This is a genomic window from bacterium (assembly GCA_023145965.1).
Lineage (GTDB): Bacteria > UBP14 > UBA6098 > UBA6098 > UBA6098 > UBA6098.
The window spans coordinates 1-57,671 of record JAGLDC010000060.1 but is presented as its reverse complement, the minus strand read 5'-3'; the positions used below and the strand labels follow the sequence as shown (position 1 = coordinate 57,671).

The 57,671-nt window shown below is 46.5% G+C and carries 33 protein-coding genes (1 of these 33 running past the window's edge); 11 read left to right on the top strand and 22 right to left on the bottom strand.

Translation table 11 applies throughout. The annotated features are described in order from the left end of the window. Together KAH81_06125 and KAH81_06120 are read left to right on the top strand one after the other, a co-directional pair. Positions 1-3,395, top strand: partial view of a T9SS type A sorting domain-containing protein gene (locus KAH81_06125; GenBank protein MCK5833232.1) — the 3' portion only. 25 nt of this gene lie to the left of the window's left edge; the window shows 3,395 of its 3,420 coding nt (coding positions 26-3,420); its start codon lies beyond the left edge, outside the window; it ends in the stop codon at positions 3,393-3,395. Positions 3,396-3,874: 479 nt separating this feature from the next. Continuing rightward, the gene (locus KAH81_06120) at positions 3,875-5,392 is read left to right on the top strand and encodes a bifunctional metallophosphatase/5'-nucleotidase (protein ID MCK5833231.1); all 1,518 of its coding nucleotides are present in this window, start codon (positions 3,875-3,877) and stop codon (positions 5,390-5,392) included. A 321-nt stretch (positions 5,393-5,713) separates the two neighbouring features. Here KAH81_06120 and KAH81_06115 read toward each other — a convergent pair whose 3' ends face one another. The 21 genes from KAH81_06115 to KAH81_06015 all read right to left on the bottom strand — a co-directional run bounded on the left by KAH81_06115 (position 5,714) and on the right by KAH81_06015 (position 31,059). Beyond that, complete coding sequence (locus tag KAH81_06115) at positions 5,714-6,409, bottom strand: hypothetical protein (GenBank protein ID MCK5833230.1); 696 nt, start codon at positions 6,407-6,409, stop codon at positions 5,714-5,716. Positions 6,410-6,412: 3 nt separating this feature from the next. Beyond that, positions 6,413-7,042, bottom strand: coding sequence for a hypothetical protein (locus KAH81_06110; protein MCK5833229.1), 630 nt, complete (start codon positions 7,040-7,042; stop codon positions 6,413-6,415). Positions 7,043-7,053: 11 nt separating this feature from the next. Then, a complete protein-coding gene (locus KAH81_06105; protein ID MCK5833228.1) occupies positions 7,054-7,893 on the bottom strand; it encodes a hypothetical protein in 840 nt (279 codons plus the stop codon). Positions 7,894-7,904: 11 nt separating this feature from the next. Then, positions 7,905-8,561, bottom strand: a complete 657-nt coding sequence (locus KAH81_06100; GenBank protein MCK5833227.1) for a hypothetical protein — start codon at positions 8,559-8,561, stop codon at positions 7,905-7,907. Between the two features lie 9 nt (positions 8,562-8,570). After that, positions 8,571-11,372 (bottom strand): hypothetical protein, encoded by a 2,802-nt coding sequence (locus KAH81_06095; GenBank protein MCK5833226.1) that lies wholly within the window; start codon positions 11,370-11,372, stop codon positions 8,571-8,573. 326 nt (positions 11,373-11,698) lie between these two features. Then, on the bottom strand, positions 11,699-12,829 hold the full coding sequence (locus KAH81_06090; protein MCK5833225.1) for a hypothetical protein: 1,131 nt from the start codon (positions 12,827-12,829) through the stop codon (positions 11,699-11,701). A gap of 15 nt (positions 12,830-12,844) precedes the next feature. Then, positions 12,845-14,713 (bottom strand): glutamate mutase L, encoded by a 1,869-nt coding sequence (locus KAH81_06085; GenBank protein MCK5833224.1) that lies wholly within the window; start codon positions 14,711-14,713, stop codon positions 12,845-12,847. Beyond that, positions 14,697-14,972, bottom strand: coding sequence for a hypothetical protein (locus KAH81_06080; GenBank protein ID MCK5833223.1), 276 nt, complete (start codon positions 14,970-14,972; stop codon positions 14,697-14,699). The genes KAH81_06085 and KAH81_06080 overlap by 17 nt, the downstream gene beginning before the upstream one ends. 111 nt (positions 14,973-15,083) lie before the next feature. Continuing rightward, the gene (locus tag KAH81_06075) at positions 15,084-15,497 is read right to left on the bottom strand and encodes a hypothetical protein (GenBank protein MCK5833222.1); all 414 of its coding nucleotides are present in this window, start codon (positions 15,495-15,497) and stop codon (positions 15,084-15,086) included. Further along, positions 15,490-15,690 (bottom strand): hypothetical protein, encoded by a 201-nt coding sequence (locus KAH81_06070; GenBank protein ID MCK5833221.1) that lies wholly within the window; start codon positions 15,688-15,690, stop codon positions 15,490-15,492. Before KAH81_06070 ends, KAH81_06075 begins: the two co-directional genes overlap by 8 nt. Before the next feature lie 4 nt (positions 15,691-15,694). Then, positions 15,695-17,509, bottom strand: a complete 1,815-nt coding sequence (locus KAH81_06065) for an ABC transporter substrate-binding protein (GenBank protein ID MCK5833220.1) — start codon at positions 17,507-17,509, stop codon at positions 15,695-15,697. Next, complete coding sequence (locus KAH81_06060; GenBank protein MCK5833219.1) at positions 17,481-17,981, bottom strand: gamma carbonic anhydrase family protein; 501 nt, start codon at positions 17,979-17,981, stop codon at positions 17,481-17,483. Before KAH81_06060 ends, KAH81_06065 begins: the two co-directional genes overlap by 29 nt. Continuing rightward, positions 17,982-18,446, bottom strand: a complete 465-nt coding sequence (locus KAH81_06055) for a bifunctional nuclease family protein (GenBank protein ID MCK5833218.1) — start codon at positions 18,444-18,446, stop codon at positions 17,982-17,984. Then, positions 18,443-19,120, bottom strand: a complete 678-nt coding sequence (locus tag KAH81_06050; GenBank protein MCK5833217.1) for a DUF3307 domain-containing protein — start codon at positions 19,118-19,120, stop codon at positions 18,443-18,445. Before KAH81_06050 ends, KAH81_06055 begins: the two co-directional genes overlap by 4 nt. 7 nt (positions 19,121-19,127) lie before the next feature. Next, a complete protein-coding gene (rplI, locus tag KAH81_06045; protein ID MCK5833216.1) occupies positions 19,128-19,571 on the bottom strand; it encodes a 50S ribosomal protein L9 in 444 nt (147 codons plus the stop codon). 9 nt (positions 19,572-19,580) lie between these two features. After that, entirely contained in the window at positions 19,581-19,835 is a 255-nt protein-coding gene (locus KAH81_06040) for a 30S ribosomal protein S18 (GenBank protein ID MCK5833215.1), read from the bottom strand. After that, positions 19,822-20,160 (bottom strand): 30S ribosomal protein S6, encoded by a 339-nt coding sequence (rpsF, locus tag KAH81_06035; GenBank protein ID MCK5833214.1) that lies wholly within the window; start codon positions 20,158-20,160, stop codon positions 19,822-19,824. The genes KAH81_06040 and rpsF overlap by 14 nt, the downstream gene beginning before the upstream one ends. A 185-nt stretch (positions 20,161-20,345) precedes the next feature. Further along, positions 20,346-22,370 carry a sodium-translocating pyrophosphatase gene (locus tag KAH81_06030; GenBank protein MCK5833213.1) on the bottom strand — a complete coding sequence of 675 codons (2,025 nt, stop codon included), beginning with the start codon at positions 22,368-22,370 and terminating at the stop codon, positions 20,346-20,348. 27 nt (positions 22,371-22,397) lie between these two features. Then, positions 22,398-22,967, bottom strand: coding sequence for an aminoacyl-tRNA hydrolase (locus KAH81_06025; GenBank protein MCK5833212.1), 570 nt, complete (start codon positions 22,965-22,967; stop codon positions 22,398-22,400). A gap of 134 nt (positions 22,968-23,101) precedes the next feature. Beyond that, a complete protein-coding gene (locus KAH81_06020) occupies positions 23,102-27,184 on the bottom strand; it encodes an Ig-like domain-containing protein (protein ID MCK5833211.1) in 4,083 nt (1,360 codons plus the stop codon). Between the two features lie 215 nt (positions 27,185-27,399). Next, entirely contained in the window at positions 27,400-31,059 is a 3,660-nt protein-coding gene (locus tag KAH81_06015; GenBank protein MCK5833210.1) for a T9SS type A sorting domain-containing protein, read from the bottom strand. Positions 31,060-31,270: 211 nt separating this feature from the next. Here KAH81_06015 and KAH81_06010 point away from each other — a divergent pair, with 211 nt between their 5' ends. Genes KAH81_06010 through KAH81_05990 form a run of 5 tightly spaced genes read left to right on the top strand, consistent with a single transcriptional unit; the run spans position 31,271 to position 37,674 of the window. After that, positions 31,271-31,936 (top strand): HD domain-containing protein, encoded by a 666-nt coding sequence (locus tag KAH81_06010; protein MCK5833209.1) that lies wholly within the window; start codon positions 31,271-31,273, stop codon positions 31,934-31,936. Further along, positions 31,933-32,976: a phosphoribosylformylglycinamidine cyclo-ligase gene (locus KAH81_06005; protein ID MCK5833208.1), complete on the top strand. Its 1,044-nt coding sequence runs from the start codon at positions 31,933-31,935 to the stop codon at positions 32,974-32,976. The genes KAH81_06010 and KAH81_06005 overlap by 4 nt, the downstream gene beginning before the upstream one ends. After that, on the top strand, positions 32,973-34,460 hold the full coding sequence (gene lnt / locus KAH81_06000; protein MCK5833207.1) for an apolipoprotein N-acyltransferase: 1,488 nt from the start codon (positions 32,973-32,975) through the stop codon (positions 34,458-34,460). The genes KAH81_06005 and lnt overlap by 4 nt, the downstream gene beginning before the upstream one ends. Beyond that, entirely contained in the window at positions 34,457-36,715 is a 2,259-nt protein-coding gene (locus tag KAH81_05995; GenBank protein ID MCK5833206.1) for a hypothetical protein, read from the top strand. The genes lnt and KAH81_05995 overlap by 4 nt, the downstream gene beginning before the upstream one ends. After that, positions 36,712-37,674: a GNAT family N-acetyltransferase gene (locus KAH81_05990; GenBank protein MCK5833205.1), complete on the top strand. Its 963-nt coding sequence runs from the start codon at positions 36,712-36,714 to the stop codon at positions 37,672-37,674. Before KAH81_05995 ends, KAH81_05990 begins: the two co-directional genes overlap by 4 nt. A gap of 155 nt (positions 37,675-37,829) precedes the next feature. Here the strand turns inward: KAH81_05990 and KAH81_05985 are convergent, their stop codons facing one another. Then, positions 37,830-37,985 (bottom strand): hypothetical protein, encoded by a 156-nt coding sequence (locus KAH81_05985; protein MCK5833204.1) that lies wholly within the window; start codon positions 37,983-37,985, stop codon positions 37,830-37,832. Positions 37,986-38,187: 202 nt separating this feature from the next. Here KAH81_05985 and KAH81_05980 point away from each other — a divergent pair, with 202 nt between their 5' ends. The 4 genes from KAH81_05980 to KAH81_05965 are packed head-to-tail and all read left to right on the top strand — an operon-like array spanning position 38,188 to position 57,383. Further along, positions 38,188-53,355 (top strand): Ig-like domain-containing protein, encoded by a 15,168-nt coding sequence (locus KAH81_05980; GenBank protein MCK5833203.1) that lies wholly within the window; start codon positions 38,188-38,190, stop codon positions 53,353-53,355. Positions 53,356-53,377: 22 nt separating this feature from the next. After that, positions 53,378-54,229: a hypothetical protein gene (locus tag KAH81_05975; GenBank protein ID MCK5833202.1), complete on the top strand. Its 852-nt coding sequence runs from the start codon at positions 53,378-53,380 to the stop codon at positions 54,227-54,229. Further along, positions 54,177-56,750: a tetratricopeptide repeat protein gene (locus KAH81_05970; protein ID MCK5833201.1), complete on the top strand. Its 2,574-nt coding sequence runs from the start codon at positions 54,177-54,179 to the stop codon at positions 56,748-56,750. Before KAH81_05975 ends, KAH81_05970 begins: the two co-directional genes overlap by 53 nt. 48 nt (positions 56,751-56,798) lie before the next feature. Continuing rightward, entirely contained in the window at positions 56,799-57,383 is a 585-nt protein-coding gene (locus KAH81_05965; GenBank protein MCK5833200.1) for a peptidylprolyl isomerase, read from the top strand. The last annotated feature ends 288 nt before the right edge of the window (positions 57,384-57,671 follow it).

The following is a 57,671-nucleotide window of genomic DNA, read 5'->3' as shown; positions in this document are numbered from 1 at the left end:
TTGTGTTAATTTTAGTTTCACCCATTTCTGCTGGTGTGTATGAATTTTCGATAGAGAATTCGCGTTCGGAGTTCTTAGTTGAAACGGGCGATTTTGTGCGGGTATATTCTGATGAATGTATAATTTATGGGGAGTCTGGTTCGCCTCAGGTTTTAGCTGAGGCGGTTATTGTGCTTTTGCCTCAGGGCATGGGACTTATTCGGGCGAGCATTGAATCGGAAAGGTGGGAGTATTTAGCAGAGGGCATGCCTTTTCCGGCTCAACCACCGGCAATTTTATCCTGTCCAACTCGAGGGATTATTCCTTGTGATGAATCTTATTATATCGAGGATCGCTGGTTCCCTGAGAATCCTATGATAGATGCATTTCGTGGCAATCTTTCTGGTTTTTCTTTGGCCTCGATAAGTTATTCTCCAATAAGATGGAATCCTTCAGCGGGGATATGCGAGTATTTAGCAAGTGCGAGGGTGAGGTTGGAATACGAGTCCTCTGTTTATATTGCTCCATCACGCAGAACGCCTTTTGGGGATAGGTTGTGGAAAAAAGCAGTTGCCGGCCTTGTTTTGAATCCTGAGGAGATAAATAGTTACACTTATCATGTTGATTCTTCGGCTTACGACTGGGCAGTTATAACCCCCTATTCACTCGCTGGATATACTTCTGAGCTTTTGGATTTGAGGCGAAGCTGTGGGCTTCGCGATACAACGCTTATCATTTCCGATATTTATTCTAGCTTCGCGGGAGTCGATAATGCAGAGAAGATAAGGAATTCGATAATCGAATTATATGAGGAACTGGGTATTGTTTATGTCCTCTTAATTGGTGATACCAATCTTGTGCCAGCTAGAACAGTTTATGCTATGGATTCTGAGGCTGATTTCTATGATGACGAGAACGAAATTCGTGCAGATCTTTATTACAGCGATCTCGATGGCAACTGGAATTTCGATGGCGATATTATCTATGGCGAGCTCGAGGACTCGATTGATATGTTTCCGGATGTTCATGTTGGGAGGTTCTCGCTCAGTTCTTCTGAGGAGTTACTGGGTTTAATTGATAAGCTAATTACTTACGAATCGATTCCTTCAGAGGATTTTGCGAAAAGCGGACTTATGATCGGGCAAGTTATGTGGGATGATCCCTACACCGATGGCGGTGAGTTTAATGATGATCTTATAGCGAATGTTTTCCCGGACTATTTTGATTTTGGAAAGGTATATAGCACAATGGGTGGCAACGCTGAAAGCGCTTTCGATAGTTTGAACACAGGTCCAAACCTTGTAAACCATGTTGGCCATGCCAACTCTGCGGTTTTATGTGTAGATCATGGAAGCTGTATTTATCTCACCGAGATGGACTTACTGGTTAATTATGCTAGACCTTCGATATTGTTTTCCATAGGTTGCTGGCCGGCTGCTTTTGATAAAGATTGTTTTGCCGAGCATTTTGTGAATAATCCGAGTGGAGGTGGTGTTGCCTTTATCGGCAACAGTCGTTATGGTTGGGGTTCCCCTGGAAATGTTGGGCGCGGATACTCTGAGGTTTTAGACAAAGCCTTTTGGGAGGAGATTTTTGATGGTAATTTCACACTCGGTTCAGGGCTGGATATAGCCAAAGCGCGATATGTGCCTTTTGCTCGATGGGAAAATATATGGCGCTGGGTTATTTATCAGGTCAATATTATTGGCGATCCGGCTACAGGAGCTATTACCGGATATTCGCCCATAGAAATTAGCTATGATTTGGAGGGCGCCGATGTTGGTGTAGGCGTAGAAACTCCTTATGGTATGCCTGTGATGGGTGCAGTAGTTTCCGCTTACGATAATTATGGTCTTCTCGATGACTCGATTTCGGATCCGTCGGGTTTTGCGCGTTTATCTATCGCCGGTGGTTCTCCTCCTATTTTTCTAGTTGCTCGGTATGGAAGCGAGGGTATGGCAATTGATACTATTACTACTCCGACAGGTGAGGGTTATTTCCGCTGGGATTATTCGGATTCCTATGGTTTACACGATTTTCGTGCCGATGCTGGCGATACTGTCGAGGTTGTTTTTGGACTGGGCGAGTTTGATTCGTTTATAAGCGGGCTTTTTTGGTCTCCTTCTGCAAATTTCGTTGGGCCGCTTTCGACTGTGGAACCACCGGAGACTCTCGCCGTTGGCGATAGCGTATTTTTCTCGGCTACATTTTCTATTCCAACCGATATTATTGGCGATACTTCCTTGATAATAAATCCTGGAATCTCTTCCTCTATGGGTGAGTTAGGATTTCCCATTTCGATTGAGATCAATACTGCACGAATGAAATTTGGAGGAGTGGCTCTCAGTGGTGTCGATTCGATTCTCGATCCCGGCGAGAGCGCGAACCTTCTTATTGATTGGGTAAATAGTGGCACAGGTTGGGCTTCGACGGCAACAGTTTCAGTAAATTGCCCGGGGGGTGAACTCGACATAGTTGGTTCGCCGGTAACTACATCATACCATTATCTTCCGGGTGATACAGCCCATATTAATGTTTTTGATGTCTCGTGGGCTTCTGGTGTCAGTCCTAAACCCATTGTTCCGCTTGTCACACAATGGACGCCTAATCCTCCGGAAACACTTTATCTGGCAACGATGCCACTTGGGTTTACTACGGATGTCGAAGCTTCGGAGTTTCCGTTTGTGTTGAACCCGACAACCTACTGGCATCGTAGCACAAGGCGTGCACACAGCGGCTCTTTAGCTTGGTATTGCGGCCATCTCTCTATAGGTGCCTATGTTTCCAATTTAGATGATCTTCTTAGAACAACTAAATTTGTTATCGGAGATAAAGCAGAGTTAAGATTTTGGGCGCATGCACAGTTTCCTAATTATGGTTCCGATGGTCTTCATATCGAGATTGCCGGTTCCGCAGATACAGTGGAGCTTGACTATATTGGTAGCGGTGGTGCTTTACTGAGTTTCATTATTGGTTGGTCGGAGTATAGATATAGCCTTGAAAACCTGCCCTTTGCGCCGGGTGATAGTATTGAGGTTTATTTTCGTTTTACCAGCGATGCCGATGACGAAAACGAAGGTATTTTTCTCGATGATATAACGCTTTACTGTCCCGGAACGGATTTTACTACTTCGATAGAGGCGTGTCTCGATCTACCCAAGGATATTACCCTTCAAGTTTTTCCAAATCCCTTCAACTCGGCTTTGCACATCGAGCTTAAAGGCGATATATCGAGTGAGTCTCATATCGAGATATATGATATATCAGGAAGGCTCGTCGCGAAAAAACTTGCTGAGACTTCTATTATATGGGATGGCATCTCAGATGACGGATTTTCTTGCGCCTCAGGGATTTATTTAGTTCGTTATATAAATCCAAGTATGGTGAGCACTTCGCGTGCAGTGCTTTTGAAATAGAGCGAGGTTATCTACATGTGTCCGCATGATCGATAGCGCTGGCTTTTCAGGCTATTCACCCGAGAATTAACAACTAATGCGATTTCCCCCGGGTCGGCATCTTTTTTTGTTAGGTTTGCTGGGTATAACACTAGTGAGTGAATCAAGAAATGTTGGACACAAATGTCCTTTACCGTTGATGGCCGCTGTCACGATTTTTGCTTTTTCGTAAGTTTTGTATTAGGAGTTTTATTTACCAGCGCAAAAATCCCTTCGAACACCTGCGTTGTCACGGAATTTGCGTTTTGGGCAAATTCCGTGCCATCGCCCCTTCTCCCGCGCCAGCGTCCTTAATCATCCCCCGATTTTTTATATTTTATATTGATTTCAAGATAATTAGGTTAATTGGTTGCCACTTTTTTTGCTCTTGCAATAGTTATCTTGATGCACTAATATAATTCTAATCAATTTGGTATTGGGATTTTCAAATGGGATAACCTATGTTGGGTTTCACGAGGTTAAATAGGATTTATTTAGCGACAATATTTTTATTTTTTATTGTTACCGTTTTTGGAGTGGAGAGAAACATAACTTTTGCTTTTACCACAAATTTCAGAAGTCAGCTTACGCCTATTGATTCTGATTCTGGTTCTTTAGGTGGTTCGGTCCGTGCATCGAGGCTAATTCGTGATCTCCGTCTTCGTTCTGATCGATTCATTCTTCTCGATGGGGGGAATCATTTTGGAGGTTTCCAGTATAGTTTTGGGGGTGGTATCCCTGAGGTCGAGCTTATGAATCTAGATCGTTACGATGCCATGCTCCTAGGTGCGGAGGAACTTGCAATGGGGGAGGATTATCTTGATAAGTGGGCTCATTTAGCGAGATTTCCGATAGTATTATCGAACCTTATTGCACCCCCTCAGTGCAAGATTTGCAGGCACGTAGTTTCGTACACTACGACAGAACGAGGTGGTCTTATTGTAGGGATTTTTGGTATATTATCTCCTGAGACTCCGGCTCGCCCCTATGGTGTTGTGGAGCTTGAAGAGGATATTATCGCTGTTGTGAGGCAAACAGTCGATATACTCGACGAAAAATGCGATGTTATTGTTTTGTTGTCGCAACTAGGCCCAGAGGATAATATTTCTATCGCCAGTTCGATTTGCGAGATTGATCTTATTATTTCCGGTGAATGGCATAGTTACGAAGATGAGCCTATTGTTATTCGTAACGAGCGCGGATGTTGCACAATAATTGGTTGCGCTTGTGAGAGAGGAGCTATGCTTGGTATTCTGGGTTCGACCTGGAGCGAATCCGACGAGCTTATAGATTACAGATGGAGTTCGCAATATCTCGATGAAAAAATATCACCCGACCAAAATGCCTTTGACATTGTAGAATCATTTACCAAATCTCTACCTCAACCAGAAACGCTATTTGTGATCACCTCAGAACTCGATGCCCGGGATGCTATTCTTGCTACTGGCGAATCTAATTTTGGGAATCTACTTACCGATGCCCTATTACACAATCACCCTGAGGCTGATGTTGCGCTTGTGCCTGCCGGCTCGATATTTGGAGATCAGATTATCCCAATTGGTCCAGTTACAGATATCGATATTCTGGATTTATTGCCTTATAATGAACAAACTGCCATCCTCACTATCGATGGTTTGACTTTATCGCTTATTCTAAATAAATCGGTGAATTTTATCGGCTTGATTCACGGAGGATTTCTTCAGGTCGGAGGTGTTTCGATTCAGATAGATACTTCACATTACTCAGATGGTGAGCCATTTTCGATTTCTGAAATATTTATTATGGGGAAGAAGCTTAATCCGAAAGCCGAATATATTATAGCCACAACAGATTTTGTGGCCGATGGCGGTTTCGGTTATAGTGAACTCGAAGATATAACTTACAAAACAGGTCAACCTATTGCAGAACTCTTGATAGATTATCTCAAAGATAATGTTGTCATACCAAGATTCGAGGACCGCATACGTATAGCTCCATGAGCAAGTTTAATAAAATTTATTTGGCGTTGTTTTCCCTTTTTTTCCTAGCATGTGGTCAGGTTGTCGAATATGGAGACCCTAGCGAAAGTCCGACTAAGGCTAAAATAGCCGATATTAACGAGGACTTTCCCGCGTTCATGGATGATACAGTCAGGCTAAAAGGAGTTTTTTTAGAAAAGGGAAAAACCTTGCATCTTATGTCGAAACCTGATATAACGATCCCAATATTCCCGATAGGTTTCGAGATTTCCGATAGTTTGTTTCGAACCGATATAGATATCGAGGGAATAGTTTTTTATCACGAGGAGTTTTGCGGGCCGGCTATTGCGATGTATTATCTAAAGGGACGCTTTCCGAGGAAACTTCGTGAAAATCCATAAGCTCGACAGTGGATATTATTCCGCTTCCATCCTCACCCCATCCGAATTCTACCGAGCGAGTCATCTTAACCGGAATATCCTTATCGCGCCCTACCTGTTTAAAAAGCCAAATATCATCAGAATTGGCTTTACCTCGATTTTTTCGCTCCATCTTAATTACTTTGAATAAACCATCGCCGGAAAACAAAATTTCATAACAAGTATTATCCTTATAAAATCTAGCCTTCCAGCACATTATTCCATCGAATCGTGTGCGCGATTTGTTGACCGCAACCGAATCGATATCCGATGCTGCCAGTTTTATTGGAGTTAAAAAATCCTCCGCATCGAGTGAATAAGGAATACCCGAGAATGAAAATGCCTGGCTCGATCCTGATAAATCCCAGGTAAATCCCGAATCGACTGTATCGACAGTAGTTTCATCATTGAATATTACTTTGCAATGGACATTAGCAGTCCAAGTCGAGGTTTTGGAGAGTCTTTCTTTTAAGAATCCTTCTATTATTTTTTTATCTGAGGTCTTTGAGAGTCTTTCTTTGAAGAATCCTTCCATTATTTTTTTATCTGGTGGGTCCAAAGAAATTGCGGCGCTTGCGAAAGCAAGCACCGCAATTATTTTCAAGAGTGTAACGCGCAATTCTTATCCAGCGAGGTTTATTCCAAGGAAATCTTGGAGGATGAAAAGCACGCGTCCGATAAACAGCGAAAGACGCGCCATCACTGTGTAACCGAATGTCGCACCGAATCCGACCATTAAAAACCAGATGCCAATTTTAGCAACGCCCCCGAAAAGGCCCTTATGCTCCTTCGAAAAGAAGAAGTAAATAAGAACTGTCAAAACACCGATAAATATAACGATGTTATTGATTCCGGTTGTCGATGTGAAACTTAAAGGTAGCATGGTTGCCTCTAACTGCCTAAGCACAGAGGCTTGCATACTTCTTGGTATGCCCATGCCTGCGCCTGCGCCGACTGTGAAACATATAGCATATCGCGATAGCCAGCTCCACTTTGGCACAATCCTAAGAACCATCATAAGACCGAGAATTGCCGGGATGATAAGAACGAATTCACCGTTCTCGAATACGGGTATTATAAACCTCGGATAGACTGTGTTTGTCCACCAGATGACGATGCCGTAACCGATGGAAACTCCAACCGTCACATGCTCCGCCAGTTTGTAAAAGGGATTATCCTTGTACAGAAAGCTCAACACGCTGAGGGTGAAGAACACGCCGAGCCATACCCATGGATTTGTGGAAATATGCATGTTCATTCCTCCTATTTTTTTCTGCCTATTATTAAGTAGCCGATATTTCCTATGATTATGAATAGTATGATGATAATGTGAGCCCAATTCTGTGCTTCCATGCCCATCGTAGCCATTCTCTTCTCACCAATAAGAGTTTCATATTCGGCCGCACCCTTGAGACCTCCGAGCATTCCGACAAATTGACCGGACTGGATGTATGGATATACATCCGCCGCTGAAACCGCCGTTACTCCACAGGCTAGGGCAACATTATATGGCTCGTGCGCATATAATAACCATGTCAAATACATAGACGATCCATTCATCGATGTGATAAGATCGAAATCGCTGTAATTGTCCACGCCGCGGAGTACAGGTAAATCATCGGTGCGAGTCCCATAATAATCGATGGGGAAGGTTCTCTTGAGGTCCTCCATCATGTTGATTACCACAAGACTGTATCCATATTGCCACCCAAGGAATGCATAATCCAGGCCGTTAGTTTTATTATAGTCTTTCGCCGCTTGATGTATAACCGGCTCTATAAGACCAGGGCCCTGAATATAAAGGCTCATAGCGATAACTTTAACGTCAGTCTTTAAGCAATGCCTGAACAGTGCATCGAACATGGGCAACAGCTCAGGAGAAACCGAAGGATCAAAGTCCGCCGATAAAACAACTACATCGTTGGGTTTAAAACCTTCGATAAGATCATAAACATCTTTAACCTCCTTGGTTGCCGGAATAGGTAAACCCATCTGGAAGAAGAAGGGAAGTATCATAGCGAGAGCGATAATCACATAGATAATTCGTCTGTCTATTTGAATTAATCGTTCCCAGAATGTATTTTCTTGTTTCATTTCTGCCATTTCATACTCCCTTAATCTCCGCTACCCATATATGAACGCTCAATACCGAGAACGATCTTAAGACTAAGCATCATAATTCCAAGTCCAATGCCAAGTTGCATCGCTCTCTTAGCGGCCATGTTAGGGACATTTAATATCCAGTTAGCAATATCTGGGAATGATGGTGCGCCATGCCAGATGTATTTCCATACGCTTAATTGTTCGCCTAAGGGAATTCTTCCAAGCATAACGATGATAGCGGCAATAAGAAGCGCTGTGGCTTGTACACTACGAGCGCGAAAAGCCCTATAGGCTGCACTCGAGATGTAAAAAGCCAAAAGGCTGAACATAGTCCCCTCGATAGAAACAAGAATGTAGAAATACATGTTCGAGAAAACCGTGCCCGACTCTGTGCCCTTAATGAAGCCAAACAGGATCATCACTACAGAAATAGTTATAGCAACGAGCGAATACGGCCATGCAGGTGCCTTTTTCTTGATTCTCATCGCATGGGCGCGATAGAAGCTGATATAAGCTAGAATTCCGCCAAAAATCCCGATAACAATACCCCAATCGATATAGGTATTGAAGATAGCATCGCTAATTCTATGCGGAACGAAATACTGGACTCCGAATATCAACCCCATTATAAATGTTATTGCAAGTGGTATTTGTTTTTTCCAAAGCATGGGGCCTCCTTATTGTTCCAGCCGGATTTTAAATAGGTTAACAAACCACATGAACCCGGTGGTCATGGCGACCGTCCCAAGAACGATGAGCAGCATATAGATAACTTTAAGCATATCCTGGGCTTTGAGTGTCCCGACCTGAAGTGGATCTTTCGAGAGATAGGCTGAGGCAGCATAAAGCTCTTCTCCGATAAGCGTATAGTCGCAAGTCGTAATAAAGAACGGTATCTGCGTGACTGCATCTGTGCCAGCTATCTGAATCGAACCGGTCATCGAACCGGTTTCAGTCAGAATTAGCGACTCGGCAAAGAACATGCCCATGTAGAAATTAGCTGCTGTTTTGTGCCTAACCATCAAACCAGCTACAGCCGCAGCATAGGAAAACTGGCTGCCGGCAGCATAGAAGACATCGTCCTCATTATACATATCCGGTCTTCCAGCATCCATACAAGCAGTCTTCACCGTCTCTTGCGCCACAATCATAACAATTGGGTCAACACAAGGAACGAGTATTCTCGTCTGAAACTCAGCGGATTTCTTTGCAACTCGGCCAAGAATAGTAAGACCGGCCAGCGTTGCGATGTCGCTGATTCCCGTGAGACCGAGAACATATAGTATCGGTCTTCCCATCTCTGTAGCTCTTCCCAGTGCCTCATCGAGATGAGCAATTCCAGCGATTGGGCGAAGATAGAAATTCTGCCCTTTACGAGCCAGATGTAGGAATATATTAACGAAAGCTATGAACAGAATTACAAGCGCCAATACCATGGATTTCTCGGAATGGAAGAACTGAGAGCGAGGCGTTATAGGCCCAAAAATCTTGCTATCCGAAAAAGAACCGTCAGGACCGATTTCTCGAACGAAATAATAATACTCTCCCTTGTCTCGTAAACTATCTGGATATGAATCTTTAAGTTGCTTGTCGATTAACTCTGCCATGCCAAATAGCTGGAAGGTATACTTGTTTTCAGGATCGAATCCCGGAACGCCATCGAGTAAGATATCTTCATCCTTTTTTATCTCAGTATTGCCGCGCCATATCTCGATATATTCTTCATCCTTTTCGCTACGGAATGCCCCGGGGTGATCTACAATAAGAGTTCTCGAAATCCGTGCATCAGGATTTTCGAGATCCTTGCCTGCAGAGTTCAGGAGAACCGCTTCAAATGTATGTTCGCCAGCCTCTAATCCTTGGAAAATGAATGAACCAACATTATTGAAATCGTTTACAAACTTGCCATCGTCGAGCTTAAGCTTCGCATAAAATACATCATGGTCATCGTTGACATACATGCGATACGAAGCTGTTACATCGAACCTGTCCGCTATCTCGGTTTGTTGAATACCTAGGACCGGAGAGGCAGATGGCGGGATAAGGCTATCTCCCGGCTCGAATTGAGTCAGCTTATGGCCGGTTTCGGTTGGGATTAAATAGTAATTGGCGGGTATTTCTCTATCCTCGAACTGAGGTAAAGGATCGGTAATAACTATATCGAGCGCTATTTGAGGAACACCCCAGTGAATCGAAAGCGCTGAGCCATCGTCATTCTTGACATCGACAACATCCAAAGGTTCGATAAGAGCTGGAGGGGAGAATTTGTCAACCACCAAGGCGAAAGGCTCACTAACGGTGCGATGCTCTGAATTATCGCGAGTCGCTATATAGAACATATCATCTTCTGAGAATGTTCCTTTGATGATAGCATTTCCGAAATCCGGAGCATAAGTTCCCACTACCTCGCCAGCATCCATTGTAGAATCTGAGGGCGAATAACGATGGATAGAATAGTCGTGGATATCCTTAAATGCCCCTAGACTGGGCATATAACCCATCCAAGAGAAAAATACCTCACCTCGTTCAGAATCGAAACGAGCCGAAATATCACTGGCTGGAACCGGTGGTTCATCGACTGCAGTGAATTCCATAATCTCAGTAGAGGATGAAGATTTTCCATCTTTAGCGACGATTTTGTAAAAATAATTTGTCCCGGGGTCGATAGTTCCGCGGATTATAGTTTGAACAACATCGAAATCGAGGGTGTATCTTTTATCCTCGGTTACGATAGCAACTATCTTATTACCATACTTGAAGAAATACTCACTCATCGAAGGATCGAATTCGAGTATCCTCTCGCCGGCTTCACGGAATGCTTTTTCTTCTGGTGCCATACCCACTTCGAATATGAGTGAGTTATTGCCTTCGACAATGGTCAAACCAGTTGAGTCGGTAGCGAGTGTAGCATTTTCTATGGTCGTTTTAATCGTCTCTTCAGCGTTGTCAGGCAACTGAATACGATAAAAATTGCCTTGAGCGAAGACGATTTTCTTGGAATCTTGATCTAAAGGCGCAAGTTCGCTTTCTACTTGAAGAACTTTCTCGCCGATAGAGGCAAGCGAATCTCTATTTTCGCTGGTGGCTTTAACTAAACTTACTCCCGGGTTTTCGCTCGAGGGGTTATCCAGGACGATGTAGTAATCCAGATCGCAAACATTATCGGCAATTGTGTCGATTTGGGTGGTAACAGCAACCTGAACCGACCTCGTTAATGGAGTCAGTTCATCGGTGAGATCCTCATTTTCGAGAGAATCTTTCGCAACGGAATAATATACTTGATATTGCTTAGCAATAGAGGCTTTATAATGCCTCCAAGCAAGAACGATATTTGTTCCGTCGTCGGCTGGGATGTCTGTAACTTGGACACCGGTTGGAACGGCAGGTGCCGTCGATTCCTGAACACACCCCGAAAGGCTTAGTAAGGCCCAAGTAATAGCCATATACAAGGCAAGGACCCTCACTTTCGGAAGGTGCATCCTTTCTCCTTTCGTTAGTTTATTAGAATTTTGATTTTGTTTCAATTCTATGTGTTTATATAACTTCAGTAATATATTTTGAATTTCACTAATGCGCAAGGTATATTCGTATTTTGCGAATTAAGATACCCAAAAAAGCAATAATAATTATGTCATCGCTTGCGCGGTATCAATCCTCGAGACCTTAGGTTTCGGAGGTTTACTGAAGGCTGCAAAGAGCTAGCGTATAAACTAAATATTGTGATCTTATAAGATTAATCCCACGAGAGAGAAAAAAAGTTTTCCGCGCGCGAATAAATCCAAAACCAACGATAAGTCCCGCTTAATTATGTCTCTATCGTCTCGACATTTGCACGAGGAATAACGGTTTCTTTACCATCCTTAAAGCGAACCTTTAAAACCCTAGCCTTCGAACCGCTTTCCAACTCTTGAAGCTCCGGTGGAAGGTCGATTACCTCACCTAAATGGCCGAAATAGGGAACACGAATAATTCTCACTACACTACCTATGTCGAGACCAACCGTAGTCTCTGTCGGTTCGGTGAATCCTTTTGGTGGTTTGGGTTGTGTGATAACTATCTCCGGTCGTATAACGCCCGCGCGTATCTGCGTCGCACCATTAATACTCGCGTGTCTGTTTTCGTACTTTTTTAAAAGTTCGAATGTTCTCTCGGCCATCGGAATATCGCCAAATCCCTCGGTAACGATAAGTGTAGTGCTTACGTCCTCTGAACCGGTGATAGCAACACCAATGTCCTCGCCGAGTATTTCCTTGAGGTCGCGGTCATCTACCCCACCAGCAACGATCCCTTTAACTCCCATCTCGAGTGCCTTTGCAAATGCTCCCGATGTTATCCTTCGCCCGCAGATTAGTATCTTATTACGATGCTCTTCTTTTACAAGATCGGCAGTCAGATCGGTTTTGTGATCCGATGTAGCTGTGACTATTTCTCCGAATCTCTCGCCGCCGATACCAAAAATCCCCTGAATGAAGGTCGCGTTTGCCTCCAATACAACACCCTCCCTTGGGATAATTTCGCTTATCTCGCCCTCGATATAAGCAGTTACCTCTACAGGTATTGGCTTTGCGCGAAGAAGAATATTTCCGGTTACACTACTCATCGACTCGACATGGCCATTGAAAGGCATTTTTATCTGAGTCTTAAAAAAGCCCGTGTTAAAAATACCCTTGTTTTGTGCGATAATATCACCCTTAACGAGTGGCTGATTGAGTTCGACCTTCATGAAGTAATTGAGGTCATCGGGATCACAACCTAAAATGTTGGTTGCATTAATTGAATCAACATTTCCCGGAAGCTCTGTCCTAGCAACCACATCGTGTGGATCGACTTTATCCCCAACCTTAACGGTAACCTCACCCTTCAACGGAAGTATCCGGCGTTTTTTAACTTTTGTGTATTCTGTGACTTTTAGGCCCGGTGTATAAACATGTCCCATATTAACTCCTTATGATTAACCGTTGAGAGCGTCTTCGGGGTAAACTTCGAGAGTTAAGAGCCAATTTTTCAGCGCGGTAACTCTCTCGGCTTCGACTTCTGGTATGTGAAGAGGACGGCCTCTTCCATCGAGAATAACACCAACAATACCACCATAAATCTCACGCTCGACTTTCTTTCCGCTACCCTCGCCACAATCGAACCCGCGCGAGCAGTCAAAAGTGAGTTTCGCTTTCTCTCCGATCTCAAGTGGGAATCTCTTCATCTCTCCAAAAATAAGCTCATCCTCATGAATCTCACCGGACGGCAACTCGATCTTATAATGACCTACTGCATGTCCTTTTTTGGTTGTACCTCTCGGCGATACCGAGGTGCCGAGATAAATAAGGCAGTCATTATGGAAAACCTCGGTGGCAGCCTTAGGATGTATAGTCGAAAGAACGCCGAGTTGAGGCATCATAAAAATCGAATCGACAGCAAGCATGGTAATGCCCTGTGGCTGGAAGGCATCGAGCATGAGCATGGCCGCTTGGTTGCGCTTAGGGGCGTGCGAAAGCACACCACCCGAACCTATGAGAATATCCAATCCCATTAGATCGACCAGCGTATCGCTGTCGGTTTGCTCGAAGGTTTCCGATATGGTGCGCTTCTTCTGAACGCCTTTCAAGGTGGTCGCGAAATTCTTATGCTGAATGAAAGCCAACCTCAAAGCTTCACGCGCGACAGCCTGTTCGAAAATCAGTGTTTCCATGGCCTGTGGAATAGTCGTCGGACGTATCATTTTGTTTTTTACCTGATTGCGAAGAACTACTTCGTCCATCTTGAACGGCACCCAACGCATAATATTCGCGATTCCAGTTTCCTTAAAAACATTGCTTATCGAATAACTCATCCCGAGGTTAGCTGATACTGTGCGATTGAATATCGTTTTGGGATTATCGATTTCGTTCTCATCCTTGTGAATATCGTAAGATGGATTTTTGAAAACACTGAAAACATCGGTGGTTGCGCCGCCGATATCAACACCCAAAACCTGAATACCCTCTTCGTCTGCGACCCGCTTCATAATAAGACCGACAGCTCCCGGCGTAGGCATAATTGGGGCATCCGACCAGCTCATAAGCTTCTTATACCCCGGAGCCTGAGCCATAACATGTTCCATAAAGAGATTATGTATCATCTCTCGCGCCGGTTTGAGGTTCTCCTCTTCAAGAGTAGGGCGAATATTATCGACAATGCGCAAATCAACTTTTTCCGCAAGTATGCCGCTCACATTATCCCTTGCGTCCTTGTTTCCTGCATAGATGACCGGAAGGTGATATCCTATTCCGAGTCTCGGTTTTGGATCGGCTGCACCTATAAGCTCTGCAAGCTCTACAACATGAGTAACAGTGCCTCCATTGATGCCGCCGGAAAGAAGTATCATGTCTGGTCTGAGTTGGCGTATGCGCTCGATCTGCTCGTGCGGAAGACGCTTATCATTTGAAGCAATAACATCCATCACAATAGCTCCGGCACCGAGAGCGGCGTTCTCAGCCGATTTCGCAGTCATGCTTCTGACAACACCGGCAACCATCATCTGAAGGCCACCACCAGCGCTCGATGTCGAAATATAAATATCCGTCCCCTTTTCTCCAGAAGAGGGGCGTATAATCATCTCGTCTTTGCCGACAAGCTCCCTATTCGCGAGCTCGGAAACCTCGGTTACTGCATTAAGAACACCCATCGTTACGTCTTCGAATGGCGCCTCGACCGTGGTAGGCGCTTCGCCACGAACGACAAGCCTGTATTCGTTTTCTTGAAGCATAATCAAAATAGCCTTCGTTGTCGTCGAACCGCAGTCCGTTGCAAGAATAATCTTGATATCCTCAGGTTTTTTGTTCATCTGGGCTCCTCTTTTTGGCCTTTTTTTTCTTTTTTGGGCCGTATTTCACATCGGCTTTTTCTATTCGTTTGGCAAGCTCTTCCATCGCCTCGCGCTTTTGAAGTGCCCTACGCAAAGTTTGAATCTGCTTAACATTGAAAATATATACAGTAAATGGCTCTAAAAGTAACATAAACTGGCTGCCAATCCAATTCAGTGGCTTAAACCCCTCGATTATCATAAGAGCCGGAACAGTCAACTGGCGCTTTGCAATCTCCATGGAGACCTTATCAAATAGCGCCAGCTCTTCCTCCGAAAGTTCGGCGGAAAATTCGCTTTCCCAATCGACATTCCAGAAATTATCCTTGATAATAAAACCTCCAAATCCCTTTTATTTGGGTTTATGAGTCTCTCGGACTTTCCTAATAATAAACTCCTTCACCTCGCTCGATGGTGTAGGAATAAACCACCCACGAAAATTATCCATGCGCCGAGGTGTCTCGAAGGTCGAAAGAAAAACAGCCTTGTTTCCTTCATCGACCCGTCGGAACTCCTTCCACTTTCTTGTTCTGGAATATCCCATAAATTTTTCGCCTACACCTATATCATCGGCATAAAAGTATGTCCTAAAATAAAATCTCGACGAGGCAAAAACCATTAAAAAAACCGCAATTACCGAAAAAAACCAATTGTTCTCTGATGCCCAAAAAACAACTATACCGGTTAGCACGATAACAATGATTCCAAAAATCTTGCGTCCTCGAAACTCCCCCGAAGGCCGATTTACCCAGGAAAACTTATCCATTTTCGTCAAATCTCAAATTCTGGACACGCTTTACCTCTTCGAGAAGCTCATCTTCCGAGATTATACCTTTCCTAACCAAAACCGCTACTAAAGCTTGATAAGTGATGTGATTACTCACGCAAAGTTGCTCTATCGTTATTTCTTGAGTAGAGCCGTTCGGGTTTTTTAATTTCAATAAAGGTTCATTTGTCATTCTATCACCTGATCTTCTCCGGAATATTCCTATTAAACCGCACTAATGAAACATCGAAATTGGTGCCCATTTCATCGAAGCTAATATCTCCGCTGGTGCCGGAGAAATCGTTTGTGGCAGAAAGGAAATCCCTCTGTTGTTCCGGTGTGATAAGCCCCTTATCGATTCCGCGAAGTATGAGTTTGGCAGAATCAAATCCAAGTGCGGCAATTCTGTCCGGATTGACACCGAAAGATTTTTTATATTCTTTTGAAAAACTCGTCCATATAGAGCTTCCTTCATCGACCCAAAAATCATCGGGAACGACAACGGCGCTGTCGATCTGTGAGCCATTCATCGTTTTAAGCTGGTCGATTATCCAGCCGTTTTCGCCTAGAAATCTTGGTCGAATATAATTAAACGGAACTTGAGGAATAATATTTACAAGATCATCATAATAGGCCGGAACGAAAAATCCGGGAATATCGACAATCCATTCCTCTTCATTACGCATGGAATGGTTGGGTTTATAAAAACGAGTATCCGTGGTATCGGCATGCGGAAAAAAGCGCTTAGCCTCATCGAAATATGGCTTTTTAATAGCCTGTAAATGCTCTGAAAAATCTATGGTGCCCTCGGCGTAATAGGCCACACTTAGCATCTCACAATTAAGGGCCTCGACCTCTTTCACAAAAAGGTCAACGGCTTTTCTGCCAATGGGATCATCCGGCGCCAAGGCCGAAAAACGAGTAACAGCAAGCGAATCAAAAGCAAAATGTGCCAATGTCTTCGCTCCGACAGATGGCGGAGAGGAGAGCTGAAAGACAAACGGCGATATACCCGAGAGACCATCCTTGCTGGCAGTGGGAAGTATCAATGGCACGTGCTCGTGATCGCAATATATGGCCACCGGCACGGCAACATCAGAAAGAAGTGGTCCAATAACGGCGATAGGTGAGTTCTTAGCGATTGCAGTTTTACAAGCATAAGCCGCGACCAGCGGATCGGCCGCTGTGTTCTCGGTTATTACCGCAATATTTATTCGTTTTTCCCGCGAGAACCTGTCAACCGCCATCTTAACACCGTTGACAATGTTATTGCCATATTCGGCATAAGCCCCTTCAGTGGGGGCAAGGACAAGTATATTAATCTTTTCGGATATAGCGTTTTTGAGTGTGTTGGCAAGCACCTTCAGACTGTCAGAAAAAACTCCAAACGCACGAGTTTCGAGGCTTCTATTGCATAGTTCTAAGGCCCTACGGTTTTCCCCTCTAAATTGGAAACGCTTAACGCGATAAAAATCTACGATTTGTCCAGAAGATCCTTCCAGACGTGCAGCAAGAAGCATAATCTGATCATCTGTGAGGTAACCCCATAGAAGGTTCGAAGAAGATTGCATTGCATTCGCAGCAACCTTCGGCATATCATCCCCAGCTAATTTCGCTGAGGCAAGATACACCTCGGTGGCATTGATGTAATCATCCATGAAGAAATATGCATTGCCCTGATATAATCTTGCAGTTGCTGAGATTGGATATTCAGGAAAACTCCTAACATAATCTCCAAACTCCCGAGCAGAAGCCTCCCAGTTGCCATCACGATAGGAACTCAAAGCCACCATAAATTTGGTCATCGAATAATGCTCGGTGCCTCTGGAATCCATCAAAAGCGAAGTAAATTTTTTGTGGGAAGATTGATAATCGCCCCCTCGGAATACTTCGAGTGCAGACTTAAATGAGCCTTCAACGAATTGAGGATCGACCCACCCAAAAACTGCGCTCGTTGAGATTAACGCAAGTAATATAAAAACCTTATGCATGTCTTTTAGCAAGTTCGACATAGCTCTCCGCATGATGTTTAAGGTCCTCGTAATCTTTATCTGTAAGTTCTCGCAAGGTTTTAGCAGGAATTCCTGCAACAAGGGTTTTTGGCGGCACCTTTCTACCCGGAGGGACTAGCGAATTTGCCGCAACGATAGCGCCTGTGCCTATTGTTGCACCATCTAATATCACAGCTCCCATGCCGATGAGACATCTGTCCTCCAGAGTGCTTCCGTGAATTGTAGCCGAATGGCCGATAGTAACATCCTCACCGATAACCACAGGCTTGTCCGTATCAACATGAATAACACATAAGTCCTGAATGTTCGATCTCTTCCCGACAATAATAGAGTTAAGATCAGCCCTAAGGACAGCGCCAAACCAAACACTCGAATCTGTGGCAAGCTGAACATTACCTATCAAAGTGGCATTTTCCGCTAGGAAAGCGCTATTTTCGAAGTCCGGCTTTTTCCCTTCAAACTCCTTGATCATCTACCCTCCTACGATTTGCTTAGGATCTATTCGCTTTAATCGAAGCTCGAGTTTACGCCTCTCTTCATTTTCCAAATCGGCACTGACTGTGGGGATTTCATCCTTTAAAAAGATAGGTGCACCCACTCTCAATGCAAGTGCTATAGCATCAGACGGACGCGAATCCACAACGATAAGGTCCTTTTCCCTTTGGAAATAGACCAAAGCGTAGTATGTATTTTCGATAAGAGCTGTTATGACAACACGTTGTATCTCCGCCTCAAAACCGCGCGAGATGTTGACAATAAGGTCATGAGAGAGTGGGCGTAGTGGCTTTGTATTAGATAAGGAAAGTGCTATCGAAAGCGCTTCGATGTTGCCTATCCAGATAGGTAGTATCTCGTCGTTATCCTCGACGCGCAAAACTATTACCATATCATTAGATTTGGCGTCGATTGCAAGGCTGTCAATAATGAGAAGTTTCATCCTTTAAGCACCATAAACCTTGAAATTATGCCTAGAATAAACGCAAATGCCCAACAATAAGGTATCACACCAACCTTTTTGCCTTTGAACCAGCCAACGATACGCGGGATAAGAACGAGCAAACCAAGCAAGAACCATCCGGTCTGAAGCCCTATGGCAAAAAGAACACCGCTTTCTACTAGCGTTAAATTACCTCTTTGCGAACCGAGTGTTGAAAAAGGCTTTAAATAGCTTCCAGTAATCTCTGCTTTAGCTGTTTCGAAAATTATTACTCCGGCCCAAACTGCTATTATAGCAAGAGATAAAGGCGCAAAGGCCGACTGATCAGTTATCACCCGAAATCGGAAAATATACGAAACGAGCAAAACCGAGGCAACATGAAGCGCTTGATCTCCTAAGAGTAGCCACAATGACTCTCTTCCCATAAGTTGCTGGAGTTTTTTCTTGCCCAGATCCACAGCGAAATGAAAAACCGCAAGCGATAATAAAGCAATAAGAATCGAGCGTGAGTCTAAATAATCCCGCATCGTTATAGCCATCGCCAAGGCGAAAATGCAGGCGTGAATCACTATCCCCCAAACCTTCCGCTTGGCCTTAATAAGTGCGTCGGGCTGGAGGGCGAAGTCTGCGGCCACGTGGGCTAGAAATAACCTCCAGAATAACGGGTTATTCATATAGTCATTAGGCGCTGACTACCCAAACCCGTATCTGTGGGCGAACCTCTGCATGCAACTTAACCTCGACATTATATACGCCGAGTTGCTTAATTGGATCTTCTAGCTGTATCGTTTTGCGCTCGATATTAAATCCCTTAGCCCGTAAGGCATCAGCGATCATGAGGGTGGTAACCGCACCGAAAACTCGGTCGTCTTCACCGACTTGAACAGGAATATCTACGCTAAAACCATCGAGTTTCTCCGCAAGCAAAGAAAGCGTGCGTTTGCGTTTTACTTCACGATTAGAACGAGCAGTTTTTATATGCTCGACTTTAGTGAGATTGTTCTTAGTAGCCGAAACCACTAAATTTTTTGGAATCAGAAAATTGCGGGCATAACCATCGGCAACATTGACGACATCGCCGGCATTTCCGAGGCTTCTGACATCTTCAGTGAGAATAACTTTCATTATTGCCTCCTACCGGTATATGTCGATCTTAAAGGGTGCAAGCGCAATAAAGCGCGCCCTTTTGATCACTCTTGCAAGTTGGCGTTGATGTTTAGCGCAGTTTCCATTGACCCTGCGAGCAACAATCTTTCCGCGGTCAGAAAGATACTTCTTGATAATATCCGTGTTCTTGTAATCAATGATGATATCTGGTTCATCGCAGAATAGACATGTTCTCCTGCGCACCGTGAATCTCATCGTTCTTCTAGGTTTACGCTTCCCCATCGCCGTCTCCTTTCTTGAGATGTTCCGGCATGTATTCGCTGACGACGATCATGTGTCGAAGAATATTTTCATTCAACATAATGGCGTCGCGGATCTTGTGAGGAGCGGCCGGTTCTGCGTTGAAATAGTAGAAAACGTAATACCCGCTCGTTATTTTTTTGATGGTATAGGCTAATTCTCGCATACCCCAAATATCCTTGGCGATCATCTCTCCGCCAGCCGAGAGAATAATATTCTCGACAATATCGATGAGCGGGTCGAAACCCGTCTCTTCCAGTTCTGGCCTGAAGATTGTAGCCATCTCGTAAGTTTTTTGATTCTCCATTTGTCTCCTTTGAACTTGGACCACCCGTAGATGGGGCATGGGGAGTTCCATACCGTCCATTTGATTTTACAAAAACCCAAGTATAAATATTAAAAAATATTTTACAAGTGTTTTCCGAAGCAATATTTCGCTATCACTAAATATCGGGGGAGCGGAGTCCAAACCGAATTTATATGAAAGCGTAATTATCTTAAAAGCAGTGGCGCAAGCACGAGGCTCACCACGCTCATAAGCTTGATAAGAATATTCATTGATGGCCCCGAGGTGTCTTTAAATGGATCTCCGACCGTATCCCCGACCACAGCTGCTGCGTGGGCTTCAGAGCCTTTGCCTCCAAAGTTACCCGCTTCTATATATTTTTTTGCATTATCCCAGGCACCCCCGGAATTAGCCATAAAAAGGGCGAGCAAAACACCTGAAAGCGTGGCACCGGCCAACATCCCACCTAACGCCTCTGCACCTAAAAGAAAACCAGCAATGACTGGAGTCAAAATAGCCATCAAGCCGGGAATTATCATTTCCTTGAGCGCTGCGCGTGTTGAAATATCTATACAGCGGCGAACATCGGGCTTTGCATTGCCCTCTCTAAGCCCGGTTATTTCCTTAAATTGCCTGCGAACCTCTTTAACCATCTCGAATGCGGCTTTTCCCACGCTTCTAAGAGTCAAACTGGCGAAAAGAAAAGGTATTCCACCACCTAAAAGCAACCCGATAACGACAAGCGGCTTTGTGATGTCTATCGATGATAAGCCTGCCGCTTGGGTGTAGGCCGAAAATAGGGCGAGAGCTGTTAATGCCGCGCTACCTATGGCGAAACCCTTGCCCATAGCAGCAGTTGTATTTCCTAGAGAATCGAGTTCGTCAGTTATCTTGCGAACCTTTGGCCCAAGGCCGCTCATTTGTGTGATTCCTCCTGCATTGTCGGCGATAGGGCCGTATGCATCTACACTCATTGTAATACCGACAGTCGCCAACATCCCGACTGCAGCAATGCCAATTCCATAAAGCCCTGAAAGATGATAACTTGCATAAATTGCGATGCAAATGGCGATTATCGGAAGCATGGTCGATTCCATGCCATAAGCTAAACCGTTTATAATATTCGTAGCTGCGCCTGTTTCACTGGACTGAGCAATTCTGATGATTGGCTTTTTACTGGTGTAGTATTCGGCGATTAATCCGATTGAGATTCCCACCAGCGAACCTACAACCATCGACCAAAAAACATTGAAATGAATATGAAGAAGGTGCACCGCCAACGCGGTTCCTCCAAAAAGCAAGATGTTAGCAATATATGTTGTCAAACGCAAAGCAGATGCCGGCGAGATTCGTTCTAATGCTCTTAAAAAAAGGATGCCGATTATACTCGCCAACAGCCCAATCGAAACAACAGTCAGCGGAAAACCCATGTATCCGATGCGATTGCCGACAATCTCCCTAACTACAGGATTGGAAGATGTCAGTGTTGCAGTAGCGGCAATTGAAATAGTTGCGATTATTGCGCCAACATAGCTTTCGAAAATATCCGCGCCCATGCCCGCCACATCGCCGACATTGTCGCCGACATTATCCGCAATAGTTGCCGGATTACGCGGATCGTCTTCGGGTATATTCTCCTCGACCTTGCCGACTAGGTCAGCGCCGATATCGGCGGTTTTAGTGAAAATCCCTCCGCCGACACGCGCGAAAAGCGCGATCGAGCTAGCGCCCATGGCAAAACCGTTAATTATAGCCGATGCGGCGGAATCCTTAGAAAAAATCATAAACAGAATCCCGACGCCGATTAGACCGAGGGAAGCGACCGACAAACCCATGACACTTCCGCCGAAAAACGCCACGCGAAGCGCGGGTCCCTGTCCCAAAGATTTAGCGGCCCACGAGGTCCGCACATTGGCTTTTGTCGCGGCGGACATTCCTAAAAAACCGGCGAGCATACTGCATCCGGCGCCGGCGAGGAAAGCTATCGCGGTATAAATCCCGAGGTTAGCTACATATTCGTTTTTCAGAAAGATGGCGATAAGTGCGAAAACCGCAATTACGAAAACGAGAAGTGTAGAATATTCTCTCTTAAGAAACACAAGTGCCCCGTTATGAATCATCTCGGCGATCTCTATCATCTTATCGTTTCCGGGGGGGCGTTTAATAACGTAAAGATAAATTATCCCTGCGGCAATAATTCCAACAACACCTATTATCGGCACGTAAAGCATCGTTAGACCTCCTTCTCGGCACTAAATCTAAATTTCTTTTTTTTTGTTAAATTCGTTCATTGCCGCTTCGAAATCCTCGGAAACAGCAAGCTCGAGGGCATCGGCGGCAGTTGCTATAACAAACGGAAGTTCTTTCTTCTCGTTCGAGTTAAAATTACTCAGAACATAATCCGCGCCCTCGACACGCTCCGGTTTATCTCCAATCCCGATTCTAAGACGGGGAATCGTATCGACACCGAGGCGCATAATAATATCCCCCAGCCCGTTGTGGCCGCCGGACGAACCGGCGGTTCGTAATCTCAAGCGACCGAACTGCAAATCTAAATCGTCGTGGACGACGAGGATTTCATCCGCTACAAGCTCTTTTTTCTTCATAATATGCCTCGCCGCAATACCCGAAAGGTTCATAAACGTGGTTGGCTTGATGAGCACGACCGGGAACCTTCGAGACGCCTCGACGATGAAATAATCTCCGCTACCGGCGGAAAACTTCTTCGAATAACGCCGCGCGATTTCATCTAAAACCATGAAGCCAACGTTATGCCGCGTATCGACATAACGCTTACCCGGATTGCCGAGACCTATGATACAACTTATATTCAAAGTAGTCCGCTAATTAATGTCGATTTGAGTGAATGTCAAGCAATTATTGATACTTTCTCGAAAATTGTGAAGCAGAACGGGCAAGCCAGTTCGACTCGCCCGTTCTCGACACAAACATTACATTATCTCTACTTAACCAAAGTTACCCGAGTCTTTGCGACTTTATCTCCGCACTTGAGCACTGCAAAATACACGCCACTGGGCGAAGTAACTCCAGAATCATCGGTTCCATCCCAGGTGGTGCTGTAGAATCCGGCCGCAGCCCATCCTTCGGAAAGCCTAGCAACGGGTCTTCCGGTGATGTCGATAATGCTTAGGTCCAAATTCCCCGGTGCGTCAACCTCGATTGAGAATTTACAGACAGCATTAAATGGATTTGGACTGGCCGAAAGCGCAAGCTTCTCCGGCAATATATCCTTGGACTCCTGCACCAAAATGTAATCCGTTCCGAGAAGGAAGTTCAGAATAGCGGCGATCACATGCTGGCGTCCCGAAGGCGCAGGGCCGTCGTTCATCGCACCGATATAGACGCTGGATAGCACAGACCTCCATGCATGCATCTCGCGATATAGCATACGAAGATTGCTCATTAACGGCGCAGGATCTGACTGTGAGAACATAGCCCAGGTTACACCTTCAGCTGTTTCGGTGGTATCCCACTCATCTATGCGCTGGTCAGCATTACTCTGATAGTCATAACCGATATTAACAACTCCCTCAGTGAAGAACGATGTGTCCTCGCCGAGAAGAGACATCACATTGCCATCATCGTGGGTATAACCATCGGCAATATAAGTAGCACCAAAGAACAAGAAAAGTTTTTTTCTGTTCGGAGGGCTTGCATCTCTGCCAAAATCATATCCAAAGTCGGCGCCTTCACAATAGATTCTGCCACCCGCAGCAATATAGCGCGATATCGCGTTTATACTCGAATTGTTAGGAATAGCATCCGTTGCGTCATCTACACCTGTAATTAGGATGATAGCACGATATGCAAATAGATCGCGGTCACCAAGGTTCTCATCCTGTCCAGTCACCTCGACTTCCATGTCTCCCCATAACTCGACCCTTTGGCGAAGGAATTCGCCTTCGTCGGTCTCGCCTTGATTTGCAAGCATAGCACCATTGTCGTAATCCCATATAAGAATATCTGCGGAGGTTGTTTCGGGGTTAAGCCAGACTGTTGTCGGGCCTTCCGGTTCACTTTCTCCCTCGTCATAGACTGCTGTGACCGAATAAGTATAAGGTAGATAGTTTATAAGATCCCATTCCACAAATTCGGTATATGGATCGGGAACATATCCAACTATCGAGTCGTCAGAGAACGGAATCTGCCGGTAGATATTATATCCTTGAAGTGTTGCAGTGCTGGGCTCTGGTTCTTCCCAGCTTAGGATAATCCGGGTGTCATACGTCGCTCTGCCAGTGAGCTCTTGAGGTGGCGGCAGAATAAACTCGTATTCAAGTTCTGCGTTCAATGTATCTTCTAAAGAGAGATGCGCTAAGTTGGTATCCAGTGTGATATAACTTATTCTGCTAATTCTAATATCGTAGTCGCCGTAGGGCACATCAGAGATAAGATACTCGCCGTCGGAATTCGTATAAACAGCATCGAAAGTCGTTCCGGTCAGCTCGACCATCGTTCCGGATAGGTTCGGTGGATCATCAGAAAGTGTTATCACACCCACAATATTCCCAATTTGACGCAATAAGAGGAAATCTTCCTCGATGACAATATCATCGACAGTTATCTCGCGCGTTTGCGGAATATAATATTCCAGGGAAACATGCATGGTGTAGTCACCCATAGGAATTTCAAGGAATTCGTAATAACCCTCAGTATCGGCATAGGTTGTATCCGAGCCGAGGATAACCATAGCATCCTCAGAAGAACCGGCATCTTCACAGGTGATATAACCGCTAACCGTTGCTAATGGCGGTGGCATCGGCAAAAGAACCGGATTATATTCAATATTATCAGCGAACGTGAACCAGGCACTGTCTGGATAATATCCTTCGATGCTGGTAAAGATTCCCCATTCGCCACCCTCTATTTCACAAATTTGATAATAACCGTCGACATCTGAAGTCGTGTTCAGCTCTTCAGATATCCAAATTGTCGCACCCCCGATTGGACCGCCATCAGCGGTAGAAACCGTGCCGGCTAAGCAATACGTGGGCGGAACACCTCTATTGAAGTGAATTAAAAGAACTCCCGGTGTCTCGATATCGATTCTGTTGATGAGGCGCATATTTTGCCAAACAGTGTCGCCTGTGAGCCACCAAGCACATTGGAAGCTACCGTCCTCTGGAAGGTAATCGGAATTCCAGCTAATCCAATTGTCTATTTCATCATCAACCGGGATACGCATCATCATGCCGACCCACATGATATCATCATCCTCAGAATCGCGGATGTCACGCGCAAGCTGACCCCATAGCGGGTCATCGATATGGAAAAAACCATAGGGTGTATCGCCCGGAGGAGCTGGTGGTTGTTGTTGATCGAGTCCATAATCAAATAAGTCTGTTCCTTCCGTATCGCCACCAAAATAAAGCGTGAAGTGGTGGAGAAGCTCTCCCGGCTCGTCAGTCCAGACAAATAATGATTCCATCCATTCGGGAGTGAGGAAATATCCGGTAACGAAATCCCAATTGTATTCCGTATGATTGGCAGGATCGGCAAGGTCATCGACGCCAATTGTAACCTCAATCGTTTCTAGAGGATCGAAATCCATAGGCGGGATGTAGCGAACCATCGTTGTTCCGCTCGATGAAGAAACTAAAAGACTCATTGTAACATCCACTCCATCGACGATCATCCAAATCGAAGTAGGATCAACACCGCTACCAATATCCAATATTTTTGCGTGTATTTCTGACGAAACCGCAACACCTGTTTCACCGTCGGCAGGATCGGTATATACGACCCGAGGTGCAAGAGTGTCACCGCTGGGACTGAGAACCTTTACCCAGGCCTGCCGTCCGGGACCAAACTCGACAAAATCAATATCGCGCATGTCCTGCCATTCGCCATCGGTTGGATATATCGAGGGGAATGTTATAGCAATAAAGGCGTTTTTGTCGGTTGGAATATCTGCCTCATCCCATACAATGCCTAATACATCATCTGTGTTACCAAAATAAACAATCCACTCATCGAAGAATAAATCCGAAGAGCGAATATCGCGAGTAAGCATCCTATAAAGAGAGTAATCAGGATCAGTGAGCGGAAAAAAAGCATAGAATACTGAAGGAGGAGCCATCGGGAAAACCATGTCGTATCCCATATTGAATCCGGCAGTAGCTAAAGGATCCGCACCGAAAGAAATATCTACGAACTGAGTATCTTCGCCATCTATGTTATAAACATTGAGTGGAACTTCCCATTGAACAGGCAAAATTGAATAACCAGTGTGATATGCAATAACGGCATCGGCAACATGAGGTTCATGTGCGTTATCAGAGGCCGTTACAATAACCGATATCCAGCTTTCACCGGGAAGCGGTAAATCCGGTTCATATGAAACCCTATAACCGTCTTCTATAGGCGTAAGTGCAATATCATCCGTTACTTCGACACCGTGAACCTCCATGGTGATGCTCGACGGATCGATTCCGCTACCTACATCTGTAACATCGAAACGGATATCGCTGGTTACAGAGACGCCAGTAGCACCGTCGTAAGGATACCAGTTAGAGAAAACAGGTTCGTCTTCGGGATAATAGCCGCTTGGTTGGTGGACTATATCCAGAATTATCCCCGGTGTAATATCCAGAGTGTCAATAGTCTTCATATTAACCCATGTATCGACATCCTCGGTCGGATAATGTGCGCCGATAAAGAAATCACCAGCTGGCAAAGCAGCCGAATTCCATTCCACAGAAATAGAGGTTTCTAGTGAAAAGATGTGAGTTACCCAAAGCGCGCTGTCCCCATTATCCTGACGAATATCAGTATATAACATTGTGATATACGGATTAATCGGGTCGTCAATCTCGAACCAGGCATAAGAACCGGAAGGTGGCGGAATTGCAAGAACGACATCCTCGTCTCCTAGAAGATCCAAGGCTCCGTCTATACGCCCAAAGGTAAGTTCGAGCGTGCGGGTTCCGTCATCGAGAGTGAGCGTCGTCGTCCACGGTTCGGCGAATGTTGCTAAACCGAAAACGAGGATAGTGAGTGCGATCACTTTCGTCAAATTTCCCATTTTGCCCCCTTCTTAAGGGTTTTAAAATCAAACAATGTCTTAAGCTATAGAGATACAACCGAAAAAACAGATAGCTCTCATATAACCAAAATTAAAGAACTACATAAAATCAAAAACGAAAAAAAACATTTCAAAAATAATATCTAGATTCCGTAGGGGCGCACAACCGTGCACCCCTAGATACAGAGGGGGGCATAAAGCCCCCCTCAAAAGCACTATTTGAGAAGAATCATTCTCTTAGTGATTTCGCCGGCATCGCCCTTAAGTCGATAGAAATAAATACCGGACTCAGCATCGTTGCCAATAGCATCTCTGCCGTCCCAGATAACTCTGTGCATTCCTGCGGGCATTACACCGGTTGCGAGATCGGTGACCTTTTTGCCCATCATATCGAAGATGGACAGGTCGAATTCGCCAGTTCTCGTGACGTTGAAGAAGACCTCCGTCGTCGCGTTGAACGGGTTAGGAACATTCGCGTAAAGCGTCATCTCGCCGGGGAGCGATGCCTTCTTCTCAGGAACTGCAGGATTGACACCGAAACCGTCGAGCAGCTCGTCGAATAAAATCTCGTTACTGCCTACGGTCGGGATGTCGATAACAGCGCCGAAATACGGGCTTTGCACGTAAGTCTTGTAGGACGCCGCGTTCATCCAGACACCTCTTCCATTGGTGGCATGAGGAATCGGGCTAATAAGCTGCGACCAAAGAACCGTCGTTGCGCCGCTTCCCATCTGGTGCTCGAATTCATCGAGGCCGAAATCTGAGATGGTTGCGAGTGAATAATCTACAGTATCCGCTAAACTGAATAAGGTTGGATTGCCGGTCAACTGGCGAACATTACCGGTATCTAAACTCGCGCTTCCGCCATCGAGGAAGCTAACACCAAACTGCGAATAAAGTGAATCGTATTGGTTTGTTGCGTAGCCATCTCCAGAAAGCATCTCCATAGCATCGGCGCCCTCGATGAAAAGATTGCCGCCGCAACGAAGATAATCGTCAAGTTTGCGCCATTCGGGGCCGCGCATCCTCGGGCCGAGCCAACCGCTCGAGCTCAGAGGCGACCAGGTAATTACAATAAGATCATAGAGAGTAGTGTCGTCCTCTGTGAAGAAGTAGCCATATAGCCTCTCTTGCTCACCGGTGATCAACAGCGAATCGCCGGTGAATCCGGCATTTCCAAGAAGGGCAACAAGCGAATCGGATGAATCCCATTCCCAACCGAGCGTATCGAGCTGCGGGCCGCCGCACCAGTCGATAAGAAGCACATTCGTTCCCGCCGGTGGGTTGCGATTGTAACCCTTGCCAAGCACCGAAACTTCACTCACTCCTGTAGGATAAACTGCAACTATGCCATAATAATAGGTAACATCATCGATATCGTCCATATCTAGATAATACGGTGAGGTATCCGGTAGGGAAGTTACAAATTCGGCAACGGTTGTGTCGGTGAACGGAGAAGTGTGACGGTAAAGAAGGTATTCGTTCGGAAGCTCCGAGGGTCTCAATCTAGGTGTTACTGAAGTAACCGAAAAAAGATCGACATTCGGACCATCGAGCGACTTAGGATGGAAATCCGCAAGCGCTTTAGCTCTGTCCGGATGGCTTACTTTACTGCTTTGAAGCGCTTCAATCATTTCCATATTGCTGAGTTCACCGTGCGAACGCGCACCACCACTAACATAGCACTCGACAGCAAAGTCACCATCGGCCATGTTCACATTATCGCCTTCCCAGCTCCAGGAGCTGTCATAAGCGTTATGAACCCACGCTAGCGTATCCGGTGAGGTATAATCATACATGACATAAAGAACATCCGTGTCGGTGGGATCATTCCAGCCAACAAAGAACAAATCAGTTCCTACTAAGATTCCAGCGGGCACATCTATGTAAACCCAACCATCGGATGTGTCGTTCAACGCAACTGTCGAACTCCAGATAATATCGCCAGGACCACCGGAATCAGGGTCTTCCTCCCATATCCCGATGAGTGAATTAACGCCATAAGAAGATGGATGCATCGCCATGCGGATTTTGGATAAGGTCATGCCGGAACGAGGCGCGACAAAGGGCATAGCATAACCGCCACCAGCCCAGCCGTAGCCGTAATACATAGAGAAGCCGCCCCAGCGTGTGTCACCATAACCGCGAGCGCTACAATGAGCGAGCTTAACTGTGTCGGCCATCATTGGCGGATCCCAGGTTATCAGATTGAAAGCGCCCGGCCAGCAAGGCCTTGTCGTCGATTGAAGGTTACTGGGAGGATTGTAATAAACCGAAGGTGCTTCCGCGAGTTCCCTGTTAATATCGAGATCAGAATTCACAGTAATTGTAGTATCCCAACTCTCGAAATCCGTGTGTGTGGCAGTGAGAGTGTATCCACCCTCTGGAACATCGTTGAACGCGAAATAACCCGCGCCATTGGTGGTGCGGTCCTCATCGTAGGAGAGGCCATCGCTGAGGTTAACATTTGTCGCACTATGGATTGTCATGCCCTCTAGTGTTATCGTTCCGGTAATATCGTAGTCCATTGTTACCGGGAAAAGAAGGAAATCGATACCGGTTGTGTCACTCGTTAGATCAAAGGTATCGACCTTTGTTTCATAACCTGAGTGGGAAGCACTTACTCTTACAGTTCCGATTTCGCAATCATCCAGCATATAATCACCAGCAACATCCGTGGTAGTTGTAAAACCGGAGACGAGCTCGGCAACTACCGTTCCGGAATGATCAGAGGCTCCATCTAGAAACACCGTTCCCGAAATGCTGCCTATTATAGCCGGGAAGCTGAAATTATGTGTCTGGTCACTGTCGAGGTCTATATCGAGAGAGTCATTTCGACCATCGAAGCTGAGAACATACAGTATATATGAATTCTCCGGCGCGCAAACATGATAGTAGCCAGAGGCGTCCGTTGAGTCGTGATATGCACCAACAATAACAATCGATCCAGAAAGATCAGATTCTCCGCCGACAGAAACAGTTCCCTCAACACACCAGATTGTCGTAACCGTGTCATGAATAGTGAAATTCGCGGTATCACAAGCATCGTTCCCAATACTGTCCGCTGCACAAGCTATGCATACGATTGTCGAACCGGGCGGGAGTGAAATCATACCGCCAGTGCTGGCCGTGACTCTTTTTCCGCCGGAAATATCGCTAATATCGAGGAACATGCTCGGAACAGAAAAACCGGCCACATCGAGTGTGATACTGCTCTCATCGATAGGAGACATCGCGTCGATAATATCCACAGAGAGCGTGGTCGTAGTTTCAGGAACATCGATCGCGCCATCGGCTGGGTTCCAATTCGTGAAATAGGGTGGAAGAGTATCGACATCGGGAACAACGCGTGTGAAGCGCATCTGAACCTTGTTAAGCATGCCATTGCCCATAACAGATGAAACCAAGGACATGTTCTGAGCCGAAGACCAATCGACTGTCGAAGTAAGGAAAGTTGTGTCGATAAGTAATTCCGCATCCGCTGGAATACCGGCAGGATCCCATTCTACAGTAACTATATCCATAGCAGTTGCGCCGCCCCATTGGATTGTCCATATCAGGGTATCGATGGCGGAACTACGACCGTCGATCATAAGTCTGTCGATGAAAAAATAAGTAGGATCGTCCAACGGAAAAAAGACGCTCAAGCCCGACGGAGGTGCAGGTGGAGCAGCTTTATCGATAGTAAACGAATCGACGCCAACTACAACAGTGGAGTCGTAAAGTTCTGAACCATAAATACTTGTCTTTGCGACAAGCACTCTCGCTGAATCGGGGTTTGTATATACCTGGAATGGAATCTCCCATTCCTGTCCAAAGGCTGTGATCGCAAGCGCAATCGCTAACGCGGCAAACAATAAAGCTTTGTTCCGCATATTTCCTCCTGTTCAAGTTTTGCTTTTATAGCTATTCGTACCTAATATATCTTTAATAAATTAAATCTTGCATCTTAAAATGTCAAGGTTATTTATTCTTTAGATGATTCGTTATTTATATTATATCATCCTATTTGCCTTTTCAAATCTCTTGACAGTAGATATTTTTCTACATATTTTTAAATTCTCAAATTCAACCGATTGGAAATAAATGAATATTGTAACTCTCGAAAAAATCAAAGATGATCCTGAAGTCGAAAGCCTTATACAAGCTGCCGATCGCAACCTCGAGGCTATAGGTTACACCGAGCACGGGAATCGCCATATCTCCGTCGTGGCCGACAGGGCGAGCAATCTTCTTATGTCCCTTGGAAAAAAAGAGCGCGATGTTGAACTCGTCTCTATTGCCGCGCATCTGCACGACATTGGCAATGTTATTAACCGTCGTCAACATGCACCCTTCGGCGCTATTCTCGCAAAACCGGTTCTCTTAAGATTTGGTATGCCCATCGACGAAATACATGTAATAATAGCCGCTATAGGCAATCATCACGAGGGGCAAGGCGAGGCAGTGTCTGATATATCCGCCGCCCTTATACTTGCCGATAAATCCGATGTCCACACTACTCGCGTTCGCGAGTCTGGTGATGTTATCGGCGACATACACGACCGCGTAAATTTCGCCGCAGTAAAAAGCGATCTCTATACAAAAGATGACGGCAAAACCATCGGCATCGAGATTCTCATCGATCCTAAAGTGTCTTCGGTAATGGAGTATTTCGAAATATTCCTTAAACGAATGGACTCGTGCAAAATGGCCGCATCATATCTCGGAGCAAAATTTGAACTTGTAATAAATGGAGTAAAATTAGCGTGAAAAAGGGAGAATTATACAAAGCCGCAGGCGTTGACCTGACCGCAGCAGATAATGCAAAGAAAAAAATCGCCGCCCTTGCAAAAAAAACCTTTACTAAAGGCGTGGTTTCTGATATAGGAGCATTCGGAGGTATTTTCCGCTTCCCTGAAGGCTCCGAAAATTTACTTCTGTCTTCTGCCGATGGCGTTGGAACAAAACTCAAGGTTGCCACGGCTTCCAAAAAATATAATACGGTTGGCCAAGACCTTGTAAACCACTGTGTCAACGACCTTCTAACCCTCAACGCGACCCCTCTTTTTTTCCTGGATTATATTGGCCATTGTGATTTGCCAATAGAGCGTATCGCCGAGATAGTCGAGGGGCTTTCTATCGCGTGTTCCGCCAATGGGCTCGCTCTTATCGGTGGTGAGACAGCACAGATGCCCGGAATATACTCCTCCGGCGACTTCGATCTTGTCGGATTTATTGTGGGAAGCGCTAGCAAACAAAGCCTCGTCGATGGTAGCGCTATCCGCCCGGGGGATAAGCTTATTGCCCTTCAGAGCAACGGCCTTCAAACAAATGGTTATTCGCTTGCGCGAAAAATCTTAATCGATTCAAGTGCATATGCCCTCGATGACAGGCCGGATATTTTGAAAGGTATTTCTGTGGGGGAGGCACTGCTTGCAGTTCATCCCAGTTATCTCAAGCCGGTTAAATCTTTAATCGATAAAGGGATAAATATAAGCGGGATGGCGCATATCACCGGTGGAGGTATCCCCGGAAACCTCGTGCGTGTTTTGCCGAAAAACTGCCGGGCCATCGTCGATGTGTCTCAAATATCGATTCCGCCTATCTTCGAACTTATAAGACATGCCGGCGAGGTGCCTATTTCCGAAATGTATGATGTTTTCAATATGGGTGCCGGGTTTGTGATAGTGTTAACAGCGGATATGCAAAATAAAGCGCTTGCTTTATGCGAATCCTCGGAGATTTTCGCTGTGTCTTGTGGCGAGATTGTCTCCGGTGAAAGATCGATTAAAATTGACGGAGTAAATTGACTAAAACCACAAGAACAGCAGCGGGGTGGAAAGACCTGATACTTGCGCTATCCGGAGGAGTTTTACTCTCTTCGGCACAACCACCGCTTTTTCCCACCTTTCTGTCCTATTTCTGCTTAGTTCCCCTTTTTATGGTATTGCACGGCAAACGATATTTTTCATCCTTTGCTCTCGGCTATCTATGGGGTTTCACATCCAACATTCTATCACTTTACTGGATCGCGTTACCAACCTTTGCGGGCATGGTAGCGGCAGTTACGATATTGTCATTGTATAATGCACTTTTTGCGTTAGCCTATTCATTTTTTGAGCGCCGAAACAAAGCCCTTGCTCTGGCCGTATCCCCCATACTATGGGTAGCGATGGAATTCATTCGTGGTTATGGGAGACTCGGTTTTCCATGGATGGACTTAGCATACACTCAGGGCAATTACACAGTCTTGATACAGATGGCCGATATTTTCGGACACCTCGGAATAAGCTTCTGGATAGTCGCCATAAATGCAATGATATTCGCTTTTTCGATCATGCGCAAAAGACGAGGGCTTTTGCTTCTTGCATTAATATTGACCTTTGCCCTGCCGCTGGCCTACGGTCTCTATAGACTCAAACAACCACCGCCATCCGAAACAATAAAGATAGCGCTTATGCAGGGCAATATTTCAGCCGAGCAAAAGTGGGAACCCGGCTTTCGTAGGGCTAATATCCATCATTATGTGCACATGATAGACTCCCTCCCCGAAAGGGTCGATTTAATTGTGCTTCCCGAAACTGCTACTGCGCATTATCACCGAAGCTATCCCGCCCTGGTCGGCCTTTTGCAAAAGGCATCGGATCGTGCAGGCGCACCGATACTCACCGGCACACTCGATTTTGATCCGGGACGCAGAAGCACGCACTATTATAACGCTTCTGTTCTTATCGAGCCAATGAAAGTCAGCGAATCCTACCATAAAATGGAACTTGTGCCTATGAGCGAACAGATACCTTTTCAAGAGTATTTCCCAGTGTTTCGAGATTTGGATGTCGGCGGAAGCCACTTCGCGCGCGGAGAAGAATACACTACTTTCCAGTTCGACAGCTTTAAATTTGGCACTCCCATCTGTTTTGAATCCGCGTTTAGTAGGTCCTCTCTGGGTTTTGCAAAAGAAGGGGCACAGTTTCTTATCAATATAACAAACGATGACTGGTTTGGCTTCACGCCAGGGCCATATCAACATGCAAATTTCTCCCGCTTCCGTGCCGTTGAAAACCGCCTCGGTATTGCACGTTGTGCCCAAACAGGAATCTCTCTCTTCGTCGATGAAAATGGGCGCTTCAAATCTTCTCTTCCGTTACATGTAAAGGGAGTTCTTATCGAGGAATTACCAATCGTGCATAAAAAAACCTTTTTTACCAAAACCGGCGAATGGGTAGGTTATGGCAGTCTTTTTGCTACTCCGCTTCTTCTGGCATTGATGGCTCTTTTGTCTAAAGTAGTATGAAATATTTTTCTGTTTTAATTCTATTAGCAAGTATGGTTTTTGGAGAGGTAGCTGGTTCGTGGCAAATTTTTGCCGATGCTCATTACTCCAATTGCATAGCCTCTCTCGATGGACAGGTCTTCGTTGGAACAAAAGGGGGTATGGTTAGATATAGTCCTTCGACTGGAATATCCGATATACTTACCAATCTCGATGGACTCGGGGACTTGAATATCACTGGTCTGGCTCTTTACAACGGGAGATTGTTTTATGCCGGTGCAAATGGTTCCATAGGGTGCCTCGAAGGTATTCGCTTTAAAACCAATTCCGATCTGAAACGCTCTAATATTAGTTGCAATGGCCTAATTTCAATAGGCGAACATCTTTATACCGCGACCACTTCCGGTGTTTCTAAGCTCAATATTCTTTCAGGCTCGAATCCTGTGGAGATAGCCGAAAACTACACCAAACTTGGCGAGTTCGATAGAAATTTGCCTGTTGTGGCAGTCTCATCGGAAGGCAGTCTCATATGGGCCGCAACTGAAGACGGCCTCGCATATGGAAATCTCGAAAGCAACCTATTCACTCCAGATGAATGGCAAAACCTTTTCACCAATCGTTCGGTTACAGGAATCTTTGCGGATTCTGGAGGCGCATGGTTTGCTCTCGAACGAGCTGCAGATCAGCCCTCGATATTTTGGACTAACGGTGAGATTATCGATACGGTAGCAGATGAATATATGAATTATCGAATGATAGATAATTTTTTCTATTACAACGATGATTTTTATGTCTCTGGAGGTTCTGGGCTTTACATTAGCCGGTCGATGGAAAACTTCGATGTAATTCGCTTGGATGAGCACTGGGCGGTCCATGGTGCTACTTCAATAGATGGCGAGCTTTATGTCGGGTTGGAGGTCGGTTTTGGTGTTCTGCAAAACGATACAATACGCGCTATTCACCCTAATACGCCGTGGGGAACAGGATATTCTGATTTAACCTTTGGTCCCGATGGCGATGTGTGGCTTGTGGCAAAGAATCTAGGAGTAATGCACTGGCAAAATAACCAATGGGATGCTTTTACGGATTGGACGATTACGACCGATGACTCGCTTCTCGATATTATTGAAACAGGTGTGTTTTCTTCATATTCTTTAACTGTTGATGGCAATAATGCGCTTTGGATCGGCACTAACGGAAAAGGCATTTTTTGTTATGATAATAATGGGAATTGGCAGGTGTTCAACGAAACAAACAGCGTTCTTAGAGGTATTGCCGGCGCGCCTGATGTTGTGGTTTGTAGGGCTTTGACCTATGACCCTTATCGGTCTTTGTTGTGGGTAACAAATTACGCTGCTTCGAATGGTCTCGCTGTTGCTGCCTTCGATCCCAATATTGGTCTCGACGCACCGATAGTCTCGTATTATAGCGGTTCTTCCGGCATCTCGACGAACAATATTCACGGGATTGCTGTAGATGAGACACGAGTTTGGCTTGTTCTTAAAGATGAGGGTATTGCGGAAATATCCCTCGGTCCAGATATTGGGAACACCGCCGACGATAATATTTACGTGTATTCAAATTACTTGCCGAGTTCTTCGGTTTATCAAATCGCTCTCGAGGATAATGGAAAAGCATGGGTTGCCGCCGATGGTGGCGTTGCGAACATCGATCCTTCTCTTGGAACAGTGATTAACGGTTTTCTCCCTGAACATGTCTCTCTCGGAGTCGCCGATGTGGATATCGATCCCTGGAACAATGTATGGATAGCCACTGACGATGGTGCGGCTATGTATCGGAATTCAGACACCACATGGCATGCAATTAAATCCCGAGCCAGCAACAACGCTGATTTCGAGGAAATGACAGACCTTCCGACCGACTATCTTTATTCTGTGAAAGTCAATCCCTCGAATGGTGATGTATGGTTTTTAGGGGAGGGGGCGATTGGAGTTTTATCTACTGGTTTCGGAGGCGAGGATGGCGAGCTTAAGGATTTACTCGCATTTCCCAATCCCTTTGTTTGGGATGGTTCTGCAACGAACATGGCAACTATATCAGGGGTCCCGTCAGATGCCGATTTACATATATATTCCTCCGAAGGCTTGTTGGTGAGGACTCTTTCGAGTTTGGATAAAGGACCCACAGCTGCCATCGAGTGGAATGGCAGAAACGATGCCGGCAAACCGGTCGCAAGCGGGATATACATCCTGGCAGCACCTTCTTCACGCGGTACTGCGCGTGGGAAAATTGCGTTATTGAGGTCAAATTTATGAAAATTATTGAATATATTCCCCAATTACGCGAAAAATGGGAGAATTTTGTTCCGAGAACGAACAACGGTACAATGTATCATTTGCAGCAATTCCTCGAATACCATCCCGCTGACAGGTTTCCAGCGAAACATCTCATTTTCGAGGATCGCGGGAAGTGGCTCGGCGTGTTACCCGCCGCCGACCGTGTCCGTGATGGCAAACTTATCCATGTGAGCCACCCCGGCGCCAGTTTTGGAGGGATAGCGGTTCTTCCGAGTGTTGGAGTCAAAGCCGCGCATCGCATGGTAGATTTATGGTTAGATTGGGCAAAGCGCAAGGGATATGAGGGCGTTGAATTCACCCGCGTTCCCACCATTTATCACGCAATGCCCGAGGAGCATGTGGATTTTGCTTTAATGAAGAAAGGCGCTTTTTTTGTGAAGCGTGAGTTAACTGCCGTGCTTCGTCTTGGCCCATCAAAGGATGCCTCCTTTGCGCGTTTCCGCCCCGAGGCTCGGACCTCTACCCGTAAAGCCGAGAAGCTTGGAGTGACTGTCGATCTCGATGCCGATATCCCGCCTTTTTACTCGATTCTCGAAGCCAACCTCGGCGCCCGTCACAATGTTAGACCCACACATTCTCTCGAAGAACTCCTCGACCTGAAAAGTCGTTTTCCCGATAAAATCCACCAGATGACCGCCTTTGTTGAAGGTATCCCTGTAGCTGGTGTAAATCTGTGGGAAGTTAACGAGCGTGCTGTTATTGCGTTTTATATTAGCCATCTCGAATCGGCGCAAAAATATAGGCCGCTGAATCTGCTATTTTGGGAGATATTCTGTTGGTGCATTGAGCGTGGTTTCGAGTGGTTCGATTTTGGAACTTACACCCTGAATATGGAGGCAAATTTCGGCCTCGCCCATTTTAAAGAGGGCTTTGGAGCGAAGGGCATTTTTAGAGACACGCTGCGTCTGGTTTTTTGAAATAAGGGCGGCATATACTGCTTGTTTTGTCTTCAGCTTAAATAACATATATCAAATCCGAAGAATCAACTTTTTGCTATTAGCGAGAACCTCTTTTCTTTGTTTAATTGCTCCGCTTTAGAGTGGTATCAAGAGTTTTTTGCAGACCACTTTTTCTATTTGCTTTTTCCACGCAACGCTGTCACGATTTTTGCTATTCCGCGACTTTGTGCTAACACTTCGATTATCTTGCGCAAAAATCCCCCTGAGCCGCCCTTCACCGCTCGCGCCAGCGTTTTTTCTTTTTCCGCGCGTATTTCTTTATCGTTCAAGTTGTTTAGGACTCTATTTTACCTATAATTTACTGGATTAGTTTTCAGTTATATTTTTGATGAGAAAATTGTGATATTTTGACATTTTATTAAAAGACATAAAGAAGCAGTTTAGTCTTGACAAATCACTTCAAGAGATTTAATATAATTACATGAGATATAGTTAGATAGTTTACATTTAATATCAGGGCGAGGAGTCAAAATGGTCGGAGTAAAATTACATCGAGCCAGCCTTTTGTTTATTTTATGCCTAATTCCTGTTATATTATTTTTTGCTAATGGTTGCGGGAAATCCGGTAACTTCGGTTTTCAGGTTGAAACGGATTATAAGATCGATTCACTATGGGCCGTATATCCAATTATGGTTTCAGGCAACCAGACAGAGGTTAAAGCTCTTATTGTAGGGGCCAATTCTGGTGATCCTTTAAAGGATGTTGTTGTCGAGTTTTCCACCGATACGGATACTATCGAGAATGTTCGAGTGATAACCGACGATTCAGGTATTGCGACGACCACATTTATTTCCTTTGCCGATTCTAGCAGGCGCACGGCGACTATAACAGCTAAGGTAACTGCTGAGATGGTCAGGACTAAACGAATCACAATCGATCTTCTTCCAACGAATTTTATTGATCCAGTCTATTTATTCTTGACGTCTAGTCCGGATACCGTTTATGCTGATGGAAGTAGCCGCGTAGATTTTGAAGCGCGAGTCCTCGATGGAACCTATTCACCACTCGAAAACCATCAGGTAAGGTTTAATTTTATTGCTGGCAACCCTGGTGATCTTTTTATGGAGGTCGATAACTACGCCCTTACTGGAGTTGATGGCAAAGCAACGGCGCATTTAACTGCGCCGAACACTAGCCGAATAATCATCATTGATGCCACTGTTTATGGTATTTATGACACTGTGTCTGCGCGTGATACAATTTGGGTTCTAGACATTCCAGACATCGATTTTATCAATCTTCGTGCCGAACCGATGTCTATTCCCGCCGATGGCCTCTCCGAACTTTTACTTTCGGCTTATGTTACGGTTGGTGTAACTGGCACCCCGGCACCCGATGGCACCCCTATTACATTCACTTCTGCTTATGGGACGCTGCTTCCATATACACCAGCTAAAGCCGCCAATCCAAAAAAAGCGCTCGGTGGCGAATTAATGAGCATTTCTTCGGGAATTAACCTACGAAGCCGCCCGGGGGCTTTCATTTCTGTTACTGATGGCGGTTATGCCCATGTTAAGCTTCGAAGTAGCACAAGCGCAGGCTCAGTCGAGTGTATTGCCTCTGCGGATGTTGGAACCACCGGTGTTATAGCGGATACTATCGATGTCCGCTTCGTAGCGGGCGATCCGATGACGATTGTAGTTACTTCGGGAAGAAGCCCGATCAATGCAGATGGTTTTGACACAACTCGAATCGAAGCTACCATTTACGATGAGTATAGTAATCCTGTTTCCTCTGGCTGGAATGTAACCTTTGCAACCGATAAAGGCGATATTTATCCTCCATCTGCAGTAACGGACTCCAGCGGCACAGCCTACACTGTTCTTACAAGCGGTGTAATTTCGGGTTATGCTCATATTACGGCGACTTGTGAAGGTGTTTCGGGCTTCACGGAAGTGCTTTTCACTAGCACAATACCCAAATACATTAATCTTACAGCATCGCCCAATCAACTTATAGCCGATGGCCTCAGCAGTGCGACTGTTACTGCCGAGGTTCTCGATACATTTTATAATCCCGTTACCGATGGCGTTCGTCTCGACTTTTCCAGCAGTCTCGGAACGCTCTCCGGGGCAAGGGCTATGCGTGGGCGTAGTAAATATTTATTCGAAGCCATGGACACACGCCAGGCGCTTACAGAAGACGGCTTTGCCTCGGTAACGATTACTACCGGAACCCTCGCGGACACCTGCGAAATTAAGGCATGGTTTACGGTTTACGATTCTATTCTTGGGGATTCGGTATATTCAGCGCTAGACTCTTTGTATATTCCTTTCCTCCCGGGAGATCCCAACCAAATAGATAGTGTTACATTCAGCAAAGATAGCATTCTCGCCGATGGCGAAGATACATGTAGGGTATTTGCTTTCGCATCGGACCTTTATCACAATCCCATTCTTGCAGGCCATCTTATATCATTCGAGCCTGAGGAAGGCACGGTTAATCCGGTTTCCAGCAACACCGATGTCTCCGGTCGCGCGCAAACCGAGCTTACAAGCTCACGCTCGGTTGGTTGGCACAATGTTCTTGCGACAGTTCCTGGAGCTACCCCCGGTAGTGGTGACATTTACTTCTATCCTATTCTTCCTGATGAGATTCGCCTTCTCATGGATGTCGATTCTGCGGTTGCTAATGGCGCTGACAGCGTCTTGATTACTGCTTATATTACCGACGATGAAGACCGCCCATGTTCCGATGGCACGGAGGTTATCTTTCGCACCGGTATGGGGACCTTTCTTCCTGCGGAATCGCGCGCGGCACTTTTTTCAGCAAAAGAAACTAAGCTCGATAGACAAAAAGGCGAAATAGGGCACAAAAACTCCTCACGCGCCAGAATAAAAAGGGATACAGTAGTTCGCGGTGTAATCGAAACAGCGACACTCGCGCCTATGGCCGATAGTTTCACCGTTCTCACCGGAACACCTTTTTCGGATGGAACCGCGCGCATCAATCTTATTGCTCCAACAACTATCGGAAGCACATGGGTTTACGTTAGCGTCGCGACGAGCGATAGCACATGGGCGACGGATAGCATGAAAATAGTTTTCGTTCCAGATGTTCCTGCACGCATTGCTCTCGATGCTTTTCCTGACATCATCCCCGCCGATAGCTCTAGCACTAGCACGATTACAGCATCCGTGTTCGATGCGCACTCGAACCGTGTCGGTTCGGGTTTCCTTGTCGAATTCGAGATGGCCGCCGGAAGTGAGATTTTCGGCGCACCGGTCACACTCACCGACTGGACAGACGACAGCGACAGCAGTCAGGCACACACTACATTCAGAAGCTTTTACACTTCGGGCGAGGCCGTCCTCAACGCGAAACTTTCGCTATATCCCACCGTTAGCGAGAACGTTCGCATTTGGCTCATCGGAGCCGATGCGGGCGAGGTCATTCTCTCGACGGACAGCGCGAGAATTCATATCGGCAGTGTGATGAACGTTACGGCCAATGTCTATGACACTCTCGGCGACCCAATTACCGATGGCACGCATGTAGATTTTTCGGTTGAACCGGACAGTCTCGCTACGGTTGTCCCATCAAGCCCGGTTACAATCGGCGGAGAGGCCACCGCCGAATTCAGGCCGAATACTACAGTTGGCAGTTGCATTTTGATAGCTACTGTCGGTGCCATCGCCGATACTAAAACGGTCCGCATTCTCCCCGGCGCGGTTGCGAACATTGTTCTTAGTTCGGTTGATGATACTCTCCCCGCAGATGGCTTCAGCACTACATCTGTTACAGCCGAATGCTTTGATGCTTATGGGAATGAAGCCGAGGAGGGCGAGATAGTCGAATTCTCGACCGACCTAGGCTCCATTGTTTCACCTACTACCACCGATACTCTGGGAATTGCTACAACCACATTTACCTCAGATGTAATTATTGGCACCGCGCGTATTCAAGCTTCATCGGGTTTTGCGCCTGTTGCTGCGATGAATATCGAGCTTATCGGCTCTGAAGCCCATACATTGATTCTCACTGCCGATAGTACCCACATGTCGATTGATGGCTCCGGCCTCGGCCTCACAGCTTACTGTGTAGATGGAGTAGGCCGCCCTGTTTCCGATGGCACGCGCATCGATTTTGCAAGCCGTCTCGGCGGCTTCTCGAGTATTTTTGAATTCACCGTTGGCGGATTTGTGAATACGATTTTGATCAGCGGCTCGGATGCAGGTATCGACACTGTCGTCGCCTCCGCAGATTCCGGAAGGATTGCTGATACGCTCCTTATCCGCTTCGATGCCGGTGTGGCGCATTATATTTCTCTCGAAGCAGATCCGGATACTCTTATCGCGGATCCGCGCGCGCGAAGCACGATTACAGCTACCTGCACCGATGAGTATGGTAATCCACTTGGAGCCGGGAGGCAAGTGGAATTTGCATCGAGTGAAGGTTCTATAATATCGCCGGTTATCACTGATTCTCTCGGTGAAGCTACCACAGAATACTCTGCCAGCGATTATGTCGGACAGGTGAGGATTGATGCTAATATCGACCTCGCGAATGCATGGATTTATATCGAGCAAGTCGAGACGACGGCTGCCTTTATTGCTATTTCGGCAACACCTAACCGTGTTACGGCCAATGGTGTGGACTCTTGCGAAATAATCGCTATGGTTATGGATTCTTCGGCCATGCCTGTCTCGGATGGAATTCTAGTGAATTTCCAGAATAGAATAATGGATTCCACGGGCGCAATTGGCACAGATAGCCTTCCAATGACACCTTTTGCTACTACCCTCTCTGGCGATGCGAGGATTTGGTGGCGCTCGCCTACTTACACAACCAAGGCAATGGTATTCGGAGAGGTTTTCGGTCTTAGGGATAGCGCTATTGTAGATTTTATCGCAGGGGAACCGGCGGGCATCGATGTTGAAGTTGATTCGGCGGATACTGTTATATTCGCCGATGGCGAATCGCGCGCCACAATCTGGGCTTATGTTTACGATGAATATGGTAATCCGATTATCGGCGAACTCGTTATCTTCTCGGCCTCGCCGCTTGGAACTTTCGTGTTCGACCGTGGCTATACCGACAGCACCGGCAATGTCTCGGTGGAAATATATTCCGATGTCTCGGGTCACACAACTATTATGGGCACCGCAGGCGGCTTCACCGATTACACCGAGCTGAATTTCTCTCCGATAATAGCTAGTGAGATATTCCTTTCCTCTGATGATGTTCGCATCGTTGCCGATGGAATCACCACGACAACCATTCGCGCTATTGTTTTAGACTCTATGGGCGTCGGCGTGCCGGATAATACGCCCGTCCGCTTTAGCACAGATTCCGGATTCATCTTCCCCGGAGTGGCTTATACCATATCGGGTGAGGCCACCACGACGCTTCGTTCTGGCACCACAGTTTGTCTCGCCACCATCACCGGTGATGCCGGCGATAGCGTAACAGGCACCACCAATATTGAATTTATCCCCGGGGAGCCAGCGATTATTGAATTTACACCCGCGCCTTACGATATCCCAGCCGATGGCGATACTTTCACGCCGGTCACTGTCATCGTTAAAGATGAATATGGCAACCATGTCCGAACGGGAATAAAAGTTAGATTCACAACGTCACTCGGAGAGATCGACACGGCTAACTTTACCGATAGCTCTGGCGTAACATCGGTTAACCTATACGCCGGCACCACCCCCGGAACGGCTATCATTTGGGCGAATACCGGTGAGGCTTTAGCCCAAGCTACAGTCACTTTCTATAACACAGTCGCTCAGGACCTCTATGTCTATGTCGATCCCGGCGAGGTTGTTGCAGATGGTCGCTCGACCGCCGAGATTACCGGTCAGGTCGTCGATGGCGACGGTATGCCTGTTTCCGATGGTTCGCCCGTTTCCTTCGAGGTGCATCCTCTCTCTATGGGCTTCATCACTCCAAGCACTGCATATACAGATAGCGGAGCCTTCCGAACAACCTTTAACTCGAAAGACAGTATAGGTTCGGCCTATATTATCGCGAGGGCCAATGCCTCCGCAATCGACAGCGTTATTATCGATCTTATCCCCGGCTCGGCGGATATGTGCTCGATTTGGGCGACGCCGACCTCGATCCCCGCCGACAGTTTCTCGACAAGTATCTGTTCGGTGCTTGTCTTCGACAGGTTTGGTAACTCGGTTGGATCGGGTGATACAGTCCGATTCGAGGTTACTCGCGGAACTGTCGATCCCATTTTAGATGTAACTAATTCCGAAGGCCTTGTAGTAGCAGAATTTACATCCGGAAGAATACCCGGTGAGGCGCGTGTTCGTGCTAACTCCGGTGATGCATGGGGCGAAACATATATAACTCTCACCAACGCCGAGGTTGCTTATGTTAGCCTGACCACCGACACCAGTGAACTTGTCGCAGATGGTAGGTCGTTTACTTTTGCGCGCGCCGTGATTACAGATAGCCTTGGAAGCCCGGTTACCAATGGCACTCCGGTTTATTTCTCAGTAGATACAATTGCAGGTGCACCTGAAGATACCCAGCTTGTCTCACTTTCACCCATTATAGCATTCACAACCGATGGCGAAGCCGCGATTCAGATATTCAGCAGCGATAGCACAGGCAGAGTTTGGATTCAAGCGTGTTGCACAGTCGATACAATCACTTCGATATGTGATAATACTTTCCTCGACCTAATTCCGGGTGAGGTGGACAGTATATCTGTTTGGGCTGAAGATACAGTTCTTCCAGCCGATGGCGAGGCATACACAGTCGTTCACGCTCAATTATTCGATAGATACGGTAATCCGCTCAGCTCAGGCATAACCGTTAATCTCGCGACTTCGGCGGGCACTATCCAACCGACAAATACCTTCACCGATGGTTCTGGTTCGGCTCAAGCCATACTAACTGCCCCGGATGCGCCCTCGATAGCTCGTGTGGATGTTACAGCCGGTGGGCGCGTTGGAGTTGCGCAGGTTCGCTTTGAAGCCGCACCGCCAGAATACCTCACTCTCCGTGCTGATCCTCGAAGAATAGCCGCCGATGGCGAAACCTTTTCTACTATAACAGCTAGAGTCCTCAATATACTGGGACAACCTGTTCGTGATGGCACTCGCGTCGATTTCCGGTCGGTTGATGGCACCGGTGCCGATTTTGGAACAATAGACGACATCGCAACGACTTCTGTTGGAGAGGCCACAGTTGCCCTCTATTCGGAAACTCAAACCGGTATAGCTTCAGTTATCTGTTCTGTTGCGGTTGACTCCACAAACTTCCTCTATGACACCGTCGAGGTCCAATTTACTCCGGGGGATCCTTTTACAATAGTAGTCGAGGCTTACGATTCCGACACAGGCTCTACCGTGCGGGATATTCTCATCGCCGATGGCAGAGATTCCTGTATTATTAGGGTATTCGTTTACGATAGATACGGCAATCCAGTCGAATCCGGCAATAGGATGGATATTACTATATCGCCCGATCCAACACTTGGGTCGATTATTCCATCATTTGGTTATACTATTCTCGATGAATCGACCAATTTCCGCTTCCTTGCAGGAACCAACGCCGGAACCGCTGTTATCACCGTTACTACAACCGCCGGGCCAGTTGGAACAAAAATTCTTCGCCTTATTCCCCTCGATGTTGCTTCTATCGACCTGTTTGCCGATAGCATGACTTTAACTGCAGATGGCATTTCAAGCTCGGAATTGAGAGCTATTGCTCTCGACGATCTGGGGATGGCGGTTTCCGACTCGACACCAATATTCTTTAAAACCGATGTCGGCTTCGTCTATCCCGGTGTGGCTTACACCAACGCTGGTGTTGCGATTTCTAGTCTTCGTAGTTCAACCGAAATCGATACTGCAACCATAGTTGCATATATCGGCACCGAAGGCGATAGTGGCTATGTCTCCGATTCCGTGGTTATCCACTTTGTTTCAGGGTCTCCACAATCCATAGATATTATACCTGTGCCCCCAGCAATCACTGCGGATGGCGAAGAACGCTCCGAAATTAGAACCTATGTGTATGATGCCGTAGGAAATCGTGTCGATGGCGGGTATCTCGTTAATTATTCTACAACCCTCGGTTCCATCGATACCCTCGCAGTAACCGGCACCGTGGATGATACCACGGGTGTAGCGATAACTCAACTTCGTAGCGGTATTACACCGGGAACGGCACTTATCACCGCCACTTCAGGTGATGCCACCGGTATAGGCCGCGTCGATTTCACCCCCGATAGCCTCGACGATGCCACTATTATCGTTTCAATCGATCCTAACACGCTTGTCGCAGATGGCCTTTCCTCAGCTATTGTGAGCGGAATGGTGCGTAACTCTGCAGGCAATCCCATATCGGATGGCACACCGGTGCGCCTATTCACAATCCCAGATTCATTAGGTGATATAGGCTTCGTCTCGCCGACCATTGTCTATACAGATAGCGGTCGCATTTCAGCAACTTTCACCGCATCCACTCGTGCTGTAAATTGCAATATTGTCGCCTATGTGGGCGATACATCTACAACATATATTGCCGATACAGCGCTTTGCTATCTTATCCCCGGCGAACCAGATAGTATTGCCGTTTGGGCTAATCCGGATTCAATCCCAGCCGATAGCTTCAGCACAACGATTTGTAGTGTAGCGGTGTTTGATAGATATCGAAACGCGGTGCGTGGGGGAGTTACTGTTACTCTGACCACATCTCTCGGAGAGATTTTCCCGACCTCCGATGAGACTAACAGCGATGGTATCGTAATTATAAACCTTCGCAGTGGTTTCGATGCTGGAATGGCAAGGATCGTGGCGCGTTCCGGCACTGCTCGCGGTGAAACGAATGTCCGTTTTGGCGGAACCTTGGCTCTAACAATTTCATTGACTATCGAGGATAGGATAATACAAGCCGATGGTTACTCCGAGACAACGTGCAGAGCCACTGTTCTCGATACTTTTGGGAATCCCGTATCCGATGGCACATCGGTCTATTTTGCCTCGTGGCCGGATACCCTGGGCGATACACTGCTGAGTCCTTCAGATACGCTTGGTTCACTTATACCACAGATTGCTTATACTACAACCGGCATTGCAACAACTGCATTCCGCACGGGAACACAACGCGGACGCGTTTGGATTTCAGCCGGCGATGGTTCTGGTCACGGTGACCAGGGCTTTATCGATCTTATACCCGGCGATCTTGCATCCATCGAACTCGAACCGGATACCAACATCATTGCCGCCAACGGTAGAGACCAAACCCGCGTAGTAGCCACTCTCCTCGACGATTTTGGGAATAGGCTGCTTTCCGGCGAAGCCGTCCAATTTGGCACGGACCTTGGCGCTATATCGCCTTCCAATACCTTTACTAATTCCGCTGGCGATGCATATACAATTCTCACTGCCGGCACAGATCCCGGAATCGCACGTGTTTGGGCGCAAAGCTCCGGCGTATTTGAACTCACAGAGATCGAACTTCGTGAGAGCAATGTTGGAACCTTGTTGCTCACAGCCAACCCGGTGCAGCTGGTTGCCGATGGTATGGAACAGTCAATAATTACATGCCAGGTATTCGATGACGACGGAAGTCCCGTCTCCGACGGAACTATGATTTCGTTCCGCGCTAACCCGGTGGCTAGTGGTGTAGTTATTTCTCCGAAACAAACTCTCGGCGGGAACTGCTTGACCACCTTTACCTCCAGCACAGATGTTGGCACCGGTGAGGCATGGATTATCGGGGAATTCGAGGATACAACAGTATCTCCGTCTGTAATTAGATCGGATAGCGTGCGTATTCTCCTGATTCCCGGCCCGGCAGCAACTATAGAGGTTTGGGGCGATTCTACACATGCTCCCCTCGATACAATCGATGCCGATGGTATGGATGACCTTCTTATATTCGCCCGTGTCCTCGATCAATACGGAAACCGCATGCGCGCCGGTGAGACAGTAAACTTCTCTACTAACCGTGGCATCATAGAAGAGTCGGCCATCACCGATACTTCGGGGATTGCTCGCGCTTTACTCACATCTGATATAGAACCCGGAGACGCTGTTATTCAAGCACATTGCGGTTCAGCTGCCGGTTATCATCAAGTCAACATGGCCCCTACGACTGTTAATAGCGTGGTGCTATTCGCTGATTCCACCGAGATGTTGGCGAATGGTATCAATCGCACGGAAATTCAAGCTTATGTTTATTCTGCCGGTGGCCACCTTGTCTCAAATAATACTAGAGTGGAATTCTGGGTCGATCCTGATAGCTTGGGTAATGTGGAACCCTCCGTAGCATATACCGATTCAGGTATTGCGACTATTTATCTGCGCTCGGACACGCTGGCCGGTGAGTTAGATATTTGGGGAAGAGCCGATACAGATTCCGGGAAGGTTTCGGTTCAACTCCTGCCTGGACCGCCCTCGAGACTCGTCGCTTTTTTGGTTGACTCGGTAGATAGCGTCATTTCCGCCGATGGCTCCTCCAATGCCGCTGTCGCGTGCTCGGTCTTTGACCGCTACTCAAATCCGGTTACACCCGGAAGCGCCGTTAGCTTTACAACAACACTTGGAACAATAGGCGCTTCGGCCTTCACTAATACCGAAGGCTATGCCACTACGCGTCTTACAGCAGGAACAACACCGGGTGAGGCGCTTATTACGGTTCGCAGCGGCGATGCGATAGACTTTATTCAGGTTCGCTTCCAAGAACTCGTTGCCGATGAAATTGTTCTCAATATAGTTCCAGCGAGGATGCCCGGTAATGGAACAAGTTCAGCCGACATTACAGCCTATGTTTTCGATACCGAAGGCATGCCAGTTTCCGATGGAACCCGCGTCGATTTCGACCATGTGAATACAGAACCTAACGGAATAATCAATCCACGAGTGACCTTTACTATAGGCGGATTGGCTACAGCCACGCTTATCGCTCCGCTTGATGTCGGAAGAGATAGTATTACAGCGAATGTCGGCGTTTCGGTTAGCGATACTGTATCAGTAGTCTATGAGCCGGGCGAACCGGCAGTCATCGAATTTGATCCGCTCTCGCCGGATAGCCTTCCCGCAGATGGCAGCGGTTGGCAACAGGCAGTCATCGTTATGGATGAATTCAGAAATCCGGTGAATATTGGCACCGGCGTTACATGGGAGACAACACGCGGCGAGGTTATTACACCGACTGTGGTCGAAGATGATTCCGGAAGAGCTAGAACATTTATTTCCAGCACCGAGACCGGCCCCGCTCTGCTAACCGCACGTTCAGGCGATGCTGTTGGGAGCAAGGTCATCGACTTTGTCGAAATCGAGGCGAACTTCGTCGATATTGTTGCCAATCCTATAAGAATCAACGCCGATGGAACCAGCACGAGCAATATCACAGTTACTGTTCTCGATACAGCTGGGACCTCGCGACCCGTCTCAGATGGCACGCCTGTGTTCTTCGATGTTATCGGTAGTGGTGTAGTAAGCCCGCGCACAGCATATACCGATGGCGGACAAGCACGCGCTACTCTTACGGCAGGTGTGATCGTTGGAATGAATTCTGTGATTGCAACTGTAACGGACTCACTCAAGGACACTGTCGATGTCGAATTCGTGGCAGGGCCACCATCGATCCTAGACTTCGACCCAATACCTACAGATATGATAGCCGACGGTGCGGATACTCAGAGCATAATCGTTCGTGTTAGGGACGCTTATGGCAATCCAGTCGCAAACGGCCTTACAGTCGATTTTACCATCAATAAAGGCTTCGTAACTCCTGTTAGTGCTACCGGTTATAATTGGCCGGCTGATACCGGCCTCGCCCACGCCGTTGTGGTTTCTGGCACCGAATACGGCATCGCGAGTCTCTCAGCAACCTGCGGTAGTGCGACTAATTATGCAACTATCAACTTCATACCTCTCACTGCTGAGTCGCTGGTGCTTGTCGTCGATCCGCCGGTTCTCATTGCCGATGGAACCGAAACAGCAGCGCTGACGGCTGTCGTCTTCGATGATGAAGGACTTCCTGTTTCCGATGGCTCGATAGTCCGATTCAACACAGGAAACGGCATAATTAATCCTGCCGTGGCCTACACCTCCGGCGGCATAGCTACAAGCACACTCAAATCCAGCACTGTGCCGCAAGATTCCATTGTTGTCGTTGCCGATGCTGGCAGCACGGCCGTCGATACGCAATACGTTGATTTTATTCCCGGTCCTCCGGCGGTTATCGATATAGCAGCCGACACCACAATTATCGAAGCGAATGGCATCGATTCTTCGATGATAACCGTAAGCGTTTTCGATCAATACGGTAATTCAGTCGGAGCTGGTGTAGCGGTGAATTTCAGCGCCTCTCTTGGGATTATTGTTCCCACAGCATACACCGATACAACAGGTCAAATTACAGTTAGACTCATCGCAGGGACTACAAGTGGTTGGTCGAATGTGGCTGTTTCGTCGGGTTCTGCTTCGGGAAACATACTTATCGAGTTCATTTCCACAGAGGTTTACGAGATTTCTATGACAGTGATTCCGCCAACCCTAGTGGCCGATGGTTCTAGCACGGCCGATGTTTCTGTTGTTGTGCTCGATGTTCTTGGATCCCCTGTTTCCAATGGAACCTCGGTGCGCTTCACCGGACTCAACTTAGGAAGTGTCACACCTATATTCGCGACTACATCAGGCGGTATTGCAACAGCGCGTATAAGAGCTTATACAGATACCGGTTACGATACTCTAATAGCGAGTAGCGGAGGCATTGAAGATTCAGTCGAAGTGCGCTTTATATCGGGTGCTCCCGATTACATCCTACTATATCCCGCGCCAGATACCGTGCTGATTGCAAATGAAACTGATACTACGCGCATCTTTGGCGAGGTTTTCGATCAGGCCAGTAACCACGTAGATGAAGGCTACGTTGTAAACTTCAATGTCGATCCTTCAACCTATGGCACTATCTGGGCAGCGGATGTTACCGATACCCTCGGTAGAGTCGATGTTCCCTTCCGTGCCGGGCGCTACGCCGGAGTGGCAATAATTCGCGCAAGCTGCGAGGGTGCTGCAGGTATCACTCAGGTGGAGCTTCAGCCTACCGATGTGAACGAATTACATGTATCCGTTATGGATAGATTCTTGTCTGCCGATGGTGTTACCTCCACAGAAGTCTCGGCATTCGTTACCGATTCTTCAGGTATGGAAATAGCGGATGGCACCGGTGTCCGCTTCGGTCAAATCGCCCCGGATGGCATATTAGCTCTTCTAAATCCAAGTTTCTCGACTACAAGTAGCGGTTATGCGAATATTAACCTATTTGCTCCAACAAAGGTGGGTAGCACCCTGGTCTATGCATATTGCGATATTAACGATAGCACCACAATTGCCTCTTCGGAAACTGTCACGGTCTATTTCGAGCCGGGCAATGTGGCTGTTATTCGTTTCGATACATTGGCAGGTGGAAGCTATGACCAAATCAACTATGTCGAACTTTCAGCTAACGGCGAAGATAGTCTTGCTGGCTTCGTCCGTGTGGAAGATGCTTTCGCAAACGGTATTACCGATGCTACGATTAACCTCACATTGGAAACGGGTGCCGTTGTCCCACTAATCGGCGTAACAAACGACTCTGGAAGAGTATCCTTTAAGATCACCGCGCCAAACAGAATAGGAACGACATACCTCAATGCTACAGACGGCGACATTACCGGTTATCTTCCAATCTATTATCAACCGACAACAGCAGCCAATATCGCTCTCTCCGTTGCACCACGGGGTCTTCCAGCAGATGGCGTTTCTACAGCGATTGTTCGGGCAATAGTTACCGATGCATCTGGGAATCCTGTGTCCGATGGCGTCTCAGTTCGTTTCACTGCGCTATTTGGCCTTGTTTCACCTCTCGATTCCCTCGAAAGCGGAGTGGCTACAGCGACTCTCGTCGCCGCAGATACAACATGTATCGATACGATATGGGCCGTGTGCCAGTCGGAAACCGCCAAGGTTACAATAACCTATTCCGCCGGAGCAGCCGATGAGATTACAATTAACGTTAATCCTGACACTTCTACAGTTGGAAGTGGCAGAACAAGCAGAGTCTCAGGCTTTATAACGGATGCAATAGGAAATCCGGTTGCACTTGGAACCTACGTATATATTTCAGTCGATAGCGCGGGTATGGGAAGCATTGCCGATCCTGTGGTTGCCACGGATGACACTGGTTATTATGAGACAACCTATGCGCCGGGGTTAAAGGCAGGCCTTACAGGCATCACGGCACGCGTTAACACCCTAACAGCGCGTAAGGACTTCCTCCTCTACGCCGGACCTCCACACACTATAGACCTTGCTGTTAGCAGGGATTTCATCTATATTCGCGGAGTAGGCGAGGTTGACCAATCTGTCCTCGAGGCTGTGATTTATGACCAATATGACAATCCCGTTCGCGATAGTAGCGAGGTCGTTTTCCGTATTGTCGATTTCCCGGGCGGTGGAAGCATTAACCCGGAACTCATCCCCGGTGGAGGAATGCTTAGCGATACCGTTTACACAATTAACGGAAGAGCGAGTGTTACTCTTCGTTCAGGTGATAAATCCGGTTCTATTGTAGTGGAAGCTACAGCTATATTGCCGGGTGGCGGAACATTCGTCTCACGCGCCCCGAGGATTACTGTTGGAAGCGGACTACCTTATTATGTATCTGTTTCAGTAAATGACTGTAATGTTCGTGGCTGGGATGTTGACGGTGTTGTTAACGACGTGATGGCGATTATAACGGATGAATACGGAAATCCCGTCGCGCCGGGAACAGCCGTTTGGTTCAGAACCGAGGAGGGCGCGATAACAACCTCATCGACAACCAATGATAGCGGGTTCTCTTTTGCCACATGGTATTCCGCCACACCGAGAAACGATGGAATCGTCCAAATTATAGCAGAGACAAGGGATACGTTGGGCGAGCGCACCGATACCGTAGCCTTCTATTCCAGTGGGAGACCGGATAGTGTGGATATTACTGTTTTACCGGGCCTGACCTATGCCGATACCCTGGGCTTCTCTGATGTCCGTGTCGATGTATGGGACGAAAACGGCCATCCGGTTTGCGATAGCACTGTTGTTCAGATAGTTACAAATTGGGGGACAGTCGAATCACCAGTTTTCACTTCTAATGAGTGCTACGAAAGTTATGCGATAGGCCGATATACAGCGCGCAATGTCAACGTTGATAATTATTGTAGTTCCGATACAGGTGGATTAGCCGAAGTTACTGCAACCGTCGGTGGTGTCAGCGAGAAGGATACAATTTATCTTAAGCACGATACTCCAAACTCCGAAGCCTCTTCAATAACATCACCAGAGAGTGTTCCCTATGGAACATCCTTCCCGATTAGCGTTAAGATTGTCGATCAATGGGGTAATCCCATCTGTGGTGAGGATGTAGAGGTTACCGGCGCAAATGTCTTCGGTTCGATCCCGGCTACACACACAACAGGGATTACTGGAGAAGCATCCTATGATCTTTCTGCAGCAGCGGATTCTAGTTGGCCGGCCTCAGGTGTTATCTTGGCAAGAATAATTAGCACCGGCGGAACGATCAACGTGCCAATATCTTATTCTTCACGAAGGCGTCCGATGCCACCTGATGAAAGTTCGGATATCCCTAAGGCGACAATTGTTGTCCCAGATACTGCTGTCGTTGGAAGAAAAGACTAAGCCATAGACCGGAGGAACACCGATGCAACGCAAAATAATTCTATATTTCGCCCTGCTTGTCCTAGTTGCTGGCTCCGGCATGGCAATAATGGTCGGCAACCCAACCAAAGAAACACCCTATGAAAGGTTCGGCTTTTCTGTGGAATTCGACTACGAGAAGTGGTTGATCCGCTATGAAATTGGCCCCGACTATAAAATTAACTCCCAGAGAATTTTGCTGAAGCCTTCGCTCGGCTTATTTAGATTTGTCGAAGCCAATGCAATTCTAGGAATGGCGGATCTCAATTTCCCTTCTATTTCAAGCGTTTACACAGATTTTAACGGAAGCCAAGAATTGGCTTTCGGTTTGGGGCTTAAAACGCATTTTGCCTATTATTACCCCGCTTTCGGATGCCGAAGGATATCTAAGCAACCGGTGCGTTTATATGCTATAGCCAATTGGCTCACAACAGTGAGTTCAGACGAGGTTATTTTCGGTGGAGGTGTCCTCCACTATGTTGATTCGTATCGTTTTCAGCAATTCGATATGAGTCTTTACGGAAGTTGGCAATTTGGAAGAACAGTTCCGTATCTCGGTATCAAATGGACATATCTTACAGGAAGAAAATATCGCAAGGCATATTCCGCAAGCTCGGGCACGCCATTCACTAAAATGTCCGGCCTCTTTAATGATCCAGGGCAATACCCCAAGCCCATTCTTGGGCTTGACATAGACATAGGCAAGGGTTATGTTCTAACCTTAGAAGCTAGTTATTGGGGTAAAAGCGAGACGACGATTGGAATTGGACTGTCACAATTATATTATCCGAAGAAGGACAAAGATGACGAGGATGCGCCTGCTTTGCAGGGGGTCGGTTCTACCAGTTCTTATTAGTCTTCTTGTCGCAACAAATCTATTTTCCTTTAGGCCGGATCGAGGCCCCTTCTCAGATTTCTGGGCAAGGGGCCTTTTAGACAAAGAACCTCAAGCCGTTCATTATTTTGTTCCACGAATTGACCCCGATAGCCTCGATACGAGGGATATCCTCCTAAGGGCATATAGCTTCCAGTCCGCTGATTGGAACGAAAGAGCGCTTCGAAATTATCAGTCGATTTCCTCGCTTCTCGGAAGTTCTCCATTGGCAGATTGGGCTGCATTCTGGATAGGCGAGATGGCTCAGGAGGCAGGCGATAAATCTACAATCCGCGAGGTGTTCAGCGTTCGAAGCCCGCCATGGGGGAGGTTCTGGTTGGGGGCATGGCTTTTTTCCGAAAGGGACTATGACTCTGCTATCGACATCTTTGATGCACTGTCTGACGATGAATCGAGCCAGACGATATTGAAACTCATGTCGGGCTATTTCCTCGGATTGTCATATACAAGGCTTGGGCAGATAGACAAAGCTACAGATACATTCGAAGGGCTTATAGAGAAATATCCTCGTAGCCTTTTAAGCGGTGAGATCAAATATCGTATGGCATCGATTGCATTTTCGCACGAGGATTGGAAAAACTGCAGAAGCCATCTTTACGAGGCACTAGAATTTTATGATTTATCATCGAGAAAATCGGCTCATTGGTGGTCCGATGAGGCTCAGTTTATGCTTGGCGCAGGCGATTTCATGGAGGGGCGCCATGTAGTCGCGATTCGGCGATTCCAGAAGCTTGAAAACAGTTTCCCCGAATCGCCATATGTCGGAAGGCTTCCTTATTTGTCGATTCTAGGTGAGATCGAAACCAAATCCACTAATGCTGCTCGTGATAGCGCCCTTCTGGCTGCACTTTCACCGGATTTATATGCCGATGTTCTCTTGCGTATTGCGTATCTTTTTATGGAGGATGGTGAGTTTAATACAGCGCAAGGGAAGTTCCTCGAAGCTGCAGAGATGGCGGAGGATAAAGATTTGATTGGTGAATGCTTCCTTTTCGCCGGCGAATGTGCTTATAATCGCCGTAAATACGATAAAGCTATCGATTTTTATCAAATCACGCATTCCTGTTGCTCTAAAAGAGACCGCGAGGCTAGTTGGGGCCTTGGGTGGTCATATCTCAGAGTTCGAAATTACGAAGATTCAAGAATTTATTTTACCTCTGTTTTTGCTGGTGAGGAGGACGAATTTGCACAATCGGCGAGGTTAACATATGCCGAAACCTTCCTACTCGAAGGTCGCCCCAAACGCGCTATTATGGAGCTTAACGACTTCCTCGGCGCCGCTAACCCTGATCTTGTCGATAATATCCTTTATGATCTTATTATCGCTTTCAAGGCTGTTGGTGATACGGATAGGATAATTGAGACCTCGCAAGAATTTATGGAAAGATATCGGAAAAATCCCCTTGCCGAGGAGATTGTTAGCCAATATGCAAAGATTCTATTCGCGAGAGGCGATTATTTTAGGCTTATAAGCATTGCCGATCAAGTCGATATATACTCGATATCCCGCGAAAAAGCGGACCAAGTTCGAATACTTGGAGAGAGAGCGAGATACCATGCGGGTATCTATTCTGATCCGCTCGAAGTTTCCGAAAAATTCTTAGAGAAATACCCCGACTCTCCACTCATTGGCGAGGTGCTTCTCGACATTGGGAGCTACTTATGCAATGTCGGAGACTACGAGAAAGGGGCTATCGCTTTTGATCGACTGAGGCATCGGAATATACCTGATTCCTTATGGGTAGAGGCTAGTTTCAGGATGGGGCTTTGTTATCTCGGTATGGGTGATACGACGGCAGCAAAAGAGATATTAAGCCAGCTTCTGGGCGAATTTGAGAACGATCCCACAGCTGCTAGAGGGATGATATCGTTAGGAGATTATTTTCACTCTATCGGTGCTTATGAATCGGCTACCGAAATATATAACAGTGTTCTTGAATCGGCTTTAGATACAAACCAGGTTGCGCTTTGTGAGCTTAAACTTGCGCAAAGCTACGAGGGACTTGGAAGGCTTCCTGAAGCGCGAATTATGTTGAAAAATATCTACGAAAACGAAAACATAGCTTTACAATATCGACAGCAAGGGCTTTTGGGGCTTACCCGTGTTTATTATTCCATGGCTGAATTCGAAGAGGGATTCAAACTTGCTAATCCTGTCTTTGATACCCTCCCGGCAGATAGCTTCAAATGTGAGCTTGGAGAGCAAATAGGTAAGATTGCACTTCGCCTGGGATGGTCGGATATAGCCTTGCAGAGGCTTCTTCCGGACACAGCAGAGATTTTTATTTGTTCAGGCACTAAAGACCAGTCGATTCTTCACGATTTAGCATTAATTCTCGAGGCCCGAAGTTCGCTAACTGATGCTAAACGAGTATGGGAATGGATAATCCAGGTATCGGAAAATGATTCTGTTGTCGCAATGGCTAGAACCAAATTAAAAAAATATAATGCAACATCGCCAAATTTATCAAACCAAAAATAGGACGGAGGAAAACAGATGACAAAAAACATTCTATTTGCAATCCTTTGCATGATGATTATTTTCACAGGATGCAAAGAAAGCGGAGAAATGATTAAAAAAGGAGATAGCCAAAAAATGGCAGAAAACAAACAATCAGAAGAAGCGATTTCGAGACCTCAGGTATTACTTAAAACCGATTATGGTGATATTGTTATCGAACTTAGGCCGGACAAAGCTCCTAAGACCACAGAGAATTTCCTCAAACTAACGAATGAAGGTTTTTACGATGATTTAACTTTTCATCGTATTATAAAGGGTTTCATGATTCAAGGTGGCGACCCCAAGGGTGATGGCACTGGAGGTCCCGGCTACACAGTTCCCGCTGAAATAACCGACCTTAAGCATGTTAGAGGAGCATTAGCCACAGCGCGTCTCGGAGATCAGGCTAATCCTCAGAAAGCTTCTAGTGGAAGCCAATTTTTCATTTGCCATCAGGCTGCAACGCATCTCGACGGCCAATATACGGTTTTTGGTTCTGTCGTTAAGGGCATCGATGTTGTAGATAAGATTGCAAATGTTCCCATGGCCGACCCCCGTATGGGCAGGCCTCAGAAGCCGGTTAATATTCTCAAGGTTGAAGTTATTTCTAAATAGACTTTGGAATTTTCGGCGCTTGAATAGTTATTTATTGTAACTCGTTATAGGGATGCCATAATTGGTATCCCTATAAAAAATTTGGATTACAAGATTCAGAGAGGGAAAGAGGGCGCTAGTAGATTTGCTGAAATGATTACTTACAAGGCTATTTCTCAATAAATAAGGCGCTGTCACGATTTTTGCTACGGTCATTAAGGAATATTTGATTACATGATTTTCGACCGCAAAAATCCCATCCCTTCCCATTCGCTGTCACGAAATTTGCTTGGGGCAAATTGCGCGCCA

Excerpts from the sequence above, each read along its gene's own strand:
- KAH81_06120 (MCK5833231.1), top strand. The coding sequence starts at position 3,875 with ATGTTGGGTTTCACGAGGTTAAATAGGATTTATTTAGCGACAATATTT.
- KAH81_06110 (MCK5833229.1), bottom strand. The coding sequence starts at position 7,042 with ATGCATATTTCCACAAATCCATGGGTATGGCTCGGCGTGTTCTTCACC.
- KAH81_06105 (MCK5833228.1), bottom strand. The coding sequence starts at position 7,893 with ATGGCAGAAATGAAACAAGAAAATACATTCTGGGAACGATTAATTCAA.
- KAH81_06100 (MCK5833227.1), bottom strand. The coding sequence starts at position 8,561 with ATGCTTTGGAAAAAACAAATACCACTTGCAATAACATTTATAATGGGG.
- KAH81_06095 (MCK5833226.1), bottom strand. The coding sequence starts at position 11,372 with ATGCACCTTCCGAAAGTGAGGGTCCTTGCCTTGTATATGGCTATTACT.
- KAH81_06090 (MCK5833225.1), bottom strand. The coding sequence starts at position 12,829 with ATGGGACATGTTTATACACCGGGCCTAAAAGTCACAGAATACACAAAA.
- KAH81_06085 (MCK5833224.1), bottom strand. The coding sequence starts at position 14,713 with ATGAACAAAAAACCTGAGGATATCAAGATTATTCTTGCAACGGACTGC.
- KAH81_06080 (MCK5833223.1), bottom strand. The coding sequence starts at position 14,972 with ATGGAGATTGCAAAGCGCCAGTTGACTGTTCCGGCTCTTATGATAATC.
- KAH81_06075 (MCK5833222.1), bottom strand. The coding sequence starts at position 15,497 with ATGGATAAGTTTTCCTGGGTAAATCGGCCTTCGGGGGAGTTTCGAGGA.
- KAH81_06070 (MCK5833221.1), bottom strand. The coding sequence starts at position 15,690 with ATGACAAATGAACCTTTATTGAAATTAAAAAACCCGAACGGCTCTACT.
- KAH81_06065 (MCK5833220.1), bottom strand. The coding sequence starts at position 17,509 with ATGTCGAACTTGCTAAAAGACATGCATAAGGTTTTTATATTACTTGCG.
- KAH81_06060 (MCK5833219.1), bottom strand. The coding sequence starts at position 17,981 with ATGATCAAGGAGTTTGAAGGGAAAAAGCCGGACTTCGAAAATAGCGCT.
- KAH81_06055 (MCK5833218.1), bottom strand. The coding sequence starts at position 18,446 with ATGAAACTTCTCATTATTGACAGCCTTGCAATCGACGCCAAATCTAAT.
- KAH81_06050 (MCK5833217.1), bottom strand. The coding sequence starts at position 19,120 with ATGAATAACCCGTTATTCTGGAGGTTATTTCTAGCCCACGTGGCCGCA.
- rplI (MCK5833216.1), bottom strand. The coding sequence starts at position 19,571 with ATGAAAGTTATTCTCACTGAAGATGTCAGAAGCCTCGGAAATGCCGGC.
- KAH81_06040 (MCK5833215.1), bottom strand. The coding sequence starts at position 19,835 with ATGGGGAAGCGTAAACCTAGAAGAACGATGAGATTCACGGTGCGCAGG.
- rpsF (MCK5833214.1), bottom strand. The coding sequence starts at position 20,160 with ATGGAGAATCAAAAAACTTACGAGATGGCTACAATCTTCAGGCCAGAA.
- KAH81_06030 (MCK5833213.1), bottom strand. The coding sequence starts at position 22,370 with ATGCTTTACGTGCCGATAATAGGTGTTGTTGGAATTATTGCCGCAGGG.
- KAH81_06020 (MCK5833211.1), bottom strand. The coding sequence starts at position 27,184 with ATGGGAAATTTGACGAAAGTGATCGCACTCACTATCCTCGTTTTCGGT.
- KAH81_06015 (MCK5833210.1), bottom strand. The coding sequence starts at position 31,059 with ATGCGGAACAAAGCTTTATTGTTTGCCGCGTTAGCGATTGCGCTTGCG.
- KAH81_06010 (MCK5833209.1), top strand. The coding sequence starts at position 31,271 with ATGAATATTGTAACTCTCGAAAAAATCAAAGATGATCCTGAAGTCGAA.
- KAH81_05995 (MCK5833206.1), top strand. The coding sequence starts at position 34,457 with ATGAAATATTTTTCTGTTTTAATTCTATTAGCAAGTATGGTTTTTGGA.
- KAH81_05990 (MCK5833205.1), top strand. The coding sequence starts at position 36,712 with ATGAAAATTATTGAATATATTCCCCAATTACGCGAAAAATGGGAGAAT.
- KAH81_05980 (MCK5833203.1), top strand. The coding sequence starts at position 38,188 with ATGGTCGGAGTAAAATTACATCGAGCCAGCCTTTTGTTTATTTTATGC.
- KAH81_05975 (MCK5833202.1), top strand. The coding sequence starts at position 53,378 with ATGCAACGCAAAATAATTCTATATTTCGCCCTGCTTGTCCTAGTTGCT.
- KAH81_05970 (MCK5833201.1), top strand. The coding sequence starts at position 54,177 with ATGACGAGGATGCGCCTGCTTTGCAGGGGGTCGGTTCTACCAGTTCTT.
- KAH81_05965 (MCK5833200.1), top strand. The coding sequence starts at position 56,799 with ATGATGATTATTTTCACAGGATGCAAAGAAAGCGGAGAAATGATTAAA.